Below are 55328 nucleotides of genomic sequence, written 5' to 3'. Positions count from 1 at the left end.
CTGTTCGGCATCGTCGTGCTGCTGCTGCCGGTGCTGGCCGTCTTCGGGCGGCTGGAAGAACGGCCGACGGCGTCAGCCCACTCCCGCCGCCGGCCCGCCGCCGCAGTGGTGACCGCCGTCGTCGTGGTGTTCATTCCGGTGGCCGACGCAGCGTTCAACGGACTGACGCTTGGACTGCTGGGAGGAGGCGCGGCGTGCTTTGCCCTGGCCGTGCTCCTGCTGGGCCGCCTTCCGGTGCGCGAGCGGGCGATGCCTGCGCGCCCGGAGGGCGGGACCGGCGACGCGCCGGGCGGCGCCGGAGGACCATTGCCACCGTCGCCTTTAAGTGCCAATGTCGAACCATGACGGAGAACACGGTATCCACTGAAGACACGTTCAGCCCGGACGTCACTACCATCCGCAATGACGACCTCCACCGCTACGAACTGCGCGTGGGCGGCAAACTGGCGGTTCAGTCGCGCTTTATGGACAGACCCGGGCACGTGGACTTCATCCACACGGACACCGCGGAGGATTTCAAAGGCCAGGGGCTGGCAAAGGTGCTGGCACATTTCGCCTTGGATGACGTGGTGTCTTCAGGGAAGCGGATCATCCCGCATTGCCCCTTCATTTACGCCTATCTGAAGAAGCACGACGCCTACGACCAGTTCATTGACTGGCCGGAACAGCCGCCCACGGACGAAGTGACCGCTTCGTAGTCAACGGCGCTTCATAGTCAACGGGCCGGCGCCCTGGCAGCCTGTCGTCTGGCAGCCTGTCAGTCGAACCCGGTAGTGAACTAATCGTCGAAGTGAGTGGCGGATCCCGCGGCGGCGAATGATGCCACCAGCTTTTCCGCGACATCCCGGAGCTTCTGGTTCCGGCCGCTGGAAGCCTTGGTGAGGATGGCCATTCCTTCTGCCTGCGAGCACCGGTTCTGCCCCATGATGATGCCGGCCGCAAGGTCTATGGCAGTGCGGGATTCCATGGCTGACCGCAGGTCCTCGGCCGGCTGCTGCCGGACGCCGATCCGCACCGCAAGGCGGAGTGCCTTTTCAGCGTGGCAAGCGAACAGCTCGGCCTTTTGGATCGCGGCGGCATCGAAGACGTCCGGGATCGGAGCAAAAACGTTCAGCGCTGCGGCAGCGCCTGCGTCCAGCGTGAGCGGCACACCCAGCACGCTGAGCTGTCCCTGGGTGGCAATCGCCAGGCCATATTCGGGCCACCGGGTGTCGGTGCGCGTGTCCCGGATTAGCACCGTGGTGCCTGTGGTCATCGCGTGGAGGCAGGGTCCCTCGCCGAAACTGTGCTGGATCTCGTCAAAGAGCCGGGCTTGCGGGTTGCTCCATGCCGCCGTGGTGGTCCTGTGGTGCCGGCTAAGGGTGACCGCGCAGGACACTTCGTGGCCGAGGGCGTCCGAAAGCGAAACAGCGGAAAGCTCGCAGAGCTCCGCAAGGAAGCTATTGACATCATTACTGCTGATAACCAGATCCTGCAGCTGTGCGGCCACGGATGCGTCCAGCGTGATCTCGTTCATATCCCAAGTCCAGGTCTGGCTAGGGCTGATGGACCGGGGCTGTGAGGGCGGCTTGTGGCGCTGGCAACAATTTCGTATGGTTTACGTGAGTTATGAAGCCGGCTCTTGGAAGTCTCTGTGGGAGAAGCCTTGAACCATAAACTGCGTGTGCTGGTCCGTGTGGATGTTGATCCCGGACGGGTAACACTTGAAGTCACCGGCTGCCTGACCCAGGCCAATTACCCCGTGCTGCTGCACATCATGCGCCGCGGCCGCCGGCTCTCCCCGGAGCAGGACATCACCGTAGACCTCCACGGCGCGTCCCATCTGGACCCCGAAGTGCTGATGTACCTGCGCCACATCGCCGGACTCGCGGCGGAAGGCAGCAGGAAGCCCAAGACCGGGGCGAGCGACTCCGAGGCATTCCGCCTCAAACTTGCCGAGCCTGCGGAATTGCCCATCTGCCTTGAGCACGCCGGACTGGCAGGCGGCGAAGAGGCCGCACTGGACGGCGAGATCAACGCGCTGCTGGACGGCGAAACAACGCCCGGGCCCGATCCCGACGGAGTCCTGGCCGCCGCCGGGGAACAGCGCACCATCAATGGCCTGGAACTGTCCGAATACCTCGAAGGGAACATGGATCCCGCCTCCACGGTCCGGGCCATGTCAGATGATGCCCTCAGCAAACTGGCCGATGCCCTGTACAGGCATTTGGACACGCGCAACCCGTCGTTCGGTGCCCACACGTGGTACGAACTGGCCGCGGAGGAGCTCCACCAGCGGCACCTCACGGAGCCTGACGGCCCGTCGCAGGAGGAGGTCGCCGCAAGCTGACGGCCCGGGCCTTTCATGGCTCATGCCACTCCGCCCCTTAGCCGTTTCCGTGGCGGGCGGATAAGGTTGGACTGACTCAGGACAGTCCGTCTTTTCCGCTTCCTTGGTCTCACTTTGGAGCCGGATCCCCACCGGGCGGCTGACCGAACCGACCAGGATCCAGGGGGACAGCCGGGCAATGACATCGCGGCAGCTTGCCATCCGGCTGATTGTCCTGGCAACGGCCATCCTGGGCCTGAACTACATCATTTGGCGCTGGATGGTTTCCATCAGCTGGGACGCCTGGTGGATCGCCGTGCCGCTTGTCCTGGCCGAGACGTACTCCCTGCTGGACTCCCTGTTGTTCGGCGTCACCATGTGGCGCTACAGGGAACGCGAGACTCCGCCGCCACCGCCTCCCGGCCTGACGGTGGACGTGTTCGTCACAACGTACAACGAGCCGTTGGACCTCGTGATGGGAACGGCGCGGGCGGCCAGGAGTATCGAGTACCCGCACAGGACCTGGATCCTCGACGACGGGAACCGGGCGGAACTGCGGGCCATCGCTGAAGCCGAGGGCATCGGCTGGATCACCCGGTCTGAGGACTGGGCAAACCGGCCGCGCCACGCCAAGGCAGGCAACCTCAACAACGCGTTGCTCGCCACCGACGGCGAGTTCATGCTGATCCTGGATGCCGACCAAATACCTGATCCCAGGATCCTTGACCACACCCTCGGCTATTTCAACAACCGCAGGATGGCCTTGGTGCAAACACCCCAGGTGTTCGTGAATGTCCCGCCGCACGATCCGCTGGGCAGCCAGGCGCCACTGTTCTACGGGCCCATCCAGCAGGGGAAGGACGGCTGGAACGCCGCCTTCTTCTGCGGCTCAAACGCGATCATCCGCCGGGAAGCGCTGATGCAGCTGGGCGTTATGCGGTACGTCTCGGAAACCGAGCTGGCGCTGAACAAGGCGCTACGGACAGCGGACAAGGTGGTGGCCAAAGCGAGGCGCCAGCTTGGCCCCGGGCAGGAACGGCTGGCAGCCGCCTTGTCCACGGTAGCGGCGGACCTCCGTCAGGTCCGGCGGGAGCTCAGCGAGGGGCGGGCCATTGCTGACGTCACTTACCGGTTCCAGGCGCGGGTGGACACAGTGGCACGGAACCTGGTGGCGGAAGACTTCGTGGCGCTGCACGCAGAGCTGAACTCCATTGAGGGGCTGTCCCGGACCATTGACGTGGACGGTTCACTCGCCATCGTCGACGAGGTTGCGCTGGACAGGCTGTCGCAACGGGACTGGTCCCCGCTGGGAGCGGTGGAAACCGTCCGCGTGCTGATCGACTCCGTCAATGCCGAGAAGGCCGGCGAAGCGCAGGCCGTCATGCCGCTCGCCACTATCTCTGTCACCGAGGACATGGCCACGTGCATGCGGCTGCATTCCCTCGGCTGGGAATCGGCCTACCACCACGAAAAGCTGGCTGACGGCCTGGCTCCGGAGGACCTTGATTCGATGCTGACCCAGCGGCTCCGGTGGGCGCAGGGCACCATGCAGGTCATGTTCCGGGAGAACCCAGTGCTGCAAAAGGGGCTGAGCCTGGCCCAGCGGCTGATGTACCTGGCAACCATGTGGAGCTATCTCGCCGGCTTCGCGGCCGTGGCCTATATCGCGGCCCCTGTCATCTATCTCATCCTGGGGATCCTGCCCGTGCAGTCGCTGAGCAACGAGTTCTTCCTCCGGCTCATCCCCTTCCTGGTGGTCAACCAGATCCTGTTCCTCGTGGTGGGGCGGGGCGTGACGACGTGGCGCGGCCAGCAGTACTCGCTTGCCCTGTTCCCCACATGGATCAAGTCCGTCACCTCGGCGTTCGGGAACGTGTTCCTGGGCCGGGACCTGGATTTCCGGGTCACGCCCAAGACGCTGCAGGCACGCAAGCGGCTGCCCTGGCACCTGGTCCGGCCCCAGCTGGTCGCCATGGCCGTCCTGGTGCTGGCGGCTGTGGTGGGCGTCGTCCGTTTATTGCTGGGCCAGGGGGACCTCCTGGGCAGCTCCGTCAATTTTGTGTGGATAGCCTTTGACCTGCTGATCTTCAGCGTGGTCATCCAGGCTGTTCGCTACCCCGGCTACGATGCCTGGCTGGACAGCACCCAAAAGAAAGAAGGAAATCCGTGATCGAATTCAACAACGAGACCCTGGCCAACGGAGTGGGCGTGATCCGGCCCGTCGGCCGGCTCAACATGGTCTCGGCGCCGCACCTCGGCGCCAACATCGATGCGCTCATCAGTGACGGCACGGTCCGGCTGGTGGTTGACCTGGCCGGTACTGATTTCATTGACTCGTCCGGTCTGGGCGCCCTGATTACGGGCCTGAAAAAGACCCGGCAGGCGGGCGGCGACCTTCGGCTGGCCAACCCCACGGCGCAGATCACCGCGGTCCTCGAAATGACCAATCTCAACAAAGTGCTGCAGCCGGTGTCCTCCGTGGACGGGGCCTATTGATGGGCAGCCGGTTCAGCCTCCGTGCCGCGGCCGTTCCCGAAAGCCTGGAACTGGTCCATGACCTGCTCGGGGAGCTCTGGGAAGGCGAACCCGGGATCGAGCTGATGGACCGCATCAGGTTCGAGACTGCACTGATTGAGGTGGCGTCCAACATCATTGAGCACTCGCGGCCGGCCAGCGCCGACCCTGTGCAGTTCGTGCTCGCGCTGGAGTGCCAACCGGAGCGGCTCTATGCAGAGTTCACGGACAACGCCAGGCCGGCCGGGATAGACCTGTCCGGGGCCGAACTGCCGGACGACCTGTCCGCGAGCGGGCGCGGGCTTGCCCTCGCCAAGGTGGCCCTGGACCAGTTTTCCTATGCCAAGGAGGACGACGGGAACCGGTGGACGCTGCTCTGCCGCCGCAAGTCAGAGGCCACCGCCCCCCAGTAGCCGCATATTGTGCCTCAGTCCAAGCCCGGGCGACAGTCAATGACGTTCCTTTGAGCCGCAAAAAACCCGGATTTCCGCCAATTTATCAATTAGCTCACAAAAGTTTGACTAAAAGGTTCCCCTAAGTAAGGCTAGCCTTGCTACGTTAGCGCGCCCCCAAACCGCTTACCAAAGGAAAACCTGTGACGCTGTTGCCCCGTGTGGATGATGAGATCCTGGACCTGCCTGCCCCGACTGCCGGGCATGATTTCGGCTCCCGGGTGGAACTTGCCCTCTCCGCCACCAACCACCTCTTCAACTCCCGCAACGCACCCCGCTACGTGGCGCAGGTGCTCCAGGGCGTTAATGCCGTGGCCACCAAGCTGGAGCGGACCACTAAGCCGTTTACCGGCGTCGGGCCCGAGGAACTCAAAGCACGCGTCGGCGCCGTTGACCTGGACCGCCCGCTGCCGGACACCGCTGCCGCCCTGGCGGAACTCGAAGAGGTTTACCTGCAGGACGCCGTCTACTTCCACGACGCGAAGTACGCCGCCCACCTGAACTGCCCCGTGGTCATCCCGGCGCTGGTGGGGGAGAGCATCCTCTCCGCAGTGAATTCGTCCATGGACACCTGGGACCAGAGTGCCGGCGCCACCATGATCGAGCGCCGGCTCATCGACTGGACGGCAGCGCGGCTGTCCCTCGGCGACGCTGCGGACGGCGTCTTCACATCCGGTGGCAGCCAGTCCAACTTCCAGGCGCTCCTCATCGCACGCAACCACGCGGTCGCCGGGCTGCGGAAGCTTCCCGGCAATGAAACCCTCCGGCTCCCCGGCCTGCTGGACAAACTGCGGATCTTCGCCTCCGAGGACAGCCACTTCAGCATCCGCAAGTCCGCCTCCATGCTGGGGCTGGGCTACGACGCAGTCGTGCCGGTCGCGTACGGGCCGGACCACCGCGTGGACCCCGCCGCCCTGGCCGCCGCGCTCGCGGAGACCGCCAGTTCCGGGCTTGTCCCGATGGCCGTGGTGGGAACCGCCGGGACAACCGACTTCGGCGCGGTGGACCCGCTCGCTGAGCTCGCAGCGCTCGCCAAGGCCTACGGCGCATGGTTCCACGTGGATGCCGCGTACGGCGGCGGGCTGATGGTCTCCGGCCGCTACGGACACCGCCTGGATGGAATCCGGCTGGCCGATTCGGTCACGGTCGATTACCACAAGACGTTCTTCCAGCCCGTGAGCTCCAGCGCACTGCTGGTGCGGGACAAGGCCATGCTGCGGCACGTGACGTACTACGCGGACTACCTGAACCCGGAGAGCGCCGCGCTGGCGGACATCCCCAACCAAGTGGACAAGAGCATCCAGACCACGCGCCGCTTTGACGCCCTCAAGCTCTGGCTTACGCTGCGGATCATGGGAGCGGACGCGGTGGGTGCCCTGCTGGACGAAGCGATCGACCTTGCCGCCCGCACCGGGCAGGCACTGGACGCGGACCCCGACTTTGAGCTCGTTGCCAAACCGCAGCTCAGCACGCTGGTATTCCGCTACCGCCCGGTCCTGGCGGACGGGACCCGCCTCGACGAGGATGCTGCGGACACCCTCAATCCCGCGATCAGGGCAGCCGTGTTTGCCTCGGGAGATGCCGTGGTTGCAGGCACCAAAGTGGCCGGAAGGCACTACCTGAAATTCACGCTGCTGAACGCCGAGGCCACGCCCGAAGACATCGGCGCGATCATCAGCCTGCTCCGCAGCACCGGCGCAGCGCTGCTCGCCGGGCAGGAGGCCGCAGCATGAGCACCCAATCCACGTCATCCACCCCAGCCTCCGGCACCCCAGGCGCAGCCCGCATTTACGACTTTGCCGGAATCGGCGTCGGGCCCTTCAACCTGGGGCTCGCCGCGCTCACCGAGCCCGTGGAGGGGCTGGACGCGGTGTTCCTGGAACGCCGCGACTCGTTCGACTGGCACCCCGGCATGATGCTGGAGCCGGCCCACCTGCAGGTCCCCTTTATGGCCGACCTCGTGACGCTCGCTGACCCCACGTCCCCGTATTCGTTCCTGAACTTCCTCAAGCAGACCGGCAGGCTCTACCGCTTCTACATCCGGGAGAACTTCTACCCGCTGCGCGCCGAGTACAACCAGTACTGCCAGTGGGTGGCCGGCCAGCTCGATTCGGTGCGGTTCGGCACGGACGTCCGTGAGATCACGTACGACGGCGGCGTGTACACGCTGTCCGTGGACGGTCCCGCGGGGCCTGAGGTGCTGCGCGCACGGCGGCTGGTGCTGGGCACCGGAACGTCGCCGTATGTACCGGCGGCCTGTGACGGAATAGTCGACGCGGCGGCCAACGACAGAGGGGGACTTGTCCTCCACAACGCCGATTACCTGTCGAGGAAGAGTGAGCTGCAGAAGCAGCGGAGCATCACCATCGTGGGTAGCGGCCAGAGCGCGGCGGAAATCTACTACGAGCTGCTGCAGGAGATCGACGTCCACGGGTACCAGCTCAACTGGGTCACCCGGTCCGGCCGCTTCTTCCCGCTGGAGTACACCAAGCTCACCCTGGAAATGACGTCGCCGGAATACGTGGACTACTTCCATGGACTCCCGCAGGAACAGCGTGACGGCCTCATCAAGAGCCAGAAAAACCTGTACAAGGGCATCAACTCCGAGCTCATCGACGCCATCTACGATCTCCTGTACGCCAAGAGCCTCTCCGGGATCGTGGACACCCGGCTGCTGACGCACTCGGCGCTCACCGGGGCGTCGTGGGACCCCGCATCCGGGTCGCACACCCTGCAGCTGCGGCACGAGGAACAGGGAGCGGACTACTCGCTGGACACCGAAGCCGTGGTGCTTGCCACCGGCTACGGCTACCGCGAGCCGGAATTCCTCGCCGGCGTGCAGGAACGGATCGCCCGGGACAGCACCGGCAGGTTCGCCGTCGAGCGCAACTACAGCACCGGCGTCGAACCCGGCGAGATCTTCGTCCAGAACGCCGAGCTCCACACCCACGGCTTCGTCACGCCGGACCTGGGCATGGCCGCCTACCGCAACTCCTGCATCCTGCGCGAGATCTGCGGGCGGGAGGTCTATCCGGTGGAGCGCAGCATCGCCTTCCAGCAGTTCGGCGTCCAGGAGCAGCCGGAGTTTCAGGCCGGGGTCCGCGAAACCGGGGTCCGCGAAACCGGGGTCCGCGAAACCGCAATCGCTGAACCGCTGGGGGTGCACGCATGAGTTTCACCTTCCGTTGCTTCGACCCGGAGGCCGACGCTGAGCTCCTCCATAGCTGGGTGACCCGGCCGTACGCCGCCTTCTGGGGGATGCAGTCCGCCACGGTGGCGGACGTTGTGGAGGAATACTCCAAAATCCAGTCCAGCGGTCATCACCACGCCCTGCTGGGGCTCGACGACGGCGACCCCGCCTTCCTGATGGAGGAGTACCTCCCGGTCCTGTCGCCGCTCGCGGGCCTGTACGCCGTCCAACCGGGGGATATCGGGATGCACCTCCTGGTCGCCCCGCCCGCCGGTCCGCCCCGGACCGGTTACACCGCCGCCGTGATGGAAACAGTCCTGGCCAGGCTCTTCGCCAAGGACAAGGTGGAGCGTGTGGTGGTCGAGCCCGACGCCCGGAACCATAAAATCCATGTCCTCAACGCGCGGCTGGGTTTCCAGCCCGCCGGAGAAGTGACCCTTCCGGATAAGCAGGCGCTCCTCAGCTTCTGCACCCGTGAAGCCTTCCATTCGGCCCGTGCCGCCCTACATTCATCCCCGATCCGCCAGGGAGCATCGCTATGACCACTGCTGAACTTGAATCCGTCCTGACCGCAGGCAACGCCGCAACCCATCTGACTCCGGAACGCTGGGCCGCCGCCAACCGGCACCTTGTCCGCAAGGCTCTCGCCGAGTTCTCCCACGAGCGGATCCTCAGCCCTGAACGGACCAGCGCAGGGGACCGGGCGGGGGGAACGGCCCATTCCAATGAATACCGGGTGCTGAGCGATGATGCCTCGGTTGAATACCGTTTCTCCGCCAAAGTCCTGCACCTTGACCACTGGTCCGTCGACGCCGCCTCGATCAGGTGCAGCCGCGACGGACAGGACGCACCGCTGGATGCGCTCCGGTTCATCACCGAATTCCGCGACGCCCTGGGCATCCGGCAGGAGATGCTCCCGGTCTACCTCGAGGAGATCAGCAGCACGCTCTCCAGCCACGCATACAAGCAGTGGATGGGCCAGCCGTCGTCCGCCGAACTGGCAGCCGGCGTGACCGGCGGAGCGGACGTCGCTACGGACTTCCAGGCCATTGAACGCAGCATGACCGAGGGCCACCCCTGCTTCGTGGCCAACAACGGCCGGCTGGGATTCGGCATCAGCGACTACCGTGCCTTCGCTCCGGAGACCGGCGCCGCCGTTCAGCTGGAGTGGATCGCGGTCCACCGGAGCAAGGCCGTGTTCACCTCCAGCGAGGGGCTCGACTACGCCGCACACCTGGACACCGAACTGGGGGCCGGGGCCCTGGCCTACTTCGACGCCGAACTCGGCGCGCTTGGCCTGGACCCGTCCCGGTACTTCCTGATGCCGGTTCACCCGTGGCAGTGGGAGAACAAGCTGACGGTGACTTTTGCCGCCGAAATTGCCCAGCAGCACATCGTCCACCTCGGCATCGGGGCGGACAGCTACCAGGCCCAGCAGTCCATCCGGACCTTTTTTAACACGGCCGCACCAGACAAGGCCTACGTCAAGACAGCCATGTCCGTCCTGAACATGGGCTTCATGCGCGGCCTGTCGCCGCAGTACATGAAGGCCACGCCGGCCATCAACGACTGGCTCCAGGACCTGATCGTCAGCGACGAAGCCCTGCAAAGCCGCGGGCTGGCAATGATCCGCGAAGTGGCGGCCATCGGCTACCACAACGGCTACTACGAGGCCGCCTCCGCGAAGGGCTCGCCGTACCGCAAGATGCTGTCCGCCCTGTGGAGGGAAAGTCCCCTGCCGCTGCTGGAGGACGGTCAGCAGCTGGCCACCATGGCCTCGCTGCTCCACGTTGACGCAGCGGGCAAACCCATGGTGTCGGCGCTGATCGAACAGTCCGGGCTGCAGGCGGGGGAGTGGCTGCGGCGGTATTTCGAAACGTACCTCGTCCCGCTGGTGCACTGCCTGTACCGCTACGAGCTGGCGTTCATGCCGCACGGCGAGAACGTGATCCTTGTCCTGGAAAACGGTGTGCCGGTCCGGGCGGTCATGAAGGACATCGCCGAGGAAATCGTCGTGATGGGGGACAGGCTTGACCTGCCAGAGGACGTGTCCCGGATCAAGGTCGATATTCCCGACGGTGAGAAGGTCCTGGCCATCTTCACCGATGTGTTCGACTGCATCTTCCGGTTCCTCGGCGCCTTCCTGGAGGAGGACGGCGTGCTCAGCGGCGACGAATTCTGGCGCATCGCGGCTGCAGCCGTCCACAGCTACCAGGCGGAGCACCCGGAACTGGCGGACCAGTTTGCCCGCCATGATCTGTTCGCCCCGGATTTCCAGTTCTCCTGCCTCAACAGGCTGCAGCTGCGCAACAACCAGCAGATGCTGGACCTCACCGACCCCTCCGGAGGCCTCCAGATGGCCGGCCGGCTGGAGAACCCGCTGGCCAAGTTCGCCTAAAGACGCCCGGCCGGCGGGCCCGAGCAGCGCTGACGGGTCCGCACGGCTAGGATCTTGCCATGACGGAACAAGTCCCTGGAACCACAGCCCTCATTACCGGCGCCACGGCGGGCCTTGGCGCCGAATTCGCCCGGCAGCTCGCAGAGCAGGGCCACCACGTCGTGCTGGTCGCCCGGGACAAAGACCGGCTGCGGGCTGCCGCGCACGAACTGGAAAACAACTACAGCATCACCGCGGAGGTTCTTTCCGCGGACCTGACCGACGACGCCGGGGTGGCCGCCGTCGTCGAACGCCTTTCCGACGCGTCACGGCCGGTGGAAATCCTGGTCAACAACGCCGGGATAGGGCTGCTGAAGCCTTTCGACAAAAACAGCATGGAGGAGGAACGCCGGCACCTCCGGCTCCATGTCCAGGCGCCCATGGAACTGTGCCACGCGGCCCTGCAAGGCATGCTGGCGCGTCACTCGGGCAGGATCATCAATGTGGCCAGCGTCGCCGCCTTCGCCAACCGGGGGAGCTACTCGGCGGCTAAGGCATGGCAGGTGACCTTCAGCCGCTGGGCCAACCTGGCATACGCCGGAAGCGGAGTGAAAGTGACGGCGGTATGCCCGGGCTTCACGCACACCGAATTCCACGACCGCATGGGCATGGACAAAACAGTGGCCCCGCGCTGGCTGTGGCTGCACGCCGATCGGGTGGTCCGGGAAGGACTGGCGGACAACGACCGCGGCCGGGCCGTTTCCATCCCCACGAGGCGGTACAAAATAGTAGCCGGGGTCTCCCGGATGCTGCCCGCACGGTTCACCTCGGGGCCGGCGAAGCGGCCTGCGAAGTAGCGTTGCATTCTCAGCTAGTGCGGCGCCGCCGTCGGACCAGCACGATAACCGCAATGCCGATCGCCGCTCCGACAACAGTTTCCACGGCACGTTCAGTAATGAGGACGTAGGGGTCCGCCGGAGCGGCAAGCTGCGTCATCAACAGAATCACGGGAGTGAAGGACACCATGGCCAGGCCATAATGCCGGGTCATGAACAGCTCGGTAGTGAACTGGAAGACGATGACCAGCACCGCCAGCACGGCGGCTTCCGCCCCCGGGAAGGCCTGCAAGGGAGCCCACGGGACCGGCAGAAGCACGACGGCGACCAGCACCAGCCCGAGGAAGGTCCCCATAATGCGGTGGAGTCCGCGGTGCACGCTGCTGGGCAGGTCGGCCCCGGCGAGCGGAACCGCGGCCGCTGCCATGGCCCAATGAGGATGGCCGCTGCCGCTCAGGACGCCGATGGCGCCGGCGGCTCCCACAGCCATGACGTACCGTGCCGCGTGGATCATGGCCGCCTGTTTGCGGGCTCCGAGCAGAGGCGTAGCGGTACGCACCGCTCCCGGCTGCCACGTCCGGCCACGAACCCAGCCGCCAAACCCGATCACCAGTGAAAACGCCGCGGAGGCAGCGGCGATGAGAAGAGCCGCGAACCAGGGAACCGTCGTAGGCACGGAGGCGCAGGCACCCAGGGCCAGGATGCCGAAGAACGGACCGTTGGGTTTCAGGTTCACCCTGTCGGAGAACACCGAGCCGACGCCGGCCAGCGCGGCTTCGACGCCCACCAGCCACCACGAATGGAGGTGGTTGACGGACAGGAAGATGCCCACGCCAACACCGCTGAGCAGCACCAGTGCGGCCTGAGCCTGGTGCATGAGGCGGAGCTGGTGGGGCTCAGACCGTCCGTACATCCCGGTCAGGGCGCCGAAAACGGCGTAGATGATCAGTTCCGGGCGGCCCAGGAAGAGGAGGGCCAATGACGGAACGGCCACACTCACGGCGACGCGGAGCGCTGATAAGTGATCGTTGTTGGCGGGACCAAGCCGATGCAGGGCGCGGAGATGCCGCATGAGGGTGTCGTTCATGCGTACCTCCGTTCTTCCTTCTGCTGTGGGTGCCGCCGTCAAAAGTCTGCCAGACGCGCGAGAGGCCCGCTCCGCACGCTGTCACAAAGGAACATCGTGCAAAGCAGGCCTCGCCGGGCGGGGTTTGGACTACAAGGTTAGACCCTGGCCGGAACCTTTTCGGGCTCCTGAACCTCGTCGTCGAAAGGCATGTCATCCAGGTCGATCAGCGGGTTCTCATCCTGGGTGGCCACGAGCTCGTGGGCCTCAGCCTTGGTGTCCACGCTGGGCATGGAACCCGGCAGCGGACGGTTGGCCGATTCCTTCAGGAAGTAGATCGCGACTGCACCGATGGCAGAGGTGGCCATCAGGTAGTACGCGGGCATCATGTCGTTGCCCGTCGCCGTGATCAGTGCTGCCACGATGAACGGCGTGGTTCCGCCGAAGATGGCCACCGAGAAGTTGTAGGCGATGCCCATGGCACCGTAGCGGCTGGCAGTCGGGAACTGTGCCGGCAGCGCCGAGGCCAGGTTCGCCACGTAGAACGTCACCGGGAAAGCAACCAGGGAAAGACCAGCCAACGTGGACCAGACTTCACCAATGCCGATCAGGAGGAACGCCGGGGTGGCGAGGACGACCGTGCTGATGGCTCCGATCCACAGCACGGGGCGTCGGCCGATCCGGTCGGAGAGCCTACCGGTCAGCGGGATGCAGAGGCTCATGATGACCAGTACGGGGATGGTCAGCAGCGTGCCGTGCACCTCGTCGTAGCCCTTGGACTCCGTCAGGTACGTCGGCATGTAGGAGGTCAGTGCGTAGCCTGCGGTGTTCGCGGCGGCAACGAGGATCATCGCGACGATGAGGGAGCGCCAGTAGGCCTTCACGATGCCCACCGGGCCCTTGGAGGCTGCGGTGTCCGATGAGGTTGCGTCCTTGGCGAGGCTCTCCTGGGCATCCAGGGTGGCCTGGAACTGCGGGGATTCCTCAATCTTGCTACGGAAGTAGACTGCGATCAGGCCGAGCGGGCCGGCAATCAGGAACGGAATCCTCCAGCCCCATTCCTCCATGGCGCCCTGACCCAGGGTCAGCTGCAGCACAGAGACGAGGGCGGCGCCGAGGGCGAAGCCGAGGTAGCTGCCCATGTCCAGGAAGCTGGCGAAGAAGCCGCGGCGCTTGTCCGGGGCGTATTCACTTACAAAGGTAGTGGCACCGGCGTACTCGCCACCGGTGGAGAAACCTTGGACCAGCTTGAGCAGCACCAGCAGGGCCGCGGCCCACATACCGATCTGCGCATAGCCGGGAAGCAGGCCGACGGCGAACGTACTCGCGGCCATCAGCATCAGCGTGGCGGCGAGGACCTTCTGGCGCCCGATCTTGTCGCCGAGCCAGCCGAAGATGACTCCGCCCAGGGGGCGGGCGATAAAGGTGGCGGCGAAGGTTCCCAGTAGGAACAGGGTCTGCACGGACTTGTCGGCCTCAGGCAGGAAGACCGGTCCCATGGTGGTGATCAGGTAGCCGAACACACCGACGTCGTACCATTCCATGGTGTTACCCACGATGGTTCCACCGAGTGCTTTCTTAAGCATCGGCTTGTTGACGACGTTGATGTCGGAGACTTTGAGCCTCCGGCGAGGCAACAGCCTCGGCTTCTTGGTGCCATGGGGCGAAACGCCCTCAGGCAAAATACTGTCGGTCCCGCGGGCGTCGTTCACGCCTGCTGAAGAGTCGGTCATGCTTCGGTCTTTGGGCATTTGGGCTGCTCCTGTGGAGGTCATTTGCTTGCGACTTGTAGCTGCCCCGCTCCGGGCAGGCTTTCAATTTTAGTTGATTTCTATGGATTTTCCGACTTTGGTGGCGTATGATCACCGTTTCATGCCCGTATTCGGCTCCAGGGCCGAAATTGTTTTGCGCCCTTTCACCGCGCCAGCACTGGGAATCCGGCGATGTGCGGCATCGCTCCGAAACCTTTTCCGCTGTCAGCCCAAAAAGCCGCCCAAATGAGCCGGAATCCGGCCCTGGCGGGCGGTAGCAGGCCATGTTCGCGCAGTGCAGGAATCCATCCGAAACGGGGGTTTCCAACGGGCCGGATCACTGTCTAAGGTTGAGCCATGGGAACACTGATCTTTGGATAGGCCCGCGGCCGTCAGCGGTAGTACCTGCTGGCCGGTCCCGCCCGCTGCATTCACCAGCAATTCAGGCTAGTTGAGGCGTACCTCCGCGTTGATCCCCTCCGACGGCTCCCGCCGTCGTGATTTCTCCACCGCGATCTTCCAGCGTGTGTCATCCGCCTCTCATCACCGCCACCCGATTCCGCACCACAAGGAGAGCTTCCGTGACCGACAAAACCAACAGCAAGAAGGCCGAGCCCACATCAGGCCCGCAGGAAGAAGCGCCGGATGCCCAGGGCATCAAGTCCCGGCTGACGGACGCCCAGCGCGAAATGCTGGCCAGCAAGTCCCGCGGCGGTGCCGGATCGCAGAGCGTTGCCCACGGCCACAAACCCACGCAGGCAAGCGGCAAGCAAGGCCCTGCCCAGAAAAAAGTCCGCTGGTAGCCCCTGCAGACAAGCAGTTCCTGCAGACCTAGTATTGGTGGACACTTCATTTCAACGCGGAAAGGAAGAGCACAATGGCTGAGAAAAATCCTGGGGGACAGCTCGAGCCGGAACTGGCCAGCCACCTGGCGGAATCCATGGACGAGGTGCCGGCGCCCGAGCCGACCACCTCTGCCGGCCCGGTCAACGGCGGCAGGCAGTGGCCGGACGGCAACGGCAAACGCCGCCATCCCAAAGAACGCGGCACCGCCCACGGACGGATGGGCCACGAGGCAGCAGTGACCGCGGTCCACCGGACCGGCAGGCCGCAGATGCCGCACTCCTCGTAATACGAACCCGCGGCCGGGCGACACCAATTCCGGGTGTTGCCCGGCTTTTTCGTGCCTCCGGAGTCACCGGCTTCGTCGCCGCCGTGGGGTCAGCCGGACTCCGCTACGACCTCGTCGGCGTTCTTGTCCAGGCGCCAGCCCCGCCACACCGGATGCCGGAGTTTCCCGGCCCCGGTCCAGTCACCGAACGTCACCTCGCCCACCAAACCGGGCGTTACCCAGTGCGCGTCCGAGGCATCGGCGGCCGGTACGTCGGTGAAGGGAGTGGTCTTCCTGGACAAGGAATCCATCTGCAGCCGCAGTTCCGTCAGCTCACGGTCGCTGAACCCGCTGCCCACGCGTCCCACATACCGCAGCTTATTGCCTTCGGGGATCCCCACCAGCAACGACCCCACGGAGCCCTGCCTTGACCCCTTGCCGGGGCGCCAGCCGCCCACCACCACTTCCTGGGTGCGCTCGAACTTCAGCTTCAGCCAGGACTTGGTGCGCCCGCCGCTGACGTACCGGCCGTCAACGCGCTTGGCCATGATCCCTTCAAGTCCCAGTTCCTTGGCGCTCGCCAGAAGGTCCTCCACGTCGTGGTCCAGCACCTCGGACAACTGCACCGGGCCGCCTGCCGGCCATGGCAATTCATCCAGCCGGGCCCGGCGTTTGCGCAGCGGCATCCTGCGGAGGTCCTCGCCGGCGTCGGACAGCAGGTCGAACACCATCAGCCGGACCGGCGTGGCGGCCCTCGCCTTGGCGACATCGGCTGCCTTGGTCAGCTTCATCCGCGTCTGCAGCAGCCCGAAATCGGGCCGCCCGGAAGGCCCGACGGCGACGATCTCGCCGTCGGCGGTGAAGCTCTGCTCCGGCCAGCACTTGCGGTCCGTCAGTTCCGGGTAGCTTGCGGACACGTCGTTTCCGTTGCGGCTGATCAGCCGGATCCTGTCCTCGTCGCCGATGATGATGGCCCGGATGCCGTCCCACTTCAGTTCGAACTGCCAGTCCAGGCCCCGAAGATCGGCGGTGGTTCCGGCGCCCGCGAGCATCGGCGAGAAATCCGGGGCCGGCGCCGGAGGCGGTGCCGGAGCGGAAGCAGGCGGTGCCGGAGCGGAAGCAGGCGGTGCCGCTGCGGACGCCTTCTGCGGCTCGTCCTGCTCCTTCTTGACCGGAGCACCGTGCCCCTTGCGGTCCATCAGGTGAATCAGCCACTGGGCTTGCTCGGCCCCCTTCGAGTGGTCGCTGTCCCGGCTGGTCCGGATCAGTGCAAACCTCTTGGGCCCCCCAAGGCCGCCGCCGTCGGCCCCGGTCAGCGTGGCGATGACTTCCTTGCCCGCGATCCACTTATCGCATTCGTAGTAGCCGTGGTCCCAGACGGTGACGGTCCCTGCGCCGTACTGGCCTTTGGGGATGGTGCCCTCGAAATCGAGGTAGTCCATGGGGTGGTCCTCGGTCTGGACCGCCAAGTGGTTCTGCGTCCCGCTCGTGGGCACGCCCTTCGGAAGTGCCCAGGACACCAGCACGCCGTCCCGCTCCAGCCGGAAGTCGAAATGCAGCCGGCTGGCATGGTGCTCCTGGATCACAAACCGCTCCCGGATGATGCCGGCGTTCGGGTCCGCCCGGTGCCGGTCCGCGCTGAACGGTTCGGGGGTCCCTTCCGGATCCCGCATGGAGCGGTACTTCTCCAGCCGCGGATCCGTGTGTCCGCCGTCGGCTGCACCGCCGGCGGAGGTGCTGCTGCCCCCGCCGCCGTCCGAAGGGTCCTGGACGTGGCCACCGTGGGCGGACACCGCAGCGAAGGGGTCCTTGCCGTCCTTCACACGCCGCATGACCTCGCGGTAGTCCAGCTGCTTCAGGGCGGGCGAGGCCAGCTCGCGCCAGGTCCGCGGGGCAGCCACAGTGGGTTTCAGCCGGCCCCGGAGCGAGTAGGGCACGATGGTGGTCTTGGCGGCATTGTTCTGGCTCCAGTCCACCAGCACCTTGCCCGTGCGCAGCGTCTTCTTCATGTCGCTGACGGCCAGGTCCGGGTGGTCTGCTTCCAGGGCGCGGGCAAGTTCATGGGCGAATTCGGAGATTTGGTCCGAGTTCTGCGTGCGGTCGAGGCCGGCATAAAGGTGGATGCCCTTGCTGCCGCTGGTCACGGGAACGGGATCCAGGCCCACGTCCTGGAGGATGGCACGCGCAAGCCGGGCCACCTCAACGCATTCCGCCAGCCCGGCGCCTTCCCCGGGATCCAGGTCCAGCACCAGCCGGTCGGGAAACATGGGATTCCCGTGCGGGTCCACGCGCCATTGCGGGACGTGGATTTCGAGCGAACCCATCTGGGCCAGCCAGGTGAGCGTGGCGGCATCATTGACCAGGGGGTACTGGCTGGTGCGTTCCTTGTGGCGGATGGACGCCCGCGGAATCCAGCCGGGGGTGGACTCGTCCAGGTTCTTCTGGAAGAACATCTGTCCCGGCGCCTCCGCGGTGCCCACGCCGTTGACCCAGCGCTTGCGGGTGGCCGGCCTGTTGGCGGCGGCCGGGATCAGAACAGGAGCCACGGCGGCGTAGTACGCAAGGACGTCCGCCTTGGTGGTGCCCGCCTCCGGATACATGACCTTGTCCAGGTTGGTGACCACCAGTTCGCGGCCCTGGACCCGGACACGTTCCCTACTGCCGGCCAAAGGTCTTCACCTCCGGGCAACTCTGATGTTCACTAGTTCCATGAGAGCCATCTGGAAAGGCGCTATCGCATTTGGGCTGGTCAACGTGCCGGTCAAGGTCTACAGCGCCACCGAGGACCACGACATCGGGCTGCACCAGGTCCACAATGCCGACGGCGGTCGCATCCGCTACCAGCGCCGCTGTGAGGTGTGCGGCGAGATCGTGGACTATTCGGACATTGACAAGGCCTTCGAAGAAGACGGCCGCACGGTGGTCCTCACCAAGGATGAGCTCAAATCCATCCCGGCGGAGAACAGCCACGAGATCGAAGTGGTGCAGTTCGTCCCGTCCGAGCAGCTCGATCCGATGATGTTCGAGAAGAGCTACTACCTCGAACCCGACTCCAAGTCGCCCAAAGCGTACGTCCTCCTCCGCCGGGCGCTGGAGGACACGGACCGCGTGGCCGTGGTCCAGTTCGCCCTCCGGGAGAAGACCCGGCTTGGCGCCCTGCGGATCCGGGATGACGTCCTGGTGCTGCAGTCTCTGCTGTGGTCCGACGAAGTACGGGAAGCGGCCTTCCCTGCCCTCGAGACGTCCGTCCGCATCTCCGCCCAGGAGCGCGAGATGTCCGCGGCGCTGGTGGACTCCATGGCCGGCGACTTCGATCCAAGCCAGTTCACTGACGATTACCAGGTGCAGCTCCGCAAGCTCATCGACGCAAAGATCGAGCAGGGTGAGTCCCTGGACACGGAACAGACGTTTGGCGCCGAGGCTGCCGAAGCCGGAAGCGGCGAAGTGATCGACCTGATGGAGGCCCTCAAGCGAAGCCTTGAAAAGAAGCGGGGCGGCGCGTCCAAGGACGCGGACGAATCCGACGATGCCGGCAGCACCGATGCACCCGCAAAGGCATCCCGCGCCAAGGCGGCCCCTGCCCGGTCCACTGCCGCTACCAGGTCCACTGCCGCGAAAGGGACGGGCGGCAAGGCAACTGCGACGAAGACGGCCAGCAAGACGGCGACGAAGACCGCCGCAAAGGAGCCTGCGGCCAAGGAACCTGCCAAGAGCCGGCGTAAAGGCGCCTGACGCGGCAGCACCGCAACGGCGGCGATGGCCCGCAATGGAGTGCAATTCACGGGACTGGCGTGGAATCGCGTGGCGGGCGCGGCACCGGCCGGTACAGTAACCCATTGCTGCCGCTGTCAGTGGTTTCTGAGAGCCGAGATCAGCTCGCTTTTCTTCTTGGAGGAGTATCCGGTGAGGCCGATTTCCTTGGCGCGGGACTTGAGTTGCGCGACGGTCCAGTCCTCGTAGTCGCCGGACTTGCCGCCTTTGCGGCCCACGGCAGAGCGGCCCTGCTTGGCCGCGGCGTTGGATATGCGCGCTGCTTTCTCCTTTGACGCGCCATCCTCCCGGAGTTCCTCGTACAGTTCGGGGTCTTTCAGGCTGGGGTTCTTTTTAGCAGGCATGGTCACCTCGGATCTGATGGTTCAGCGTCGTCGATAAACGGGTCAACACCGGCCGGACGCTGCGGCGAAGGCGTGGGCGTGTGGGGCGATTGCGCGGGGGGTGCGTCGGCGCGGGGGTGCTCGGTGTGCCGTGCCGGTGCGCCGGCGGCGAAGCCGGCCTCTTCGTCGGTTTCTTCGACTTCGCTGCGGTCCACGGCGGAACGCCAGGCACCGGATTCAATGCCGCGTGCTTCGATGAACTGCTTGAACCGCTTCAGGTCGGCACTGATCTGGTGGCTGTCCGCGTGGAGGGCAGAGCCCGCCTTCTCCACGAATCCCTCGGGTTCCCACTCCAGGGCCACGGTGACGCGCGTCTGTTCCGGGCCTAGGGGTTCGAAGGAAACTTCGCCGGAGTTGCGCGGCTTGTCCGTGCTGACCCAGGCGATGCGTCGGTCCGGCAGCTGTTCGGTGATCTGGGCGTTGTACTCGCGCCTTACTCCGGCGATGTCCGTCCGGAAATGAAGGGAGGTCTCGTCGATCTGCTCCACGGACTCCACGCCCTGCATGAACTCGGGGAATGACTCGAACTGCGTCCACTGGTTGTAGGCGGTGGACACGGGAACATCCACTTCGATGGTTTCCTGCAGAGTAGCCACTGTCTCATCCTCTTTCAGTCCGGGAACGGCTCCGAATGCGGTCTGTTGAACGGTGTGTCGCCTCGTTTTCCACGCTAGTGGGGCCACCCGGCAAAAACAAGGAACTTACTAAGTTTGCTTAGCGATCCAGTCGCGGACCCGGAAGGGGGAAGGAGCCGGCGTGCAGGCCCAAGAGGGAATCGGTGCTTAAATGCAGTGGCCGGCCCGTGCGCCACGTGCCCGGAATACGGGACTTGCCGTGGCGCTGCGGGCCGGCCGCTGACCTAAGCGGTCGTCGCAGGGCTGCTACTCGGCGTCGTGATCGGTTTCCAGGATCTGGACCAGGTGGTCCAGGGCGGTGTCGGCGCCGTCGCCCTCGGCACGCAGGACCACAACGTCGCCGTGCGATGCGCCGAGGCTCATGAGGGACAGGATGCTGGCGGCGTCCATGGCCTCGTCGGCCGGTTCGCCCTGGCGGGCAATCGTGATCTCGTGCGGGTACTCGCCGGCGGCCTCGGCAAAGATGGCGGCGGGGCGGGCATGCAGGCCAACGCGGCTGGCGATGGTGGCGGTGCGTTCGAACATTTGTGCTCCTTGGATATCAGGTCGAGACAGATGGTTGGGGAAATACCGAACCGGGTCAGACAGTTACTGGAACCGGCTCCACGGTATCAACGGACTTGCGGACGGCCCAGCGCTTGAGGGCGATGACTGCGAGGGCAGTGATGACCGTACCGACGAGGATCGAGACAACGAACATCAGGAAGTTGTCGATGGCGAAGAAGACGAAGAGGCCGCCGTGCGGGGCCTTCGAACCTACGCCGGCCGCCATGGAGATTGCGCCGGTCACTGCGCCGCCCAGCATGCTGGCCGGGATGACGCGGAGCGGGTCGGCAGCAGCGAACGGGATGGCACCTTCGGAGATGAAGGATGCTCCCAGCAGCCACGCGGCCTTGCCGTTCTCGCGTTCGGCCAGGCTGAAGCGCTTCTTGTCGAGGACAGTGGACGCGAGGGCCATGGCCAGCGGGGGAACCATGCCGGAGGCCATGACGGCTGCCATGATCTGCCACGGTGCCTGGTTGTCCAGCGTTGCGGCGCCCAGGCCGGCGACGGCGAAGGCGTAGGCAACCTTGTTGACCGGACCGCCGAGGTCGAAGCACATCATGAGGCCAAGGATGATGCCGAGGGCGATGGCGCTCGCACCGGTGAGGCCGGAGAGCCAGCCGTTCAGGCCCACGGTGATGGCGACGATCGGGGCACCCAGGATCAGGAACATCAGGCCGGAGGCGACGAGCGAGGCCACCAGCGGGATGATCACCACGGGCATCAGGCCGCGCAGCCAGCGGGGCACGCTGAGCCTGCCGATGACGTGGGCGATGTAGCCGGCAAGGAGACCGCCGACGATGCCGCCGAGGAAGCCTGCGCCCATGAACCCGGCAACGGCACCGGCAACGAAGCCCGGCGCGATGCCCGGCCGGTCGGCGATGGCGTAGGCGATGTAGCCCGCAAGGGCCGGGACCAGGAAGCCGAGCGAGAGGGCACCGATCTTGAACAGGACGGCGCCGAGGTACGCGCCGAACGGGCCCCAGGCGTTCTCAGGGTATTCGGTGGGCAGGTTGAAAATACTGTTGTCCACCACGATGGCGTCCGCGTACTGGGTGATCAGGTAGCCGCCCATGAGGAAGCCCAGGGCGATCAGGAGACCGCCGCCGGCCACGAACGGGATCATGTAGCTGACGCCTGTCAGAAGTGCTTTCTTGAGCTTCTGGCCGATGTGCTCACCCTTTTCGGTGGCTTCGGTCTCGGCCTGCTCTTCGGCACCGAAGTGCGGCACGCGGCGGGCATGGGGGTTGTCAGCAGCGGCCAGTGCTTCCTGGACCATCTTGTCCGGCTCGTCGATGCCGCGTTTGACGGGTGCGTTGATGACCGGCTTGCCGGCAAAGCGTTCCTTGCCGCGGACGTCCACGTCCACCGCGAAGATCACGGCGTCGGCGGCCGCGATCACCGCGGGGTCAAGGGGCTTGGCGCCGGAGGATCCCTGGGTTTCCACCTGCAGGTCCACCCCGACTTCCTTGGCGGCGGCAACCAGGGAATCGGCGGCCATGTACGTGTGGGCAATGCCTGTGGGGCAGGCCGTCACAGCCACGAGACGCTTGGGGCCACCGGACCTGGCGCCGCTGGCGGCACCGGCGGACGGCGCAGCTGCGGCTGCCGGCTCCGCTGCGGCCGCGGGCTTGTCGGCCAGGGCGCCGTCAACCAGTTCAACGATTTCGGCCTTCGTGTTGGCTGCCCGGAGGGCTGCCGTGAAGTCCTTTTTGATCAGCGAGCGGGCCAGCTTGGACAGGAGCTTCAGGTGTTCCTGGTCCGCGCCTTCGGGGGCCGCGATGAAGAAGATCAGGTCCGCCGGACCGTCCTTGGCACCAAAGTCCACGGACTGCGAAAGGCGGGCCATGGCAAGGGTGGGCACCGTCACTGCTGCGGAGCGGCAATGCGGAATGGCGATGCCGCCGGGAACGCCGGTGGCCGTCTTCTGCTCCCGGGCGAAGGCGTCCGTGAAGAGGCCTTCCACTTCGGTGGCGCGGCCGTTGGCGGCGACCCTGCCGGCCAGATGGCGGATCACGTCCTCGGGCGAGTTGCCCAGGTTCTGGTCGAGCTCGACCAGTTCAGTAGTTATGAGCTGAGTCACTGTCAGTCCTTCCGGAGGGCCGTGATGGTTACGGCGTCAGGGGTGGTTTGGTGGACCGCCGGGACTGTGGAGCCCGGCAGGGAAGCGGCGGCGGCACCGTGTGCCACGGCCTGACGGAGGCAGTCGGCCGGGGCGGCGCCCTGGCTGGAGGCGAGCAGGTAGCCGGCAAGGGACGAATCGCCCGCGCCGACCGTGCTGACCGCCTTGACCGGCGGATGCGTGGCCAGCCACGCGCCGTCGGACGTCACAAGTACCGCACCCTTGGAACCGAGCGTTGCCAGCACGGCACCTACACCGGAACGCACGACGGCGGCGGCGGCTGCCGAGGCAGCCTCCGGATCCGCTTCCAGTTCGTCAGCGGTGGACGCCGCAGCGAAACCGGCTGCGGCAGCCAGTTCAGCCAATTCTTCGGCGTTGGGCTTAAGGAGGTCCGGCATGCCTGACGCGTCGCCCGAGAGGGCGGCGGCCAGCGGTGCGCCGGACGAGTCGACGGCGATGCGCGGGGTCGACTGCTGTGAGCCGTTGCCGGCGTTGGTGGAGCGGAGCCGCCGGGTGACGGTGGCGTAGAAATCGACCGGGACCCCGGGTGGGAGCGAGCCGGCGAGGACAACCCAGCTGGCACCGCGGGAGCGCTCCAGCAGCAGCCCGATCAGGGCCTCCTGCTGGTCTTCGCTCAATACCGGACCGGGTTCGTTGATCTTGGTGGTGACGCCGTCGGGTTCCGTCAGCGCCACATTGGTGCGCAGCGGCTCGTGGATGGCGAGGGCGGCGAAGGGGACGCCGCTGTCACGGAGCCCCGCGAGCACCGGATCGGAGTCGCCGCCCGGGAGGACGGCCACCGTTTCCAGGCCGGAAGCGACCAGTGCCCGGGAGACGTTGACGCCCTTCCCGCCGGATTCCTGGCTGACGGAGGTTGCGCGCTGTACTTCGCCGCGAAGCAGGGGAGAGGGCAGCGTCACGGTGCGGTCAAGGCTCGGGTTTGCGGTGAGGGTGACAATCACGCGATCACCACGTCCACGCCGGCGTCAGCAAGCGCCGCTGCCAGTTCCGGGCTGGGTTCACTGTCTGTAATCAAGGTGTCCAGATCTTTCAACGAGGCGAACTGGACCAGCGTTTCCGCATCCAGCTTGGAGGAATCGGCCAGCACCACAATGCGGCGTGCCGATTGGACGAAGGCAGCCTTGACGGCGGCTTCTTCAGGATCGGGCGTGCTCAGCCCGAAGGCCGAGTGAATTCCGTTGGCGCCGATGAAGGCGATGTCCGGACGGATCCGGTGGGCGGCCTCCACGGTGGACTGCCCTACGGCAGCCTGGGTGAGTCCGCGGACCCTGCCGCCCAGGAGATGGAGGGCGATGCCTGGCTCGCCGGCGAGTTTCGCGGCGATGGGGATCGCGTGCGTGATGACCACGAGTTCGTTTTCCGAACCGGAGTCGGGGGCGGCGGAGGGGTCGGAGAGGCGCAGGGCGATCAGGTCCGCCAGGGCTTCAGTGGTTGAGCCGGCATCCACCAGGATGCTGCCGGCCGGGCTTTGCGGGATGAAAGCCAGGGCGGCTTCCGCAATGCGCAGCTTTTCCGGCTGTCGCTGCACGGTCCGTTCCAGGATGCTTTCCTCGGTGGTGCTGATCCGGTCCGGGGCGACTGCGCCGCCATGGACCCGGCGGACGGTGCCGGCTGACTCCAGCGCGGCAAGGTCGCGCCGGACGGTTTCAGTGGTGATGTTGAAGCGCTCGGCAAGGGCCGTGACACTGGCCCGGCCGCTTTCGGCGACCAGGCCCGCGATCAGCTGTTGGCGCTCCTCGGCGAACACTTACCCTCCGTTGCGTAAAGACTGCAGGTGTTTCTGAAGCTGGCTGAGTCACTTGCTTTCAGTGACTGCCATCACACGATGTTGAATTGTTTGACTTTATCTTTGTTCTTGTTGGTTTGTCAATGAAAACAACATGAACGCAGATGCAGGCCCGCCCCGGCGGTAGAGTTTTTGTCCACTTAGTGCGAGCTAAACGCCCTCGAACTCGCGATAAGTGGACAAAAACTCACGGGCTGGGGTGTGGGGTGTGGGGCGTAGGACGCCGGCTGCCGGATGTCGGGGCGGGAAAGCCGGAAGCCGGGCCGGACCGTGATGGTCTGGCCCGGCTCCCGGGATGTTCAATTGCGGTTCACCTGTGTCCGTGGACAGCGGCGGCCGGGGGCTCATGGCTAGATGCCGCCATCCCGGCTCTCGTTGCGGACGATGCGTTCGCCCGTGTTCGGGTCCACCACCGACCGGGTTTCGCTCACCCGGCGGGAGCGTCCGGGCGATGCCAGGACCAGCGAGGCGATCAGGCCTATGACGCCGACGGCCATCAGGATGTAGCCGATCAGGGTCTGGTCCACGTAGGGGATCAGGCCGGGGGTGATGGCCCACGCCAGGATGGCACCGATGGCGATAAGGAAAATGGAGGAACCGATTCTCATGACTTGCTCCTAGCTGTCCGGGGGACGTGCGGGCAAAACTTGATCAGCATGCTGTCTAGCGACAGGCTACAGGCCGCCCACTGCTGATTCAATGAACCGGGCAGCGCGCGCCGGGGCCGTTTCCCAGTCGTTATTCCGCGAAGGGACGCCCCATCCGAAGACCTCGTCCGTTTGCCCATCCGAAATGCCGGCGGTTGCGAACCACCATTGATGAACTGCTGCAGAAGCACCGCCTCCGGATGCGGGCCCGCACGTCACACCCGGCAGCAGCCGGGGTGCCCCGCGTACTGTGGAATGCGCACGCATTTCCCCGGCCAACCGGGGCCGGCCCCCGGCTGCAGCGTCAACGGATCCAGGAGCGGTGTTACGCATGTCTGAATTTTCCCCCACGGTTGTGGTCACAGGGCTGGGAGCAGTCACTCCAGTCGGCTCGACGGCCGGCGATACCTGGGCGTCGCTGCTGGCCGGTCGCTCCGGAATCTCGGCCCTCGGCGAGGATTGGGCCGGCGGGCTGCCTGTCCGTATGGCGGGACGCGTCACCGCCGATGTTCCCTCGATGCTGTCCACTTTGGAGTACAAAAGGATGGACCGCTGCGGCCACCTTGCCCTCATTGCCGCCCGGGAGGCGTGGGCACATGCCGGCCGGCCGGAAACTGACCCGGAACGGCTCGCCGTCGTAATCGGTTCCGGCTACGGCGGCCTGGATACCACGCTGGAGCAGACCCGGACGCTGGACGGGAAGGGCCCGCGCAGGGTTTCCCCGCACACCCTCACCCGGATCATGACCAACGGTCCTTCAGCCTGGGTCTCGATTGACGTCGGAGCCCGCGGCGGGGCGCGGACCCCGGTCAGCGCCTGCGCCTCCGGGGCTGAAGCCATCTCCCAGGCGGCCGACATGATCCGCAGCGGGGCAGCCGACGTGGTGATCGCCGGCGGTGTGGACTCCTGCATCAACGGGCTGACCATCAGCGGGTTCGCGCAGATCAGGGCCCTCTCCACCCGCAATGACAGCCCGGAGGCCGCCTCCCGCCCCTTCGACCGGGACCGCGACGGCTTTGTTATGGCCGAAGGCGCCGGGATCGTGGTGCTGGAACGCGAAGACCATGCCCGGTCCCGCGGGGCCGAGGTCCTTGGGGTAATCGCCGGCAGCGCCGTCACCTCCGACGCCGTGGACATCGTGGCGGCAGACCCAGCCATGCAGCGCCGCGTCCTGCAGAAGGCCATTGCCGCAGCCGGCCTGACCGGGGAGGACATCGGCTTCGTCCACGCCCACGCCACCTCAACACCTGTGGGGGACCGGCTCGAAGCGGAAGCCATCGGCGCCGTCGTCGGTCATTCCGTTCCTGTCACGTCCACCAAATCGCTCACCGGGCACCTGCTGGGCGGGGCCGGAGCACTGGGTGCCATCGTCACCATCCAGGCGCTGCGCACGGGCGCAATCCCCGGGACCCTCAACCTCGAAAACGCGGACCCGGACATCCACCTCAACATCATTTCGGAGACAAGCGGGGGACTGACGGCGAAGGCCGGCATTTCCAACGCCTTCGGGTTCGGCGGCCACAGTGCCTCGCTGGTAATCGCGGCGGGCTGAATAAACGGCGGGCTGAGCCCCGCCGGGTGGGTCCGGCCGGGTGCGCTCCGCCGCGAAGTTAGGCTGTTGCGATGAAGACAGTCGTATGGTCCAGGCCGGAGAACCAGCGCGCCGGAACGCCTCTGCTGGTGATGATGCACGGCTACGGCACGGACGAGGTCCGCATGTCGGACTTGTTCGGCCAGGTGCCGCCCGAATTCACCTGCGCGGCGCTGCGGGCGCCCAAGGTGATCGGCGACGACTACGGCTGGTTCCTGCTGGACTACTTCCTGACCCACGACTTCGCCGACGTCATTTCGGTCAGCAACACTGTGTTCGACTGGATCAATTCCGTCAAGGCGAAGCACACCAGCGTCAGCCTCCTGGGTTTCTCGCAGGGCATGGCCATGGCCAGCACACTGCTGCGGTTGCGGCCGCACGAGTTCCGGGCCGTCGTGGGCCTCTCCGGATTCGTCCTGGACAACGAACTGCTGGCCATGAGCGAAGCGTTCGACACCAAGCCGCCGTTCTTCTGGGGCCGGGACAAGGCCGATCTGGTCATCAATGACGAAGCCGTTGAGCACACCGAAGAATGGCTGGAGCGGAACACGCAATTGACGGCACGGACCTACCCGGGCATGGGCCACACCATTTCCAGGGCCGAGATGGTGGATGTGGCCGCCTTCCTGCGCCACTACGTCCTGCGCTGAACCGCCAATTGCCGCGCCCCTGATCCGGGGATCCCGTAAGAATCCGCATTCGCGAGAAAAACTAGTTGCGCGCTAAATTTGTAAGCGCTTACACTCTTCTTCGGCCATGTTCCCGGGCCCAGGACTTCAGAAGAAGAAAGGGCTGAGCCCGTGTTGCATGGCTAAAGCACCGCGCGTGACCATTCAGGACGTTGCCGCATTGTCGGGGCTGTCCATCTGCACCGTTTCCCGTGCGCTCCGCGGGCTCCCCAATGTCTCCGAAACGGCCCAGCTGAAAGTGGCGGATGCCGCCACCAAGCTCGGCTACAAGGCATCCTCGGCCGCGTCGCGGCTGGCCGGCGGAACCACGGGGTCTGTGGCCATCATCGCGCCCACCGCCACCGCCTGGTTCTTCGCGAAGGCCGTGGAGGCAGCCGAGGAAGTCTTCGCTGACAGCGGCTTCGACACGGTGCTCATCAGCCTGCGGAACACCCCCAGCGTGCACCGAAAGGTGTTCGGTGACCTGGACGCCCTGTCCCAGCGCGTGGACGGCGTCCTGCTCCTCAACATCGCCCTGAGCGACGCCGAAGTCGAAGCCCTGGCCTCCTCCGGGCTGGCCGTTGCGAGCGTGGGCATGCACAACGTCCCCTGGGACAACGTGGGCATCGACAACGAGGACGCGGCCTGGAAAGCCACAAACCACCTGCTGGGGCTCGGCCACTGGGACCTGGCCATCCTGTCCGGACGCGAACCGGGAGCGGGGTCTGTGGTCACTGCCACGGACCGCCTTCACGGATTCCGGCGGGCGCTTGCCGAGCATGACCTGACGGTGGACCCGGACCTGGTGGTGGACGCCGGCTCGAGCATCGAAGGCGGCCGCCGGGCCATGACCGAGCTCATCGAAAACCGCCGGATGCCCTCCGCGATCTTCGCCGGTTGCGACGAAACGGCCTTCGGTGCGCTGATGGCTTTGCGGGACCTCGGTTTGTCAGCGCCGAAAAACGTGTCCATCATAGGAATAGACGATCATCAGATGAGCTGGTTCCTGGGCCTGAGCACAATGGCCCAGCCGGTAGCCGATCAGGGCGCCTTCGCAGCCAACCTGCTGATTGAGGGACTCCAACGTCCGGGGCCGCTGACCGCCCCCGCCAGCCATGTGCTGGATACCAAACTGATTGAACGCAAGAGCACCCGACGAAAACGTTGAGCGAAACCGCTGAGCGCAGGTGCCAGGCAAACGCTAGTCCCGGGCGCCGACGCCCGACTCCACCCTCCGGCCGTCCGCCGGACGGTCCCCCCGCGCCAAACCCCTGTACCAAACCCTGCAGTATCCACGCACGTCCCCTGCACGCCGTCTGAAAGGACATCGAGTACCGCATGACTGAGCTTTCCAACAGCACCGCCGCAGGCACCAGCACTGCCGGCGACAGCACCGCCAGCAGCAGCGCCTGGACCGGCGCTTCCGCCATCCTCTTCGACCTCGATGGCGTGCTCACCCCCACGGCGATCGTCCACGAGCGCGCCTGGCAGGAGCTTTTCGACGGCTACCTGCAGGATGTTCCCGGAGCGGACGGATACCGCGAAAGCGACTACTTCGACCACATCGACGGCAAGCCCCGGTTCGACGGCGTCCGGGACTTCCTCGCCTCGCGCAGCATTGTGCTGCCCGAAGGCCCCGCGGATGACGACCCCGCCAACGACACAGTCCATGGCCTCGGCAACCGCAAGAACAAGGTCTTCAACGACATCGTCGAAGCCGGCGGCGTGGCACCGTACGAAGGCTCGGTGCGCTTCCTGGAAGCCGCGGAGGCGCTGGGGCTCAAGGTCGCCGTCGTCTCTTCCTCCCGGAACGCCCCGGCGGTACTGCTGGCAGCGGGACTGGCGGACCACTTCCCGGTAGTGGTGGACGGCGTCGTGGCCGCTGCCGCGGGCCTGCCCGGCAAGCCCAGCCCCGCGACGTACGAGTACGCCGCGCAACTGCTGGACCTGCCCAGCGAAGAGTGCGTGGTGGTTGAGGATGCCGTGTCCGGCGTCCAGGCCGGAAGCGCCGGAAGCTTCCATGCGGTGATCGGCGTGGACAGGGGAGCTGGCCGCCAGACGCTGCTGGACGCCGGCGCCACGCTGGTGGTCGACGACCTGAACGAACTCCTCTAACCCGGCCAGCCCACCCCCCGAACCTGCACAACGCCAAAAGGAACCCCAACAGCCATGGCACTCATCACCTCTGACCGCGCCCGTTTCCCCAACGATCCCTGGCAGCTCGTGGAGACCGTCCACCTTCCCGGAAATGCCGGAACCCTGGAGACGCTCTTCAGCCTGGGCAACGGTCACCTCGGCATCCGCGGCGCCCACTGGGCCTCCGCAGACGCGGACCTCCCCGGCAGCTTCATCAACGGCTTCCACGAAACCTGGGACATCAAGCACGCAGAGAATGCCTTCGGCTTCGCCCGCACGGGCCAGCGGATCCTTTACATCCCTGACGTCAACAACTTCACCGTGATCATCGACGGCGAAACGCTGAGCCTCAGCGAGTCAACGGTGCTGGACTACCGCCGGTCCGTCGACTTCGCCACCGGAATCTATGAATGCCGGATCACCTGGGAGTGCCGTTCCGGCGCCACCGTAACCACCACGGAGCGCCGGGCCGTGGGTTACCAGTCCCGCGGCACCATGGGCGTCACCCTCGAGGTGGCGCCGGACCGGGACGTGTACGCGGATGTGACGTCCTCGGTGATCAACCGCCAGGACCAGCCGGTGGAGGACCACTCCACGCACGATCCGCGGCGTGCCGGACGGCACGCCGGGCGCGTCCTGCTCCCTGTACGGCTCGACGGCGGCGACGGCTCGCTGCGACTGTCCTGGGAAGCAGCGGAGTCACGTCAGCGTGTTGGCCTGGCCGTGGACCACTGGACGTCGGCCGAAGTGCAGCCTTTCGAGACCGTGGTGGACCAGGACGACAGCAGCGTCCGGTACGTGCTGGCCGTCAGCGAGGACCAGCCCTTCCGCCTGGAGAAGAGCGTCAGCTACGCCGTGGCGCGGGCCTTCCGCGAGGGAGCCGTGGACGGCGGGTCGGCGCAGGATCCGTCCGAAGCGGCCGAGAGCGCCCTGCAGCCCGTCAGCGCCATCTTCGCCGAGAGCGAGACGTATTATCGGGACTACTGGGCCACCACGGACATCGTGGTGGGAGGCCAGCCCGAGCTGCAGCAGGCCATCCGCTGGAACCTGTTCCAGCTGGCCCAGGCCACCGCCCGCGCCGACGTTGCCGGCATCCCGGCCAAGGGTGTCAGCGGCTCCGGCTACGACGGGCACTACTTCTGGGACCAGGAGGTGTACCTGATGCCGTACCTGACGTACACCAACCCGGACAACGCGCGCCAGGTGCTGGAGTTCCGGCACGAGATGCTGCCGGACGCCAAGGTGCGCGCCAAGGAACTCAGCGTGGACGGCGCGCTGTTCCCGTGGCGCACCATCAACGGGCTCGAAGCCAGCGCCTACTACGCCGCCGGCACCGCGCAGTTCCACATCGCCGCCGCCGTCGCTTTTGCCACCAACAGGTACATGTGGGCCAGCGGCGACGCGGACTTCAATCACGGCATGGGCTCGGAGCTGATGATCGAAACCGCACGGATGTGGGTGTCCCTCGGCTTCTTCGGCAAGGACGGCCTGTTCCACATCCACGGGGTCACCGGTCCTGACGAGTACACGGCAGTGGTCAACGACAACCTCTACACCAACGTCATGGCCCGCTTTAACCTGCGAGCCGCCGCCGCGCTCGACCACCCGGAAATTGACGACGCCGAACGCGAACTCTGGGAGCAGGCTGCCATCCGGATGCAGCTGCCTTACGACGAAGACCTCGAGGTGTATTCGCAGGACAACGACTTTATGACCCTGGAGCCGTGGGACTGGAGCACCCCCCGGTCCAAGTACCCGTTGCTGCTGAACTTCCACCCGCTGGTGATCTACCGCCACCAGGTCCTCAAGCAGGCGGACACCGTGCTGGCGATGTTCCTGCAGTGGCAGGACTTCACCGCCGAGGAAAAGCGGCGCGCGTTCGACTTCTACGATCCGATCACCACCGGCGACTCCACCCTGTCCGCCTGTGTCCAGGGCATCATGGCCGCCGAGGTGGGCTATGGGGAGGCCGCGCTGGACCATTTCACCCACGCGCTGTTCATCGACCTCGACGACACCCACGGCAACACCATCGACGGAGTGCACATCGCGTCCACCGGCGGCGTCTGGAGCTCGCTGGTCAGCGGCTTCGCGGGCCTCCGCGACCAGGGTGAAGTTCCGTACTTCGACCCGAGGCTGCCGGCGGATTGGGAAGGACTGTCGTTCCACCTCAAGGTGCAGGGCCGCCTGCTGTTCGTGGAGCTGGAACCGGGGTCCATCGGCCTTAGCATCCGGGAAGGCGCACCCCTGGACGTCAACGTCCGCGGCGAGCTGCTCACCGTGGGCAGCGACGTTGCCCGGGTGCCGCTGGCCCCCGTCGGCGTCCCGGAACCCACCGTGTTCCCGAGCGGACTTCCGACGGCGTCCATCCCCGTGGTCCGCGCCCACACCTAAGCGCGCGCACCTCAAGCGCGTCCACCTCAAGCGGCCGGACCGTGGACAGCCCCGGCTAAGGGCTGTCCACGGATTTCTGGCTGTCTGCGGGCTCCGGAATTTCCGGACTGCTGTCCAGCGGATGCGAGAGCTCGTCGGACGGCATGCGGGCAACGATCATGGCCACCACGGCCATGATCGGGCAGACGCCGCCGGCCACCAGGAAGATCACCCACGTGGGCACCACTGCCGCCGCAGGTCCGGCCAGGGCCATGGAGATGGGCATCAGGGCCAGCGACACGAAGAAGTCCAGGCTCGAGACGCGGCCCAGCAGGTGCGGAGGGACACGGCGCTGAAGGAGGGTCCCCCAGATGACCATCCCGATGCCCCCGGTGGCACCGAAGATGAACAGCGCCGCCGCAACCATCCAGAAGCTGTCCATGATCCCGACGGCGGCAAGCGGCAGGCTGCCGGCACCCCACGAAACCATCATCACCGTGAGGTAGCGGCGCGGCAGCGGGAAGGACGCCGTGGCGAGGGATGCGGCCGCCCCGCCCACGCCCATCACAGCCAGCAGGAAGCCGAACATGCGGGAATCGCCGTCCAGCTGGTCGCGGACGACGAACGGCAGCAGGACCTCGATGGGCCCGATCAGGAACAGCACCGAAATGCAGGCCCAGAGCAGCGTCCACAGCAGCCACGGCGTCCGGACGGTGTAGCTGACCCCCTCGCGGAGGTCGTGGAAGAAGGACGTCTTGGCGCGTTCCCCGGCGGGTCCGCGTTCGGCGCCGGGAGCGTCCAGGGCGTGCCGTCCCAGAAAATTGAGGATGATGAAGGCGAGGAGGTGGCACGCCGCCACCCCCGTGACGGCGTGCGACGGGGACAGCGCTGCCACCAGGATTCCGGCGACGGCGGGACCGGCAGCCTGCTGCAGGATGGGCCGCATGGTCCCCTCCATGCCGTTGGCCGCCAGCAGGTCCTCCGGCGGCAGGATCCGGGGCAGGATGGCCGAATAGGCCGGGAAGAAGAACGCTGCGCCCACACCCAGGACGAACGCGCCAACCGCCAAATGCCACAGCTGCAGCCAGCCCGCCATGGCCAGCCCGCTGACGGCGGCAATCACGGCGAGGTTGGTGCCTTCGACGGCGATGATCAGCAGCCGCTGGGGCACGCGGTCGGCGGCGATCCCGCCGGCCAGGACGAACGCCACCAGCCCCACGCTTCCTGCGGTGGCAACGAGGGAGAGCTCCAGCGGGCCGCCGCCCAAATGGATCACCTGGTAGACCATGGCAACGGCCCACATGCCGGAGCCGAAAATCGAAACGGCCAGCGCCGCAATCAGCACGCGGTACTCACGGTGCACGAAGGGCCGGAGGGCTCTGGGGGCGGGCATAGGGTTAGTCTAGGCCCGCTTGACCGGCCGCGCCGCCGCTGCCGTTGGCCGCCGCCGGGCTAGGCTCGGTTTCATGGGGAACAGTCCGGCAGGCACCTGGCGCCGCAGCATGGCATTCATCGGCAGCAACCCGGGGCTGGCGCTGCATCCGGTCAACCGCGACGGCGTCCACATCCCCGGCGAGCCTGCCAGCTGCTTCGCCTCCTTCTGGATGGCCGAGTGGTCCAGGTGGGGCAGCGGAAACGCCCTGCTCATCGCCACCCGCCAGGGCTGGCGGAGCTACGGCACCAACGGCTACTTCGCCGAGACCCTGGCCAAGGAACTGACACGCTATTTTCCGGAGGCCGCCCGGTTCCCGCTGGCCGAAATCACCCACACCCAGGACGAGTTCGACGTCGAGCTGGACATCGAGCGCGGCTTCCGGGCCGCTGGGCGGAAGGCGGAGCTGGAAGTCAGCGGTGTCCTGGACCGCCGCCAGTTTTCGGCACCGGATTTCCAGCTCGGCGAAAGCAGCGCCGCCCTGAACAACGTGTACCTTCCGTGCAGCGCCGGGCGGCTGTCGGAGTTCGGTGTGGAATGGCCCGGCTCGCCGACGGTGTACCCCGGGCCCCGGGGTCCGTCGTCGTCCGCGTACATTGCGGTGGCCGAATCCTGGGTGATGTAGCGGCTGAAATCCGGCCCGCTGTCAGCCGGCGGGCCTGCCACCGGCCGGGAGCGCGGCGTGGCCTAGTGTTAAGGGTGAGAGGCAGCTACGAGCTGTCCTTGCCCGGCTGTGACCACGGTTGCCAACCATGATTGCACCGGCGGCTTGTTCCCGTTCCAGGAAAGGTGACGATGGCCATGCGGCAGAACCCGGCAATGAAAATTGCACAAAAGACCGCCCACAAGGCGGTGTTCGACTCCCAAGGCAAGCCAAAGCCAGGACTGCACAGCATGCTCCTGCGGGCCGTCGAGATCCAGCGCCCGCTGGTACTGGCCAACCTCCGGCGGCTCCAGCGCAGGCACCCGCGAGCCACGGCCGCGCAACTGGCGGACAAGCTGGAACGCGACTACCTGTTCGCCGTGACCGGCGGCGGCGCCCTCGTGGGCGGCACGGCCGTCATCCCTGGCGTTGGCACGGTCGCCGCGCTGGGACTTTCCGCGGCAGCCACCATAGGCTTCCTCGAAGCCACCGCCCTGTACGCCACGTCCCTGGCCGAGCTGCACGGCATCCGCATGGTCGATCCCGAGAAGGCCAGCACGCTGGTCATGGCCATCATGCTGGGCGAGGAAGGGACTGCCCTGCTCGGAAGCCTCAGCGGACAGGCCGCGGGCAGGAGCAAGGGCCCCGCGGACGCCTGGGGTTCCGCGTTCGCACGCAAGACTTCATTCCCCGGCTTCGGGTCGGTGCGGGACCGCATCCAGCGGGCGTTCCTCCGCAACCTGCTGCAGCGGCAGGGGACCGCGCTCCTGGGCCGGGCACTGCCGTTCGGCGTCGGAGCAGTGGTGGGAGGCGTGGGCAACCGCGTGATGGGACGCGCCGTCGTGGCCAACGCCAAAGAGGCCTTTGGCCCCATGCCGGACACGATCCCCGGCGAACTGACACGCGGCAACACGTCACCCGGCGGCACCGCCGGCGCGCCCGCGATTGATTCCGCCGGGGACAAACCCGCCGGCACAAACACCCCCGGTGGGGACTCAACCTTGAAAGGCGGATTCCTTGGATCTGAACGCTGACCTGGGGGAGTCCTTCGGCTCCTGGACCATGGGGGACGATGCCGCCATGTTCCCGCTCATCACCAGCGCCAGCGTGGCCTGCGGCCTGCACGCCGGGGACCCCGTCACCATGCTGGACACCTGCAGGGCTGCCTTTGAACTGGACGTCCGTGTGGGTGCCCACGTCGGGTACCCGGACCTCCCCGGCTTTGGCCTCCGGTCCATCGACATGACCTTCGACGACCTCTTCGGGGCCGTCCTCTACCAGCTTGGCGCGCTCGACGGCGTTGCGCACGCCGTGGGGGCATCCGTGGACTTCGTCAAGGCCCACGGTGCGCTGTACGACCGCACGGTGCACGACGCCGAACAGGCCTCCGCCGTCATCGCCGCCGTCCAGGCCTACGACCCCGGGCTGCCCATCCTGGGCCAGCAGGGGTCCGCACTCCTGTCGTTCGCAGCCGAGGCCGGCCACCCCGTGTTCCACGAGGCCTTCGCGGACCGCGCCTACCTGCCGGACGGAACACTGGTGCCGCGCTCCGAAGACGGCGCACTGCTGCAGGACGCCAGGGAGGTCGCCGAACGTGCGGTCCGGCTGGCCATGCACGGGGAAGTGGAGGCCGTGGACGGCTCCCTGATCAGGCTTCAGCCGCATTCGCTGTGCCTGCACGGCGGCACCCCCGGCGCTGTCGACACGGCAACCGCCGTCCGCAAGGCGCTGGAAGCAGCCGGCGTGGAACTGGAATCCTTCGCCTAGCCCCCAGCCACGCAGCCCTTAAGCGCGAACGGACACTTGAGGCCCTTCGTTGCCGGGCCTCAAGTGTCCGTTCGCGCTGGGTGGTTAGCCGAAGACCAGGTGCGCCACCGCGAAAATGGCCAGGCCGGCCAGGGCGCCCACCACCGTGCCGTTGATCCGGATGAACTGCAGGTCCTTGCCCACCTGCAGCTCAATCTTCCGTGAGGTCTCCTCGGCATCCCAGCGCGCCACGGTCTCCGTGATGACGCCGGCGATGTCCGAACGGTAGGTCTTCACGAGGTAGCCGGCAGCGTCGCCGATCCACGCGTTGACCTTGCCCGCCAGTTCGGGGTCCACGACGAGCCGGGTGCCGAAGTCGTGCACGGCAGCCTTGAACTTGATGGTCAGTTCGCTGTGCGGATCGTCGACGGCGCTGAGCAGTGCCGCCTTGATGGTGCCCCAGGTGCGGGATGCCAGTTCGCGCACCTCGGGGTCGCCCAGCACCTGCGCCTTGATGCCCTCGGCCCGGGCGATCATCACGGGGTCGTGCTGCAGGTCCTGGGCCAGATCGGTCAGGTATTTGTCGATGGATTGCCGGACCTGGTGCTGCGGATCGGCCTGCACCGCCTTGGTGAACTTGAGGATCTCCACGTAGACCTTGTCTCCCACCAGCCCGTCCACGAACTGCGGGACCCACTGCGGGGAGCGGTCCGAGACCAGCCTGCTCACTGTCTCGTGGTTGTCCCTGACCCAGTCAACCGTCCGGTCCACCAGCAGGTCCACCAGAGTGTGGTGGTGCCCGTCGGCGAAGATCCGCTCGGCGAGCCGGCCCACCGGCGGTCCCCACGGCGGAGCGAGCAGGTGCTTGCGGACCATGCTCTCGATCACTGCCTGGACGTCGTCGTCGTTCAACACCTTGAACGCGCCGCGGATCACGGCGGCACCTTCCTTGGCCACCCGCTCGGGGCCGCCGGGACCGGACAGCCAGGCGCCCACCTTCCGTGCGATGTCCACGGAGGCGAGCTTTTCCTGGACCACCTGTTCGGACAGGAAATTGGTCTCCACGAACTCGCCCAGCGACGCGCCGATCTGGTCCTTGCGGCGCGGAATGATGGCTGTGTGCGGGATCTTGATGCCCATGGGGTACTTGAACAGGGCTGTCACGGCGAACCAGTCCGCGAGGGCGCCCACCATGCCGCCTTCCGCCGCAGCCCGCACGTACTGCAGCCACGGGTACTGCTTCTGCAGGGCGAACGCGAAGACGAAAATCACCGCCATGACGATCAGCAGTCCCAGCGCCAGGAGTTTCATCTTGCGCAGCGCGGCGGCTTTTTCGGCATCACCGCCCAGCCCGGGATCGACGACGGCGGCACCGGTAGCGGGTGAGCCGGCATGCGGCGGGCGCGTTGCAGCGGGACGGGTGGTTTGTTCACTATTCACCTGCATGTGCCCAGCCTAGCCCCGCATCCGTGGCGGGTGTCCGCTAACGTGTCACCATGACTACCGACGAGTCCGCTTCCACCCGGCCGCTGGTCTACGCCCACCGCGGTTCCAGTGCCGCGTTCGCGGAGCACACCCGGGCCGCTTACCTCCGTGCCATTGCCGAGGGCGCCGACGGCGTGGAATGCGATGTCCACCTCAGCCGGGACCAGCATGTTGTCCTGCTGCACGACGCGAACCTGGACCGCACCTCGGACGGCACCGGTCCCGTGGCCGACCGGACCCTCAATGAGCTGCGGCTGCTGGATTTTTCCTCGTGGAAGGGCGCCCGGATTCCGCTCGAGTACGGCGGGAAGTCCGACCAGCTGCTGACGCTGCCGGAACTGCTGGACATCCTCCGGGCAGCGGGCCGCGAAATCGGGCTCGCCATTGAACTCAAGCACCCGAGCCCCTACCTGCTGCAGCTGGAGGACCGGGTGCTCGAGGTGCTGGCCTCGGAAGGCTGGGATGCACGGACCTCGAAGGTGGACAACGTCACTGTCACCTTCATGAGCTTCAGCCCCGACGCAGTGAGGCACCTGCTTGCTACCGTCCCTTCCGAGTTCATCTGCCAGCTGGTGGACGACATCACCGTGGACGAAGTCCGTGAGGAACTTGGCCTGGGAATCATCACGGGCGGGGCCGTGGCGAACGTTATGCGGGCCGCACAGGTGGAAGGAGAACGGATCCTGAACGACTGCGAGGTCAGGCTGGCCGGCCCGGGCATCGACTATGTCCGCCAGCACGCCCGGGCCGTCCGGCGGTGGATGGACTCCGGCCGCAGGTTCAGGGTGTGGACCGTGGACTCGGAACGGGATGTGCAGCTGTGCCAGGAACTGGGGATCCACGAAATCACCACCAACCGGCCGGCACAGGTGCTGGCCCAGCTCTCGGAAAGCAGCCACCCCGTCAGCTGAACCGGCGGTTACCCGGGGCGTCCGTGGCTGTGGTTGCATGGATCCATGCCATTCACCTGGTCCGGCCGGGCCACCCAGACCCTCTCCGCGGCTGCCATGAGCGCACTCCTGCTGACGAGCGCCATGAAGCACTTCCGCGACCCCGCGTTCTTCCACCAGGTGGTTCCCGATTTCCTGTGCCGCGACGACTCCGGCGACCGGCCCAACGGCCCGTTCGCCGTGATGACCCGCGATGAATGGGTGGCGCTCAGCGGCCTGCTTGAGGCGGGCGCCGCCGTCGGACTCCTGATCCCGGCCACCCGCAAGGCCGCCGCGGCGGGCGTCACCGCCATGTTTACGGTCTTCCTGGCCGGGCATGCCGATGCCCTGCGCCGGGCCTACGGCCCGGCCGGGACGCACGGGCAACGGAAGGTGCACACCGCGCGGCTGCCGCTGCAGGCCCCGCTGATCCTCTGGGCCTGGAGCCTGCGGCAGCCTGCCCTGCGGAAGCCTGCGCTGCGGAAGCCTGCGCTGCGGAAGCCTGGCCTTCGGCGGCCTGCCGCCGGATGTGGGGCCGGCCTGTGGCCATGAAACTGCTTCAGTCCCCAGCCGTGCGCGTCGGGCTTTCCATCAGCATCGCCACAGGGCTGTACGGGATTTCCTTCGGGGCGCTCGGCGTCACGTCCGGCCTTGATTTCTGGCAGACCATGGCGCTGAGCCTGCTCCTCTTCAGCGGCGGTTCGCAGTTCGCGTTCATCGGCGTGGTGGCCGGCGGCGGCTCCGGCGTCGCTGCCATGGGCGCGGCCACGCTCCTGGGCATGCGCAACGGTATCTACGGCATGCAGCTCAACGCGCTGCTGCAGCCGCGCGGGTGGCGAAAGTTCGCTGCCGCCCACGTCACCATCGACGAATCAACCGCCACCAGCACCGGGCAGACCGATCCCGACGAGCAGAGGCGGGGGTTCTGGACCGCGGGCGTCGGCATCTTCGTGCTCTGGAACGTGTTCACTGCAGTGGGTGCGCTTGCAGGCAGCGCTTTGGGGGACCCCAAGCAGTGGGGGCTCGACGGCGCCGCGGTTGCTGCCTTCCTCGGCCTGCTGTGGCCGCGGCTCAAAGGCCGCGAGCCGGTGGCCATCGCCGTGGTGTGTGCCCTTGCCACCGTCCTGGCCGTACCGTTCGTGCCCGGAGGGGTTCCCATCCTGATCGCGGCGGTCGTGGCTGCCGTGATCGGCTGGTTCAGCCACGGCCGCAGCGACGAAGGCCTGGAACCCGATATGGACCCCTACGCCGAGCACCATCACCCGGGCAGTGATCCCCACCGTCACCCGCATCGCAGTCATCCCCATCGCAGTCATCCCCATTCGGGGGGTGACGCAAAGTGAATCTTTGGGTGTGGCTGCTGCTTGCCTGCCTTCTTGGCTACGCCTGGAAACTCCTGGGCTATTTGGTCCCGGCGAGCCTGCTTCGCCACCCGCGGATGTCCCGGATCGCGGGGACCATGACCATCGGCCTGCTGGCCTCGCTCACCATTGTGAACGCAGTGGCATCCGGCCAGACGCTGGCCTTCGACGCCCGGATGGGCGCCCTGGCCGCGGCGGGAATCGCGCTGTGGCTCAGGGCGCCCTTCCTGGTGGTGGTCCTGGCCGGGGCGGGAGCGGCGGCCGGGCTGCGGCTGCTGGGCTGGAGCTAGGCCGGAAAGGTGGCGACGGCCATTAGGCCCTAGCCGCCTTGATCCTGCTGTGAAAGTATTCGAACATGAGCGAAGAACAAGCGCCCGCCGTTCCTGCTGCCAACAAAGACCCTCAAACAAGGCCATATGTCCCCTCGGCCGGGTCCGAATCCACCCGTGAAATGCGGGAGGTGTCCCGTCGCCGCAGGGACGCCGAGGAAAAGCTCCAGCAACACCTGCAGGAAGCCGATCAACTGCACGAGGCCCATGTGCAGGCACACCTGAAGGAATCGGCCGCCAAAGACGAATCACACGGCGGCACCACTAGCGACGAAGATTCCGACAGAGAGTCTCCTCCTGCCCGGGACACCGGGCCGGAGCCCCGGGAGAAGCAAGCCGAATAGCGGGTCCAGGGTCATGAGCGGCGTCCGGCTGAGGCCCTACCTGGCCGAACGGCTGCAGGACTTGGTCCTGGACAGCGCCGATGTTCCCGGGTTCCTCCACGAGCTGGCCGTATTCTCTGCCGCATTCATCGGGAAAGCCACCGGGCTGCCCCAGCTGTGCACAGTAACGCTGATGCGGGACCGGCGGACCCTGACGGCCGCGGGCAGCGGACCGGGGACGAGGCTTCTCGACGAAATCCAGAAGGCCACCGGCCGAAGCCCGTCCCTGGCCGCCCTGGACTCTGGACAAACCGTGTCCGTCCCGGATACCAGGAGCGACACCCGCTGGCCGCGGTACAGCCGGGCAGTCACCAGGGCCCGGCGGTTCAGCATCCTGGCTTCGAAGCCATGAAATCCCGCACGGGCATCAATCTCGCCTCGGGCATCGTGATGGGCCAGAGCCGCTGCTCGCAGGCCGAGGCATTCTCCATCCTGAACAAGGTCTCCAGCCACCGCAACGTCAAGCTCCGCGTGGTGGCCGAGGAGCTGCTGCGCAACTTCGAAACGACATCGGGCACGACCCACTTCGACGGCTGACCACGTCCCTGCGGATATGCTTATTAGAGGTCCAGTCGACGCGCGAAGGGCGGCAATAGCAGTGGAACCGGTGCAGGCATGGCGGTGAAACTTCCCTTGGCGGATGAGCTGGCCGCCGTTTTTGCCCGGGCATCCGAGCTCCTGCTGACGGACGAGACAGTGTCCAGGGCCCTCGAACTGATTACCGCCGCCGCGGAGATGGCCGTGCCGGGCGCGGCGGGGGCCGGCGTCACGCTGATCGACACGGACGGCCGAAAGCACACGGCAGGTGCCTCGAACCCGTTGGTCGAGCTTGCCGACGCAAGCCAGTACGAGCTTGGCCAAGGGCCATGCCTGCTGGCCTGGGCAAGTGGTGAACCGGTGCTAATCAATGACGCCGCGAACGATCATCGCTGGCCCGAGTGGGCACGAGCTGCCGCCGAACTGGGGCTCCGCTCCTCCGTTAGCGCGCCGCTGCTCGCAGGCGACTCCACCCTGGGCGCCGTGAAGCTCTATGCCCGCCATGAGGACAGCTTCGACCGCAGCACAGTGCGCCTGCTGGAGCTCTTCGCGGCCCAGGCCACCATATTCCTGATCAACGTGCAGGCCCGCGAAAGTGCCCGGACCCTCAGCGAGGACCTTCGGGATGCCCTGGCGCACCGCGAAATCATCGCCGTGGCCAAGGGAATCCTGATGGCCCGGCACGGCCTGGATGAGGACACAGCCATGCAGGACCTCCTGATGGAGTCACGGCGGGCAAGGAAGTCGCTGCGCGACGTCTCCGCAGAGCTGGTGTCCTCCACCCAGCCACCCCGGTGAGCGGGGGTGCGCTTTGGCCCTGGGCAAGGACGAGGATGAGCAGCGGCTTCGCTTCGAAGAGATGCTCCGGAATGCCGACTTGGGCATTGAAGAACTGTGGCTGAGGTATTTCAGCATCGGCGGCATCGCTGGACAGTTCGAAGTTGAGGCCTACATCCACGGTGCCATCGCGCTGCCGGCCCTGCAGAGGGATATCCTGGCCCACGCCCTGAATGAGCGGCTGGACGAGCTCAGCGCGCCGGACGGCAGGGCGCCTTACAGCCGAGGCTCAGAAGACGCCGGCCGGCTGCATGAAGACTGGCTGCACGAAGACACGGACCGGCCGGAGGATGAATCAGGGCAGGAGGACTGAATCGAATGCCGTTCCGGGCAGCGGCGACTGGGGAGGCAGCGGCCGGTGCGGCCGCTCGGCGCGGATGGCATCCTCCACGAGTGCCACGGGCCGCCGCCAGGCGTCCGACCCGGGCTCCATGGTGTCCACCACGCCAATCAGCATGGCCAGCAGGCGGATCACGTCGGTCATGGAGATGTCGGTCCGCAGGGTCCCCTGACCCTGGCCGCGGCCCAGCAGGACGGCGACGGACTCAAAGAGGCTGCCGGTGATTCCTGTCAGCAGGCCGCGGCGGCCGGCCACCGCTCCGAGCAGGTTGGCATCCTCGCTGGCGGCCGCCATCAGCGCATCGAATACGCGGAACAGCCCGGCGGCCGCATCGGGTCCGGCCAACGCGTCGTCGATCACGGGGTCCACCTGCAGGCGCAGCTGGCGGTTGAGAGCGGCGAGTACCAGCTGCTCCTTGTCCGCGAAGTTACGGAAGAGGGTGGCGGGTCCAACACCTGCCGTGACGGCGATGGTCTGCAGCGGCACTTCCGGGCCGTACTCACGGAAGCACTTGCGGGCCGCGGTGATGATCTTGTCCACGTTGCGCGCAGCATCCGCACGGAGGGGCTTGCGTTCCACTGCGAGGTTCATTTTTCAAGGTTAGCAACGCGGCGGCTGAGCGCCCGGGTTACTGATTGGTAGCGGCGAATGTACCCGTATATGACGAATGTATCGACGAAATCCGCTGTGGCAGACTGGGTCCATGTTGCTTGCATTCTCAGTCGCACCCTCCGGCCAGCCCCCGCACCTGGCAGGGGAGTCGGCCGCCGCCAGCGGTGCGTCCGCCGACGCGTCCGTTCACGACGCCGTTGCTGCCGCCGTCAAAATCGTCCGGGACTCCGGCCTGCCGAACCGCACGGATTCCATGTTCACCACCATCGAGGGTGAGTGGGACGAGGTGTTCGCCGTCGTCAAACAGGCCACCGAGGCTGTGGGCCGCTTCGGCAGCCGCGTCTCGCTGGTCATCAAGGCGGACATCCGCCCGGGGTATTCCGGCGAGCTCACCGGCAAAGTGGAGCGGCTGGAAAACGCCATCACCAGCGTCCAGGGCTAGTACAGCCAACAACCGTTCCCGCGCAGGCGCGGCCGAGGGTTTCCCGGCCCTTCCCACGGAGGAGCGGCAACTGCAAGACTGGCCCCATGATTGAGCACAAGCCAGAACCCCAGTGGGTGGCCGTCGAGGAGTACCTTTCCGACGTCGTGGTCCGCCCCGGAAGCCCGCTCCAGCGGGCAGTAGCGTCCGCCGTCGAGGCCGGGATGCCGCCCATCGAAGTGGCGCCCAACGCCGGGAAGCTGCTCAAGCTGCTGGTGCAGCTGTCAGGGGCCCGGCGGGTCCTGGAGATCGGGACGCTGGCCGGCTTCAGCACCATCTGGATGGCCCAGGGACTGCCCGACGACGGCGAGCTGGTCACCTGTGAGTACCTCCCCAAGCATGCCCAGGTGGCGCGCGCCAACGTGGACGCCGCGGGCATCGGGAGCAAAGTGGACATCCGTGTGGGCGCCGCGCTGGACACGCTTCCGCAGCTGCTCGATGACGGCCGGGGACCCTTCGACTTTGTGTTCATCGATGCGGACAAGGAAAACAACCCGCAGTACCTCGACTGGGCCGTCAGGCTGGGCCGGCCGGGCACCGCCATCGTGATGGACAACGTGGTGTGGGAGGGCGCGCTGCTCGATCCGTCCCTGGACGAGATCAATGCCCCGGGAATCATCAGCGCCCTGGAAATGATGGGGGAGGACCCGCGCCTTGACGGGACGGTCATGCAGACCGTCGGGTCAAAGGGCTGGGACGGATTCGCGCTGGCCGTGGTCCGCTGAGGCCCCGGCGGGACGCCTGCCGGTTCCGCCCTCGGAGAAGCGGAGTCCACCAAGATGCTAAGTATGCTTAGAATAAGCTAATGCCGGACGGACCCGTCCCGCTTCGCCTGCAGTGGAGGAAGAAATGAAGGCTTCACCGACCCTTGCCACCAATCTCCAGATGGTCCTCACGGACCTGATCGAACTTCACGTCCAGGGCAAGCAGGCGCACTGGAACATCGTGGGAACCAACTTTCGGGATCTCCACCTTCAGCTCGATGAAATCGTCACGAGCGTCCGGCTGTTCGCGGACGAGACGGCCGAGCGCATGCGCGCCCTGCACACACTGCCCGATGGCCGCAGCGCCACGGTGTCCTCGGATACCCGGCTGGAACAGTTCCCCGCGGGGCTCACCTCCACCAAGGACGCCGTCAAGCTGATTACGGCACGGCTGGAGCGGACCGTGAAGACCATGCGCGACGTCCATGACGAGGTTGACGAGGAAGATCCCACCAGCGCCGACCTCCTGCACGCCGGAATTGCCCGGCTCGAGCAGTTGGCCTGGATGGTGAACGCCGAAACAATGACCCCGGCGGCCTCCGTCACGGCTCCGGACGAAGACTGAAACCCGCAACGGTCCGAGGAATGGGTTCCGACAGGCATGGTTCCGACAGGCATGGCGCCGATGGCGCGCTAACGGACCGGAGCGGAGTTCCGGCGGGACAGCAGCCTGTGCGGATCAGTTCCTCGCCGGACCGGCTCGACGCCATGGCGCCGCTGCTTGGTTCGGTGGGCGAAGCGGTGGGAGATGTCCCGGCGCTGCTGGCACTGGCGCGGGACATCGGGCGGACAGCGCCCCTTCCGGGGGAGGGCAGCACTGCCCGGTTGTGGGAACTGCTGGCATCCGTGACCGCCGTTGACGTGGCGGCCGGCCGGGTGCTCGAACCGCACCTTGACGCCGTCGCCATTCTGTCCCAGGCCGGTGCCCTCGACCCTGAAATGGCGGAGACAGCCTGGGGCGTGTTTGCCGCCGAAGGGCCGGGGTTGCGGCTCGAGGCAGCTGCGGACGGCGCGGGGACATACGTCCTGAACGGTTCCAAGCCGTGGTGCTCCCTGGCTGCCCATCTGGATGGGGCCGTCCTGACCGCCCATCTTGCGGACGGCAGGGCGGCTTTCGCCGTCGACCTGCACGCCCCCGGGGTTTCCTGTGAAACCCCGCAGTGGACCAGCCGGGGCCTTCGCGAGATCCCCAGTGGCACCGTGCACTTCGACGGGGTCAGCGCCGTTCCGGTCGGCGGACCGGACTGGTACTTCACTCGTCCCGGTTTTGCCTGGGGCGGCATGGGCGTTGCGGCGTGCTGGTTCGGCGGGGCCGTTGCCGTGGCGCGGGACTTCAGCTCCGCGCTGGCAGCCGCCGCGGACAACGGGCGGGAGCCGGACCAGATCGCACTGGCCCACCTGGGCGAAACGGACCGGATCCTCACGTCCCTCTCCGGCTACCTCGCGCGGACCGCGGGCCGGATCGACGCCGGCGAACTGTCCGGCTCCGGCGCGTGGAGCGAGGCCCTGCGCGTCCGCGGCACCGTTGCAGCCGCCGTCGAACGCGTCCAATCCCTGGTGGCGCAGAATCTGGGGCCTGGCCCCCTGGCCTTCAACGAAGCGTACGGAAAACGCATGGCGGACCTGTCGCTCTACATCCGCCAGCACCACGCCATGCGGGACGATGCCCAGCTCGGCGCCCGGACACTGAAAGGGGACCGCTCATGGTGACCTTCTCGCACGCGGACACCGGCACTGCCGAGTCCGAGTGGGAGGCCAGCGGCCTGGCCGTCCTCCCGGAGCTTCCCCTCGATGCGGGCGAACTCGCAGCCATGACCTTCATTGTGCTGGCCGCGCATCCGGACGATGAAACCCTGGGCGCCGGCGGATTCCTGTCCCGGCTGCACGCTGCCGGTGCGGCAGTCGACGTGCTGCTCTGCACTGCCGGGGAGGCGTCGCACCCGGAGTCACGGACGACGACGCCGGAACAGCTCGCCGCCGTCCGGCTAGGCGAGTTCGGGGAGGCTCTGTCCGAACTGGTTCCGGCCGCTTCCTGGCGTTTCCTGCACCTTCCGGACGGACAGCTTGCCGCCGACCGTCACCGCATCGCGGCGGCCGTGCGGGAAGCGATCGCCGCTTCAGGCCGCCCGGGGAATCAGGTGGCCATCGTGGCGCCCTACCGCGCCGACGGCCACGCGGACCATGATGTCCTGGGTTCGGTGGCGGCGGAAGTGGCGGCGGAAGGCGGTCACGGGCTGCTGGAATACCCTGTCTGGTACTGGCTGTGGGCATCGCCCGCGGATCGCGCCTGGCAGTCATGGGTCCGGGTGCCGCTGACGCCGGACGAGCAGCGGGCCAAGGCAAAGGCCATGAACGCCCACTCATCGCAGACACGGCCGTTGTCCGCCCAGCCCGGTGACGAGGCGCTCCTTTCCGGGGCCTTCCTGGAGCACTTTTCCCGGCGTTGGGAAACGTTCGCCTGGCACGGACCCGCCGGCGGAACCAACAGCGCGGGTGACGCCGAACGGATCTTCGACGCCGTGCACGGCGGGAGCGCCGACCCGTGGAGCTACACCAGCAGCTGGTATGAGCGGCGCAAACGGGCGCTTACGCTCGCCATCCTGCCTGAGGCTGACTACGGCGCCGGGCTGGAAATCGGCTGTTCCATCGGGACACTCAGCGTGGAGCTTGCTGCCCGCTGCCGGGAGTTCGTGGCGGCGGACGCGAGCAGCGCCGCCCTGGTCCAGGCCGCGGAACGGCTGTCCGGCCATGCGTCCGCGCGGACCCTGCACCTCACCGTTCCGCAGCAGTGGCCCGGGGGTACCTTCGACCTGGTCGCCGTTTCGGAGATGGGGTACTACCTGACGCCCGGCGAACTGGCCGAGCTGTTCACCCGGGTGCAAGCCTCGATGAACCCCGGCGGAACGCTGGTCCTCTGTCACTGGCGGCACCCCGTCGCGGGCTGGCAGCTCGACGGCGACACGGTCCACGCCCTGGCACGCCGGCAGCTCCGGTGGCCCACCAAGGGCTTGTACCGCGAGAAGGACTTCGTCCTCGAAGTGTTCGTGGCCCCGCAAGGGGACCCGGGTCTGGCCGGGAATTCCGGTGTGGCGGGGAATCCTGGCCAAGGCTCCGGAAGCCCGCGGGATGACTGAGCAGGCACAGGGTTATCCGCCGGCGGATCCCCTTCCCGCCGGGCAGGGCATCAGCCGGGTTGCAGTGGTGATGCCGGCCCACAATGAGGACCAGCACATCGGCCGGGCACTGGCCTCGCTGCGGGCCGCCGCCGACGCGTTGCAGCGGGAACGTCCGGACGTCCGGGCCACAGTCACCGTGGTGCTGGACAGCTGCACGGACCGTACTGCGGAAATCACTGCAGCGTACGTCCTTGCGGACGCGCGCTTTGCGGCCGTCGACGTCCGGCTGCGCAGCACCGGGTCGAGCCGAGCTGCCGGGGTCAGGGCCGCACTGGCCCCTGCGGATCCCGAGGCAAGCCGCACCTGGCTGGCCAATACCGACGCCGACTCCGCCGTTCCGGAGCATTGGCTGCTGCACCAGGTGGAACTGGCCGACGCCGGGGCGGACGCCGTCCTGGGTTCCGTGGAACCTGATCCTGCCGGCATGGACCCGGTGATTCTTCGGCGCTGGCTGGAGCGGCACCCCTTCCTGGAGGACCATCCGCACATTTACGGCGCCAACTTTGGCGTCCGCGCGTCTGCCTACTTCGCCGCCGGCGGATTCCCCAGGCTGCACGTCCACGAGGACCGCGCCCTGGTGGAACGCCTTCGCCGGCGCGCCTTCGCCGTGGTGGCAACTGACACGATCCGGGTTCTGACGTCCGGGCGCACGCACGCCCGCGCACCTCAGGGGTTCGCCGCCTACCTTCGCTCACTGGGACGGGAACTTCCCGCCGCGGCCGGGCTCCAGCCGCCGGGCTAGCCGCCTGCAAATGTCGAGTACCAGTCCTGGGCGGGCCTTTAATCCCTAGCTGCATCTTCCGCAAATGATCGACCGGATGCGCCAGGCCGGCTAGCTACGGCTTCGTCACGCTGGACAGCCTGCTGGCCGGATAGCCGGACGCAGGGGCCTCAGGCAATGTGCAGAACCGCGGCCCCGGTAATGCGGTCCTCTGCCAGGTCCTGCAGGGCCTGGCCTGCCGCCTCCATCCTGTAGGGCACCGTGGTGGGGCGGAGCGGAATGTCCGCTGCGACGCGGAGGAACTCTTCGCCGTCGGCCCTGGTATTCGCGGTGACGCTGCGCAGTTGGCGTTCCTGGAACAGCTCGGACCCGTAATGCAGCGGCGGAATGTCGCTCAGGTGGATTCCGGCCACGGCCAGCGTGCCCCCGCGGTCCAGGGCGCGCAGCGCCTGCGGCACCAGCCAGCCGGCCGGCGCGAACAGGATGGCCGAATCCAGCGGCACGGGAGGTTCGTCGTCGACGTCTCCGGCGAACACTGCTCCCAGTTCCAATGCCAGGCGGCGGGCCTCCCTCGAGCGCGTCATGACGTAAACGCTGGCTCCACGGTGCACGGCCACCTGGGCCGCCAGATGGGCGGAACCGCCGAACCCGTAGATGCCGAGGCGGCCACCCTTCGGAACCTCGGCCCGGCTCAACGCGCGGTAGCCGATGATGCCCGCGCAAAGGAGCGGCGCAGCCTGCTCGTCGGAAAAGACCTCCGGTAGCCGGTAGGCATAGTCCTCATGCACCGTTATCCGGTCGGCGTAGCCGCCGTCCCGGTCCCAGCCGGTGAAGGTGGAGGACAGGCACAGGTTCTCCTCCGAGCGCCGGCAGAAGCGGCAGCGCCCGCACGTGCCGCCCAGCCAAGCCACGCCCACGCGTTCCCCGGTCCGGAACCTGGCGGCGCCTTCGCCGAGCTCCACCACTTCACCCACCACTTCATGGCCCGGAATAATCCCGGGCCGGCGGGGCGCGAGGTCGCCTTCGGCCAGATGGAGATCCGTGCGGCAGACGCCGCATACACGCACGGAAAGCAGCACCTCGCCGGTGCCGGGGCTCGGATCGGGGCGTTCACCGAAAACCAGCGGATGCCCCGCCACGGGACCTGATCTGCCCACCCACCAAGCACGCACGGCACACTTCCTATTCTGCTTCCCGGCCCGTTTTGCGGGCCGGGAAGCAAACCGTTATCCCTGAACGCGCATCATCGCGTGATCAGCACATTGCAAAGTGCCCGCTCCAGCGCTGACGAAACCATGCTTCCCGGGTGGCCCTCCCGGTGATGCGCCCCAAGCACCAGGACGTCGGAATTGGCGGCTGCAGCCAGGAGTTCCTTTGAGACAGGGTGGCTCTCCAACAGGATGCCCTCCACAGGGACGTCGGGGGCGAGTCCCCGGGCCTGTTCCACTGCCTGGTCCAACAGCTCTTTGCCGTGGAGGGGTGCGTGGCGCCCGTGCGCTGCGTGGCCGTGCTCCCACGCCACATGGATCAGCTCCAGCGGTACATTCAACTCGCCTGCCATGCGGGCCGCGTCCGCCACCACTATCCGGTTCCGGGGTTTTTCGTCGATTCCGGCAGCTATGGGCTGGCCGGGACGGCCCGGGTAACGGACCACCATCAGCGGACAGGGTGCGTGGACGGCCAGATCGAGGCAGGCTGAGCCCACGAGCTGGCCGAGCAGCCGGCCCATGCCGCGGTGGCCGACGGCGAGGATGCTCGCTCCTTCTGCCGCCGGCCGGAGAACCTGGCCGGGAAGGCCCGGCTCGATAGCGCCGTCAATATCCAACTCGGCATCGACTTCCGCCGCCACCGACCGGGCGAGGTCCAGGCCTTCCTCCAGCGTTGCTTCGGCCGCATGGCGCAGGCCACTGCCCGAAACCCCTTTGACGGGGCCAAGGTTCTTGGTGAAAACAGGCCACACCCACGCGTGCACGACCTTCAGCTTTCGGTTCGTGGCGGCGGCGTATCCGGTGGCCCAGCGGACTGCCAGCTCTGACGGCTCGGACCCGTCGTAGCCGACCACCACCGGGCCGTCCGGGTTCCCTGCTGTAGCCGGCATGGGACCTCCCCTCCTAGGCGGTGCCGGTGCAGTGTCCCCTCAGGAACAATGTCCCCTTAGGTGCAATGTCCCCTCAGTAGAGACCGGGCCCGGTCGTTTGCGCAAGGGGCTTTGGTCCCTAGCCCCCCGGTGCCTGGCTCCGGCACTATCGTTCCCGGCGCTCCTGTTCCGCGCTCTCCTTGTCCCGGCGTTCGCGGTCGTGGCGTTCGCGCAGGTCGCGGCCCCGTCGGATGTCCTCTTCCTCCCGGACCTGCAGTTTGTCGCTCTGTTTGGTGTCGCGCGGCGGCAGCTGGATGGTCTCCTCCGCCTCGATGCCGGCCTGCAGTTGGCGGCCACGCTCCATCTCGGCGTCGAACTCGGCGCCGAAGAGCAGCGACATGTTCAGGATCCAGAGCCACAGCAGCATCACAATGACGCCGCCGATGGCGCCATAGGTCTTGTTGTAGTTGCCAAAATTTGCCACATAGAAACCGAAGCCCAGCGAAGCGAGAACGAAGATCATCAGGGCGATGAAGGAGCCAAGGCTCATCCAGCGGAATTTGGGCTGCTTCACATTGGGGGTGGCGTAGTAGAGGATGGCGATCACCGCGATGACCAGCAGCACCACCACGGGCCATTTGAGGATGTTCCACGCTGTCAGGAAGACCCCGCCCAGGCCGATCGCATTTCCGACCGCCTCGGCAACGGGGCCGCTGAGCACCAGCATGGCCGCCGTCAGCGCCACGATGATCACGGTGGTCAGGGTTACTGCCAGCATGGCGCCCCGCAGCTTGATGAAGGGCCGGCCTTCATCCACTTCGTAGATGCGGTTCATCGCCCGGCCAAAGGCTCCGACGTAGCCGGAGGCGGACCAGAGGGCGGTCAGGATACCGAGGATCAGGGTGAAACCGGCGGCAGATGAGGTGGTCAGCTCCTGGATGGGCTGCTTGATCACGTCCAGCGCTGCGCCGGGAGCAACCCCCTGGGCGATTTCCAGCATCGCCTGCGTGGTCTTCTCCGCCTGCCCGAAGATGCCGAGAAGCGAAACGAGTGCCAGGAGCGCCGGGAACATGGACAGGACGCCGTAGTAGGTGAGGGCCGCCGCAAGGTCAGGGCATTGGTCCTTGGTGAATTCCCGGAAGGTCTTCTTGGCGATGTACTTCCAGGAGGGCTTGGAGACATCGGTGGGGCTGTCCGGTTTGCGCGGATCGTCCGGGGTGGGTGCCGTCCGTGCCTTTGCGGTGCTGCTTTCATCGGTTTCAGCGTCGGCGTTGGCGTTGGCTGCGTTGGCGGGGTTCTTAGCCATGGGAAGTTTTCCTCACATCTGCCGGTCAGGCCTGCCCCGCCGCAGGGCGGGGCAGGCCTGATGCGTATCGGCGTAGTTACGCCTGCTGGACGTTGTCCTTGGCGTCCGCGGCGCGGTACTTCACATCGTCGACGGCGGTCTGGCCCTCGGCCTTGACGTGATCCGTGGCTTGCGCGGCAGTGGCCTTGACGTTTTCCATGGCGTCCTGCGCGGGTGCCTTCAGGCCTTCGGCCATGTCCTTGGCGGCTTCGGTCAGCTCGGTGGTGAGCGGCTCGGCTTTGACCTTGAGTGCTTCGGCGGCTTCGCGTTCCTTCTCACTTGCGGGGATCAGCGACGAGAGCAACATGCCGGCGCCGAAGGCGATCAGTCCGGCGGCGAGCGGGTTGCCCTGGGTCTTGGCCTTGACCTGGTGCGGCGCGTCACCGATGGCTTCGCCGGCGTCCGAGAGACGCGTGCCGGCGCTGGTGTTTGCTCCGGCGGGGCCGGAGTGGGCCGCTGAATGGACCCGGTCGGTGGTGTGCTCAGCTGCTCCCATGACTTTCTCCTTCACGCCGAACACGGCGTCCTTGACGGATTCTTTGACCTTGTCACTTTGCCGGTGGACGATGTTCGACGGGGTGACTTTATCTGCCACGGCGTCGACGTTGGTGCCGAGCCGTGCACGGGTTGCTTCGATGTCGGCGCGGATGGCGTCCGGGTTTTCAGTCATCGTGTTTACCTTGCTCTAGTGGCTGGGTTTGAGGGTGGGCGGTATTTCCTGGAGCGTCTCGGTGGTCTGGGGCATGCCCTTGATCGCGTTGAGCTGCTTGCGGCCGAGGGCGGCCAGCACAGCGGCGATGATGCCCCAGATCACGGCGACGACGACGGCGGACCAGCCCAGCCCCATCACCGTTCCCAGCGCCCACCAGAGCGCCAGGGACAGGAACAGGAGCACGAAGTGGCCGGCCACGCCGGCGCCCGCGAGCATCCCGCTGCCCTTTCCGGCCCGGGTGGCCGACTGCTTCAGTTCAGCCTTGGCGAGCTCCACTTCCTGGCGCATCAGCGTGGAAAGGTCGCGGGTCACGTCCCCGAGCAGGTCGCCGAGGGACGTCGTGTCCGCCTTGGCGTGCGCCTCCGTAGGGGGTGTTTCCGGAAACTGGCTACTCATCGCTGACCGCCACGGAGGGGATCGTCCCGGTACGGGTCGTCTTCCGCGCGGTCTCCGGCCAGCGGGGATTCCGCGACACGGTCGCCGGCCAGGGGATCATCGGCCCACTGGTCCCGCGCCGTTCCTTCGTCCGCCAGCGGGTTGGGCGGATAGGTGTCAGCCTGGTAGTTGGCGTCCGCCTCGTCCGTGTAGGCGCCCGTACCGGAATAGGCTCCGGCACCCACTCCCGCGCCGGCCATGCCCGCCGTGGTGACGTTCGGAGCCGGCATCTGTACCGGCGGCGGCGGAACTGCCGCTCCCGTGTCGGGAACATAGGTACCGGGCGCGTTGGAAATCGGGGCAGGTGCGGCATAACCGCCAGGGGAAGCTGTGCCGACCTGGCTCTCCGGCGCCCCGGCAGCAAGGCTGCGTGTTAGCCGGCCGGCCAGGACACCCGCGCCGGCAGCCAGCAGCAGGAACGTCCCCGGGCGTTGCCGTGCGAACGACTTCACCTCGTTGAGCAGCGAGCCCGGATCCCTGCCTTCCAGCCACGAGGCCACGGACGCTGACCGCTCGGCAGCCTGCCGGATCAGGTCACTGGCCACCCCTTGCTGGTCGGACGCGTCAGCCATGGTGCGGAGTTCGCCCGAAATGGAATGGAGGCCGTGGGCCACTTTCTGCTGCTGCGCCCCGGCCTGGTCGGTGAGGTCCGTCTTGGCCTGGTACAGCAGGTCCTTGGCATTGGCTTTGACCTCGCCGGCCACGTTGGCGACCTCGGCCTTGGCGGTTTCCGCCACGTGCTGGGCGGAGTCGGTTGCCTGGTGGGCAACGTCTCCAGCCTCCTGTTTGGCCGTCTCCGACTTCGACGTTGTGCCTTGGGGTGCCGGGTAACCGGCAGCTGTAGCCGGCGCCGCCGGGACGGCCGTTTGCTGTGCGACCCCAGGGGTGCCGTAGCTCCCGTCCTGCGGCCATTGGTTCTCTGTCATCTTCGCGCTCTCTTTCCAAGAAGGTCGGCTGCTGATCAAGAACCAGCAATTACTGGCTTTAAAATAGTAAGCATGGTTACTAAAAATAGTAAGTACCCTTGGTGTATTACTTTTCAGGACCAGCTGCGGGGCCGGCCTCTTTGGCGGTCCGCAAGCTAGCGGCCCGGCCGGCTTCGTGGATTCAGCGGGGGAGAACCTGCCGTCCCCCGCCCTGTTCCCAGGCCCTCCAGCACTTCCCGGATCGCGTCCAGGGATGAAGTGCGGGGCTTCCAGCCGAGCATGTCGCGGGCGCGTCCAGTGTCCATGATCGGGGCGCCTTCAGCCATGGCAATCCAGCCCGCATCCGTTGGTTGCAGGCGGAGCCTCCAGCTCAGATCCACGGCCGCGCGGAGAAGGCTCAGGGGAATCGGAAGCCAGCGCCGCGCGTGAAACAGCCTGGCCAGCTCCGGCGGGGTGATCACCGGTTCGGCAGCGACGTTGAATGCGCCGGAGGCGCGGCGATCAAGAGCCCTCCAGTACGCGTCGGCGGCGTCGTCCGCGTGCACGGCCTGGAAGGCCAGTTGCGCCGGGAACGGCAGGAGGGGAAGCCTGATGCGGCCCGGCAGCAGCTTGGGGATCAGCGGCCCCAGGAAGTACCGGCCGATCTCGCTCCCGGCTTCACGTTGGAAAATGAGCGCTGTTCGCAGCCTCGCGACCGCGATGGCGGGGTTTTCGGCCTCGAACCGGTCCAGGAGGGCTTCCTGTTCAGCCTTGTGCCTGCTGTAGTGCGACTCCTGGATGCCCGTAGCCGGCCACGCCTCGGTCCTCCGGGGTTCCTTCGCCGAGCTGCTGTAGGCGCCTACTGAGGAGGCGCACACCACGTGACCCACGCCGGCCTCCTTGGCGGCCTGCAGGACATTCGCGGTTCCCGTGACATTGGTCCGGTGAAGTGCCGCCACGTCGTGGTTCGGCTGGAGAATCCACGCGAGGTGCACCACGGCGTCCACCCCCGCGAGAGCGGCGAGCAGCCGCCCGCCGTCGTCGTCGGTGATGTCCACTGCGTGCCATTCGACGCCGCCATAAGGCGCCGCCGACCGGTCCGGCGGACGCCTGCTGATTCCCACAAGTTCAAGTGCGTCCGGCCGCTCCGCACGCTGTTGCTGGAGGCGCCGCAGCACGGCTGTGCCCACATTTCCGCTCGCGCCAACGATTGCTACCCGCATGCCGGACCACCCTTCCGAAAGGCTGGAAGCACGGCCGGCGCTCCGGTCGGGTTTGGCGGGCCAGCCAACGTGTCCTCTTTGGTATTAACGCTACCGGCCATTGTTTAATAAGCAAGCTTATGGTTTCCTACTTCTCTAAGTCTTGCCACGGGCTTATTCGGTCGCTCCACGGTCAAAGGAACGAGCCAAAATGGCGGAATCCCAGCAATCGCCACAGACGCTGCAACCGGAACAACGGCACAGGCATCAGGGCCGGATCCGGCAAACCTTCGAAAACCAATTAGTACTTGAATACCTGGACCTGGCCGAGGCTCTGGCGGCGCGCTTCCAAGCCCGCGGGAGGGATCGGGCGGACCTTAACCAGGTTGCCTACCTCGGCCTTGTCAAGGCGGCAAGGGGCTTCGACGCGGGACGCGGAAGCAGCTTTGCGGCCTACGCGGCGCCAACCATCACTGGAGAACTCAAGCGATACCTGCGGGACCGGTGCTGGATGGTCAGGCCGCCGCGCCACTTGCAGGATCTGCGTTCGGAGCTCCTGCGGACCGAACCGGTGCTCGCGCAGGCCCTGGGTCAT

59 protein-coding genes (2 of these 59 running past the window's edge) are annotated in these 55328 nt (G+C 66.7%); 38 read left to right on the top strand and 21 right to left on the bottom strand.

Annotated features, from left to right (window positions below):
• A protein-coding gene (locus J2S97_RS08395) for an acyltransferase family protein (protein ID WP_307048259.1) crosses the window boundary here: on the top strand, positions 1-345 show its end. 1053 nt of this gene lie to the left of the window's left edge; only the last 345 of its 1398 coding nucleotides appear in the window; its start codon lies beyond the left edge, outside the window; its stop codon occupies positions 343-345.
• On the top strand, positions 342-698 hold the full coding sequence (locus tag J2S97_RS08390) for a GNAT family N-acetyltransferase (RefSeq protein ID WP_307048257.1): 357 nt from the start codon (positions 342-344) through the stop codon (positions 696-698). Before J2S97_RS08395 ends, J2S97_RS08390 begins: the two co-directional genes overlap by 4 nt.
• A gap of 80 nt (positions 699-778) precedes the next feature.
• Here J2S97_RS08390 and J2S97_RS08385 read toward each other — a convergent pair whose 3' ends face one another.
• The gene (locus J2S97_RS08385) at positions 779-1516 is read right to left on the bottom strand and encodes a GAF and ANTAR domain-containing protein (protein WP_307048255.1); all 738 of its coding nucleotides are present in this window, start codon (positions 1514-1516) and stop codon (positions 779-781) included.
• 129 nt (positions 1517-1645) lie between these two features.
• Here J2S97_RS08385 and J2S97_RS08380 point away from each other — a divergent pair, with 129 nt between their 5' ends.
• From J2S97_RS08380 to J2S97_RS08340, 9 genes are all read left to right on the top strand, one after another.
• A complete protein-coding gene (locus J2S97_RS08380; RefSeq protein WP_307048253.1) occupies positions 1646-2329 on the top strand; it encodes a hypothetical protein in 684 nt (227 codons plus the stop codon).
• Between the two features lie 178 nt (positions 2330-2507).
• Complete coding sequence (locus J2S97_RS08375) at positions 2508-4478, top strand: glycosyltransferase family 2 protein (protein ID WP_307048251.1); 1971 nt, start codon at positions 2508-2510, stop codon at positions 4476-4478.
• The gene (locus J2S97_RS08370) at positions 4475-4804 is read left to right on the top strand and encodes an STAS domain-containing protein (RefSeq protein ID WP_104173822.1); all 330 of its coding nucleotides are present in this window, start codon (positions 4475-4477) and stop codon (positions 4802-4804) included. The genes J2S97_RS08375 and J2S97_RS08370 overlap by 4 nt, the downstream gene beginning before the upstream one ends.
• The gene (locus J2S97_RS08365) at positions 4804-5235 is read left to right on the top strand and encodes an ATP-binding protein (RefSeq protein WP_307048248.1); all 432 of its coding nucleotides are present in this window, start codon (positions 4804-4806) and stop codon (positions 5233-5235) included. Before J2S97_RS08370 ends, J2S97_RS08365 begins: the two co-directional genes overlap by 1 nt.
• 182 nt (positions 5236-5417) lie before the next feature.
• Positions 5418-7007: a pyridoxal phosphate-dependent decarboxylase family protein gene (locus J2S97_RS08360; protein ID WP_373460521.1), complete on the top strand. Its 1590-nt coding sequence runs from the start codon at positions 5418-5420 to the stop codon at positions 7005-7007.
• Positions 7004-8446 (top strand): lysine N(6)-hydroxylase/L-ornithine N(5)-oxygenase family protein, encoded by a 1443-nt coding sequence (locus tag J2S97_RS08355; RefSeq protein WP_307048246.1) that lies wholly within the window; start codon positions 7004-7006, stop codon positions 8444-8446. The genes J2S97_RS08360 and J2S97_RS08355 overlap by 4 nt, the downstream gene beginning before the upstream one ends.
• Entirely contained in the window at positions 8443-9006 is a 564-nt protein-coding gene (locus J2S97_RS08350; RefSeq protein ID WP_307048244.1) for a GNAT family N-acetyltransferase, read from the top strand. The genes J2S97_RS08355 and J2S97_RS08350 overlap by 4 nt, the downstream gene beginning before the upstream one ends.
• Positions 9003-10862 (top strand): IucA/IucC family protein, encoded by a 1860-nt coding sequence (locus J2S97_RS08345; protein WP_307048242.1) that lies wholly within the window; start codon positions 9003-9005, stop codon positions 10860-10862. Before J2S97_RS08350 ends, J2S97_RS08345 begins: the two co-directional genes overlap by 4 nt.
• Positions 10863-10921: 59 nt before the next feature.
• Positions 10922-11698: an SDR family NAD(P)-dependent oxidoreductase gene (locus tag J2S97_RS08340; protein WP_307048240.1), complete on the top strand. Its 777-nt coding sequence runs from the start codon at positions 10922-10924 to the stop codon at positions 11696-11698.
• 10 nt (positions 11699-11708) lie between these two features.
• On the opposite strand, the gene J2S97_RS08335 is transcribed toward J2S97_RS08340, so the two are convergent.
• Both J2S97_RS08335 and J2S97_RS08330 read right to left on the bottom strand, forming a co-directional pair.
• On the bottom strand, positions 11709-12764 hold the full coding sequence (locus J2S97_RS08335) for an FUSC family protein (RefSeq protein ID WP_307048238.1): 1056 nt from the start codon (positions 12762-12764) through the stop codon (positions 11709-11711).
• 137 nt (positions 12765-12901) lie between these two features.
• On the bottom strand, positions 12902-14494 hold the full coding sequence (locus J2S97_RS08330) for an MFS transporter (protein WP_307048236.1): 1593 nt from the start codon (positions 14492-14494) through the stop codon (positions 12902-12904).
• 581 nt (positions 14495-15075) lie between these two features.
• On the opposite strand from J2S97_RS08330, the gene J2S97_RS08325 reads away from it, so the two are divergent.
• Both J2S97_RS08325 and J2S97_RS08320 read left to right on the top strand, forming a co-directional pair.
• Positions 15076-15297 (top strand): hypothetical protein, encoded by a 222-nt coding sequence (locus J2S97_RS08325; RefSeq protein WP_307048234.1) that lies wholly within the window; start codon positions 15076-15078, stop codon positions 15295-15297.
• 74 nt (positions 15298-15371) lie between these two features.
• Positions 15372-15626: a hypothetical protein gene (locus tag J2S97_RS08320; protein WP_307048232.1), complete on the top strand. Its 255-nt coding sequence runs from the start codon at positions 15372-15374 to the stop codon at positions 15624-15626.
• 89 nt (positions 15627-15715) lie between these two features.
• On the opposite strand, the gene J2S97_RS08315 is transcribed toward J2S97_RS08320, so the two are convergent.
• Positions 15716-18274 (bottom strand): ATP-dependent DNA ligase, encoded by a 2559-nt coding sequence (locus J2S97_RS08315; protein ID WP_307048230.1) that lies wholly within the window; start codon positions 18272-18274, stop codon positions 15716-15718.
• Positions 18275-18314: 40 nt separating this feature from the next.
• On the opposite strand from J2S97_RS08315, the gene ku reads away from it, so the two are divergent.
• Positions 18315-19337, top strand: coding sequence for a non-homologous end joining protein Ku (gene ku, locus J2S97_RS08310; RefSeq protein ID WP_307048228.1), 1023 nt, complete (start codon positions 18315-18317; stop codon positions 19335-19337).
• Positions 19338-19453: 116 nt separating this feature from the next.
• On the opposite strand, the gene J2S97_RS08305 is transcribed toward ku, so the two are convergent.
• The 7 genes from J2S97_RS08305 to J2S97_RS08275 all read right to left on the bottom strand — a co-directional run bounded on the left by J2S97_RS08305 (position 19454) and on the right by J2S97_RS08275 (position 25474).
• Complete coding sequence (locus J2S97_RS08305; RefSeq protein ID WP_307048226.1) at positions 19454-19720, bottom strand: DUF7218 family protein; 267 nt, start codon at positions 19718-19720, stop codon at positions 19454-19456.
• Positions 19721-19722: 2 nt separating this feature from the next.
• A complete protein-coding gene (locus tag J2S97_RS08300; protein ID WP_307048224.1) occupies positions 19723-20355 on the bottom strand; it encodes an SRPBCC family protein in 633 nt (210 codons plus the stop codon).
• Positions 20356-20640: 285 nt separating this feature from the next.
• Positions 20641-20919, bottom strand: coding sequence for an HPr family phosphocarrier protein (locus J2S97_RS08295; RefSeq protein WP_028270626.1), 279 nt, complete (start codon positions 20917-20919; stop codon positions 20641-20643).
• Positions 20920-20974: 55 nt separating this feature from the next.
• On the bottom strand, positions 20975-23020 hold the full coding sequence (locus tag J2S97_RS08290; RefSeq protein ID WP_307048221.1) for a PTS fructose transporter subunit IIABC: 2046 nt from the start codon (positions 23018-23020) through the stop codon (positions 20975-20977).
• 2 nt (positions 23021-23022) lie between these two features.
• The gene (locus J2S97_RS08285) at positions 23023-24021 is read right to left on the bottom strand and encodes a 1-phosphofructokinase family hexose kinase (RefSeq protein WP_307048219.1); all 999 of its coding nucleotides are present in this window, start codon (positions 24019-24021) and stop codon (positions 23023-23025) included.
• Positions 24018-24827 carry a DeoR/GlpR family DNA-binding transcription regulator gene (locus J2S97_RS08280; protein WP_307048217.1) on the bottom strand — a complete coding sequence of 270 codons (810 nt, stop codon included), beginning with the start codon at positions 24825-24827 and terminating at the stop codon, positions 24018-24020. The genes J2S97_RS08285 and J2S97_RS08280 overlap by 4 nt, the downstream gene beginning before the upstream one ends.
• A 389-nt stretch (positions 24828-25216) precedes the next feature.
• Positions 25217-25474, bottom strand: a complete 258-nt coding sequence (locus tag J2S97_RS08275) for a DUF6458 family protein (RefSeq protein WP_214956179.1) — start codon at positions 25472-25474, stop codon at positions 25217-25219.
• A gap of 370 nt (positions 25475-25844) precedes the next feature.
• Between J2S97_RS08275 and J2S97_RS08270 the strand changes: the two genes are divergently transcribed.
• The 5 genes from J2S97_RS08270 to J2S97_RS08250 all read left to right on the top strand — a co-directional run bounded on the left by J2S97_RS08270 (position 25845) and on the right by J2S97_RS08250 (position 32302).
• Complete coding sequence (locus tag J2S97_RS08270) at positions 25845-27065, top strand: beta-ketoacyl-[acyl-carrier-protein] synthase family protein (protein WP_307048214.1); 1221 nt, start codon at positions 25845-25847, stop codon at positions 27063-27065.
• Positions 27066-27136: 71 nt separating this feature from the next.
• Complete coding sequence (locus tag J2S97_RS08265) at positions 27137-27754, top strand: alpha/beta hydrolase (RefSeq protein WP_307048212.1); 618 nt, start codon at positions 27137-27139, stop codon at positions 27752-27754.
• Positions 27755-27929: 175 nt separating this feature from the next.
• Entirely contained in the window at positions 27930-28940 is a 1011-nt protein-coding gene (locus tag J2S97_RS08260; RefSeq protein ID WP_307048210.1) for a LacI family DNA-binding transcriptional regulator, read from the top strand.
• A 170-nt stretch (positions 28941-29110) separates the two neighbouring features.
• Entirely contained in the window at positions 29111-29887 is a 777-nt protein-coding gene (locus J2S97_RS08255; protein WP_307048208.1) for an HAD family hydrolase, read from the top strand.
• Positions 29888-29941: 54 nt separating this feature from the next.
• Entirely contained in the window at positions 29942-32302 is a 2361-nt protein-coding gene (locus J2S97_RS08250) for a glycoside hydrolase family 65 protein (RefSeq protein WP_307048207.1), read from the top strand.
• Positions 32303-32357: 55 nt separating this feature from the next.
• Here the strand turns inward: J2S97_RS08250 and J2S97_RS08245 are convergent, their stop codons facing one another.
• Positions 32358-33674: an MFS transporter gene (locus J2S97_RS08245; RefSeq protein WP_307048204.1), complete on the bottom strand. Its 1317-nt coding sequence runs from the start codon at positions 33672-33674 to the stop codon at positions 32358-32360.
• Between the two features lie 73 nt (positions 33675-33747).
• Here J2S97_RS08245 and J2S97_RS08240 point away from each other — a divergent pair, with 73 nt between their 5' ends.
• From J2S97_RS08240 to J2S97_RS08230, 3 genes are all read left to right on the top strand, one after another.
• Positions 33748-34338, top strand: coding sequence for a hypothetical protein (locus J2S97_RS08240; protein ID WP_307048202.1), 591 nt, complete (start codon positions 33748-33750; stop codon positions 34336-34338).
• A 170-nt stretch (positions 34339-34508) separates the two neighbouring features.
• A complete protein-coding gene (locus tag J2S97_RS08235) occupies positions 34509-35390 on the top strand; it encodes a hypothetical protein (RefSeq protein WP_307048201.1) in 882 nt (293 codons plus the stop codon).
• Complete coding sequence (locus J2S97_RS08230; protein WP_307048199.1) at positions 35374-36123, top strand: LamB/YcsF family protein; 750 nt, start codon at positions 35374-35376, stop codon at positions 36121-36123. Before J2S97_RS08235 ends, J2S97_RS08230 begins: the two co-directional genes overlap by 17 nt.
• A gap of 84 nt (positions 36124-36207) precedes the next feature.
• Here the strand turns inward: J2S97_RS08230 and J2S97_RS08225 are convergent, their stop codons facing one another.
• Positions 36208-37548, bottom strand: a complete 1341-nt coding sequence (locus tag J2S97_RS08225) for a DUF445 domain-containing protein (RefSeq protein ID WP_307048196.1) — start codon at positions 37546-37548, stop codon at positions 36208-36210.
• A 50-nt stretch (positions 37549-37598) separates the two neighbouring features.
• On the opposite strand from J2S97_RS08225, the gene J2S97_RS08220 reads away from it, so the two are divergent.
• The 9 genes from J2S97_RS08220 (at position 37599) to J2S97_RS08180 (ending at position 42276) form a co-directional block, all read left to right on the top strand.
• Positions 37599-38498, top strand: a complete 900-nt coding sequence (locus J2S97_RS08220) for a glycerophosphodiester phosphodiesterase (protein ID WP_307048194.1) — start codon at positions 37599-37601, stop codon at positions 38496-38498.
• A 45-nt stretch (positions 38499-38543) separates the two neighbouring features.
• Positions 38544-39068: a DoxX family protein gene (locus J2S97_RS08215; RefSeq protein ID WP_307048192.1), complete on the top strand. Its 525-nt coding sequence runs from the start codon at positions 38544-38546 to the stop codon at positions 39066-39068.
• Positions 39065-39859 carry an AzlC family ABC transporter permease gene (locus J2S97_RS08210; RefSeq protein WP_307048190.1) on the top strand — a complete coding sequence of 265 codons (795 nt, stop codon included), beginning with the start codon at positions 39065-39067 and terminating at the stop codon, positions 39857-39859. Before J2S97_RS08215 ends, J2S97_RS08210 begins: the two co-directional genes overlap by 4 nt.
• Positions 39856-40167 carry an AzlD domain-containing protein gene (locus tag J2S97_RS08205; RefSeq protein WP_307048188.1) on the top strand — a complete coding sequence of 104 codons (312 nt, stop codon included), beginning with the start codon at positions 39856-39858 and terminating at the stop codon, positions 40165-40167. The genes J2S97_RS08210 and J2S97_RS08205 overlap by 4 nt, the downstream gene beginning before the upstream one ends.
• A 65-nt stretch (positions 40168-40232) precedes the next feature.
• Entirely contained in the window at positions 40233-40550 is a 318-nt protein-coding gene (locus J2S97_RS08200) for a hypothetical protein (protein WP_307048186.1), read from the top strand.
• Positions 40551-40563: 13 nt separating this feature from the next.
• Entirely contained in the window at positions 40564-40941 is a 378-nt protein-coding gene (locus J2S97_RS08195) for a hypothetical protein (protein ID WP_307048185.1), read from the top strand.
• A complete protein-coding gene (locus tag J2S97_RS08190; protein WP_307048184.1) occupies positions 40938-41126 on the top strand; it encodes an ANTAR domain-containing protein in 189 nt (62 codons plus the stop codon). The genes J2S97_RS08195 and J2S97_RS08190 overlap by 4 nt, the downstream gene beginning before the upstream one ends.
• A 78-nt stretch (positions 41127-41204) precedes the next feature.
• Complete coding sequence (locus J2S97_RS08185; RefSeq protein ID WP_307048183.1) at positions 41205-41924, top strand: GAF and ANTAR domain-containing protein; 720 nt, start codon at positions 41205-41207, stop codon at positions 41922-41924.
• A gap of 13 nt (positions 41925-41937) precedes the next feature.
• A complete protein-coding gene (locus J2S97_RS08180; protein ID WP_307048182.1) occupies positions 41938-42276 on the top strand; it encodes a hypothetical protein in 339 nt (112 codons plus the stop codon).
• Here the strand turns inward: J2S97_RS08180 and J2S97_RS08175 are convergent.
• Positions 42259-42894 carry a TetR/AcrR family transcriptional regulator gene (locus J2S97_RS08175; protein ID WP_307048181.1) on the bottom strand — a complete coding sequence of 212 codons (636 nt, stop codon included), beginning with the start codon at positions 42892-42894 and terminating at the stop codon, positions 42259-42261. The genes J2S97_RS08180 and J2S97_RS08175 overlap by 18 nt on opposite strands.
• A 112-nt stretch (positions 42895-43006) precedes the next feature.
• Here J2S97_RS08175 and J2S97_RS08170 point away from each other — a divergent pair, with 112 nt between their 5' ends.
• The 6 genes from J2S97_RS08170 to J2S97_RS08145 all read left to right on the top strand — a co-directional run bounded on the left by J2S97_RS08170 (position 43007) and on the right by J2S97_RS08145 (position 48078).
• Positions 43007-43357, top strand: coding sequence for a thiamine-binding protein (locus J2S97_RS08170; protein ID WP_307048180.1), 351 nt, complete (start codon positions 43007-43009; stop codon positions 43355-43357).
• Positions 43358-43443: 86 nt separating this feature from the next.
• Entirely contained in the window at positions 43444-44121 is a 678-nt protein-coding gene (locus J2S97_RS08165) for an O-methyltransferase (RefSeq protein WP_307048179.1), read from the top strand.
• A 124-nt stretch (positions 44122-44245) separates the two neighbouring features.
• Complete coding sequence (locus J2S97_RS08160; RefSeq protein ID WP_307048178.1) at positions 44246-44725, top strand: Dps family protein; 480 nt, start codon at positions 44246-44248, stop codon at positions 44723-44725.
• Between the two features lie 143 nt (positions 44726-44868).
• The gene (locus J2S97_RS08155) at positions 44869-45870 is read left to right on the top strand and encodes an acyl-CoA dehydrogenase family protein (RefSeq protein ID WP_307048591.1); all 1002 of its coding nucleotides are present in this window, start codon (positions 44869-44871) and stop codon (positions 45868-45870) included.
• Positions 45864-47294: a bifunctional PIG-L family deacetylase/class I SAM-dependent methyltransferase gene (locus tag J2S97_RS08150; protein WP_307048177.1), complete on the top strand. Its 1431-nt coding sequence runs from the start codon at positions 45864-45866 to the stop codon at positions 47292-47294. Before J2S97_RS08155 ends, J2S97_RS08150 begins: the two co-directional genes overlap by 7 nt.
• A complete protein-coding gene (locus J2S97_RS08145) occupies positions 47287-48078 on the top strand; it encodes a glycosyltransferase (protein WP_307048176.1) in 792 nt (263 codons plus the stop codon). Before J2S97_RS08150 ends, J2S97_RS08145 begins: the two co-directional genes overlap by 8 nt.
• A gap of 149 nt (positions 48079-48227) precedes the next feature.
• On the opposite strand, the gene J2S97_RS08140 is transcribed toward J2S97_RS08145, so the two are convergent.
• The 7 genes from J2S97_RS08140 to J2S97_RS08110 form a co-directional block, all read right to left on the bottom strand.
• Positions 48228-49229, bottom strand: a complete 1002-nt coding sequence (locus J2S97_RS08140; RefSeq protein ID WP_307048175.1) for a zinc-dependent alcohol dehydrogenase family protein — start codon at positions 49227-49229, stop codon at positions 48228-48230.
• Between the two features lie 71 nt (positions 49230-49300).
• Positions 49301-50155: a universal stress protein gene (locus J2S97_RS08135; RefSeq protein WP_307048174.1), complete on the bottom strand. Its 855-nt coding sequence runs from the start codon at positions 50153-50155 to the stop codon at positions 49301-49303.
• A gap of 145 nt (positions 50156-50300) precedes the next feature.
• Positions 50301-51440, bottom strand: coding sequence for a YihY/virulence factor BrkB family protein (locus tag J2S97_RS08130; RefSeq protein ID WP_307048173.1), 1140 nt, complete (start codon positions 51438-51440; stop codon positions 50301-50303).
• 76 nt (positions 51441-51516) lie between these two features.
• Complete coding sequence (locus J2S97_RS08125) at positions 51517-52149, bottom strand: DUF3618 domain-containing protein (RefSeq protein WP_307048172.1); 633 nt, start codon at positions 52147-52149, stop codon at positions 51517-51519.
• Positions 52150-52164: 15 nt separating this feature from the next.
• Positions 52165-52587 (bottom strand): phage holin family protein, encoded by a 423-nt coding sequence (locus J2S97_RS08120; RefSeq protein WP_307048171.1) that lies wholly within the window; start codon positions 52585-52587, stop codon positions 52165-52167.
• Positions 52584-53552 carry a hypothetical protein gene (locus J2S97_RS08115; protein WP_307048170.1) on the bottom strand — a complete coding sequence of 323 codons (969 nt, stop codon included), beginning with the start codon at positions 53550-53552 and terminating at the stop codon, positions 52584-52586. The genes J2S97_RS08120 and J2S97_RS08115 overlap by 4 nt, the downstream gene beginning before the upstream one ends.
• Before the next feature lie 155 nt (positions 53553-53707).
• Positions 53708-54754: an NAD-dependent epimerase/dehydratase family protein gene (locus J2S97_RS08110; protein WP_307048169.1), complete on the bottom strand. Its 1047-nt coding sequence runs from the start codon at positions 54752-54754 to the stop codon at positions 53708-53710.
• 190 nt (positions 54755-54944) lie between these two features.
• Between J2S97_RS08110 and J2S97_RS08105 the strand changes: the two genes are divergently transcribed.
• Positions 54945-55328, top strand: the beginning of a protein-coding gene (locus tag J2S97_RS08105; RefSeq protein ID WP_307048168.1) for a sigma-70 family RNA polymerase sigma factor. The gene runs 417 nt beyond the window's last position; the window shows 384 of its 801 coding nt (coding positions 1-384); it begins with the start codon at positions 54945-54947; its stop codon lies off the right edge, out of view.

It is taken from the genome of Arthrobacter oryzae (assembly GCF_030812315.1).
GTDB lineage: Bacteria > Actinomycetota > Actinomycetes > Actinomycetales > Micrococcaceae > Arthrobacter > Arthrobacter oryzae_B.
This window is presented reverse-complemented; position numbering and strand designations above follow the sequence as displayed.

Excerpts from the sequence above, each read along its gene's own strand:
- J2S97_RS08390 (WP_307048257.1), top strand. The coding sequence starts at position 342 with ATGACGGAGAACACGGTATCCACTGAAGACACGTTCAGCCCGGACGTC.
- J2S97_RS08385 (WP_307048255.1), bottom strand. The coding sequence starts at position 1,516 with ATGAACGAGATCACGCTGGACGCATCCGTGGCCGCACAGCTGCAGGAT.
- J2S97_RS08375 (WP_307048251.1), top strand. The coding sequence starts at position 2,508 with ATGACATCGCGGCAGCTTGCCATCCGGCTGATTGTCCTGGCAACGGCC.
- J2S97_RS08365 (WP_307048248.1), top strand. The coding sequence starts at position 4,804 with ATGGGCAGCCGGTTCAGCCTCCGTGCCGCGGCCGTTCCCGAAAGCCTG.
- J2S97_RS08355 (WP_307048246.1), top strand. The coding sequence starts at position 7,004 with ATGAGCACCCAATCCACGTCATCCACCCCAGCCTCCGGCACCCCAGGC.
- J2S97_RS08350 (WP_307048244.1), top strand. The coding sequence starts at position 8,443 with ATGAGTTTCACCTTCCGTTGCTTCGACCCGGAGGCCGACGCTGAGCTC.
- J2S97_RS08345 (WP_307048242.1), top strand. The coding sequence starts at position 9,003 with ATGACCACTGCTGAACTTGAATCCGTCCTGACCGCAGGCAACGCCGCA.
- J2S97_RS08340 (WP_307048240.1), top strand. The coding sequence starts at position 10,922 with ATGACGGAACAAGTCCCTGGAACCACAGCCCTCATTACCGGCGCCACG.
- J2S97_RS08335 (WP_307048238.1), bottom strand. The coding sequence starts at position 12,764 with ATGAACGACACCCTCATGCGGCATCTCCGCGCCCTGCATCGGCTTGGT.
- J2S97_RS08330 (WP_307048236.1), bottom strand. The coding sequence starts at position 14,494 with ATGCCCAAAGACCGAAGCATGACCGACTCTTCAGCAGGCGTGAACGAC.
- J2S97_RS08320 (WP_307048232.1), top strand. The coding sequence starts at position 15,372 with ATGGCTGAGAAAAATCCTGGGGGACAGCTCGAGCCGGAACTGGCCAGC.
- ku (WP_307048228.1), top strand. The coding sequence starts at position 18,315 with ATGAGAGCCATCTGGAAAGGCGCTATCGCATTTGGGCTGGTCAACGTG.
- J2S97_RS08305 (WP_307048226.1), bottom strand. The coding sequence starts at position 19,720 with ATGCCTGCTAAAAAGAACCCCAGCCTGAAAGACCCCGAACTGTACGAG.
- J2S97_RS08295 (WP_028270626.1), bottom strand. The coding sequence starts at position 20,919 with ATGTTCGAACGCACCGCCACCATCGCCAGCCGCGTTGGCCTGCATGCC.
- J2S97_RS08275 (WP_214956179.1), bottom strand. The coding sequence starts at position 25,474 with ATGAGAATCGGTTCCTCCATTTTCCTTATCGCCATCGGTGCCATCCTG.
- J2S97_RS08270 (WP_307048214.1), top strand. The coding sequence starts at position 25,845 with ATGTCTGAATTTTCCCCCACGGTTGTGGTCACAGGGCTGGGAGCAGTC.
- J2S97_RS08265 (WP_307048212.1), top strand. The coding sequence starts at position 27,137 with ATGAAGACAGTCGTATGGTCCAGGCCGGAGAACCAGCGCGCCGGAACG.
- J2S97_RS08255 (WP_307048208.1), top strand. The coding sequence starts at position 29,111 with ATGACTGAGCTTTCCAACAGCACCGCCGCAGGCACCAGCACTGCCGGC.
- J2S97_RS08250 (WP_307048207.1), top strand. The coding sequence starts at position 29,942 with ATGGCACTCATCACCTCTGACCGCGCCCGTTTCCCCAACGATCCCTGG.
- J2S97_RS08245 (WP_307048204.1), bottom strand. The coding sequence starts at position 33,674 with ATGCCCGCCCCCAGAGCCCTCCGGCCCTTCGTGCACCGTGAGTACCGC.
- J2S97_RS08240 (WP_307048202.1), top strand. The coding sequence starts at position 33,748 with ATGGGGAACAGTCCGGCAGGCACCTGGCGCCGCAGCATGGCATTCATC.
- J2S97_RS08235 (WP_307048201.1), top strand. The coding sequence starts at position 34,509 with ATGGCCATGCGGCAGAACCCGGCAATGAAAATTGCACAAAAGACCGCC.
- J2S97_RS08225 (WP_307048196.1), bottom strand. The coding sequence starts at position 37,548 with ATGCAGGTGAATAGTGAACAAACCACCCGTCCCGCTGCAACGCGCCCG.
- J2S97_RS08220 (WP_307048194.1), top strand. The coding sequence starts at position 37,599 with ATGACTACCGACGAGTCCGCTTCCACCCGGCCGCTGGTCTACGCCCAC.
- J2S97_RS08215 (WP_307048192.1), top strand. The coding sequence starts at position 38,544 with ATGCCATTCACCTGGTCCGGCCGGGCCACCCAGACCCTCTCCGCGGCT.
- J2S97_RS08210 (WP_307048190.1), top strand. The coding sequence starts at position 39,065 with ATGAAACTGCTTCAGTCCCCAGCCGTGCGCGTCGGGCTTTCCATCAGC.
- J2S97_RS08200 (WP_307048186.1), top strand. The coding sequence starts at position 40,233 with ATGAGCGAAGAACAAGCGCCCGCCGTTCCTGCTGCCAACAAAGACCCT.
- J2S97_RS08195 (WP_307048185.1), top strand. The coding sequence starts at position 40,564 with ATGAGCGGCGTCCGGCTGAGGCCCTACCTGGCCGAACGGCTGCAGGAC.
- J2S97_RS08190 (WP_307048184.1), top strand. The coding sequence starts at position 40,938 with ATGAAATCCCGCACGGGCATCAATCTCGCCTCGGGCATCGTGATGGGC.
- J2S97_RS08185 (WP_307048183.1), top strand. The coding sequence starts at position 41,205 with ATGGCGGTGAAACTTCCCTTGGCGGATGAGCTGGCCGCCGTTTTTGCC.
- J2S97_RS08175 (WP_307048181.1), bottom strand. The coding sequence starts at position 42,894 with ATGAACCTCGCAGTGGAACGCAAGCCCCTCCGTGCGGATGCTGCGCGC.
- J2S97_RS08170 (WP_307048180.1), top strand. The coding sequence starts at position 43,007 with ATGTTGCTTGCATTCTCAGTCGCACCCTCCGGCCAGCCCCCGCACCTG.
- J2S97_RS08165 (WP_307048179.1), top strand. The coding sequence starts at position 43,444 with ATGATTGAGCACAAGCCAGAACCCCAGTGGGTGGCCGTCGAGGAGTAC.
- J2S97_RS08160 (WP_307048178.1), top strand. The coding sequence starts at position 44,246 with ATGAAGGCTTCACCGACCCTTGCCACCAATCTCCAGATGGTCCTCACG.
- J2S97_RS08155 (WP_307048591.1), top strand. The coding sequence starts at position 44,869 with ATGGCGCCGCTGCTTGGTTCGGTGGGCGAAGCGGTGGGAGATGTCCCG.
- J2S97_RS08150 (WP_307048177.1), top strand. The coding sequence starts at position 45,864 with ATGGTGACCTTCTCGCACGCGGACACCGGCACTGCCGAGTCCGAGTGG.
- J2S97_RS08145 (WP_307048176.1), top strand. The coding sequence starts at position 47,287 with ATGACTGAGCAGGCACAGGGTTATCCGCCGGCGGATCCCCTTCCCGCC.
- J2S97_RS08135 (WP_307048174.1), bottom strand. The coding sequence starts at position 50,155 with ATGCCGGCTACAGCAGGGAACCCGGACGGCCCGGTGGTGGTCGGCTAC.
- J2S97_RS08130 (WP_307048173.1), bottom strand. The coding sequence starts at position 51,440 with ATGGCTAAGAACCCCGCCAACGCAGCCAACGCCAACGCCGACGCTGAA.
- J2S97_RS08125 (WP_307048172.1), bottom strand. The coding sequence starts at position 52,149 with ATGACTGAAAACCCGGACGCCATCCGCGCCGACATCGAAGCAACCCGT.
- J2S97_RS08120 (WP_307048171.1), bottom strand. The coding sequence starts at position 52,587 with ATGAGTAGCCAGTTTCCGGAAACACCCCCTACGGAGGCGCACGCCAAG.
- J2S97_RS08115 (WP_307048170.1), bottom strand. The coding sequence starts at position 53,552 with ATGACAGAGAACCAATGGCCGCAGGACGGGAGCTACGGCACCCCTGGG.
- J2S97_RS08110 (WP_307048169.1), bottom strand. The coding sequence starts at position 54,754 with ATGCGGGTAGCAATCGTTGGCGCGAGCGGAAATGTGGGCACAGCCGTG.